The sequence below is a fragment of the Sphingomonas endophytica genome (genome assembly GCF_001476895.1).
GTDB classification, from domain to species: Bacteria; Pseudomonadota; Alphaproteobacteria; order Sphingomonadales; family Sphingomonadaceae; genus Sphingomonas; species Sphingomonas endophytica_A.
In genome coordinates this window covers 1-55920 of sequence record NZ_LDTB01000045.1, presented here as the reverse complement: position 1 = coordinate 55920, position 55920 = coordinate 1, and the positions used below count along the sequence as shown (strand labels likewise).

55 protein-coding genes and 1 other RNA gene (1 of these 56 only partly in view) are annotated in these 55920 nt (G+C 68.4%); 33 read left to right on the top strand and 23 right to left on the bottom strand.

Translation table 11 applies throughout. The features are described from left to right. Positions 1-1355, bottom strand: the 5' portion of a protein-coding gene (locus NS334_RS11345; RefSeq protein WP_058756069.1) for a glycoside hydrolase family 95 protein. It extends 1126 nt beyond the left edge of the window; the window shows 1355 of its 2481 coding nt (coding positions 1-1355); its start codon is at positions 1353-1355; the stop codon falls past the left edge of the window. A 220-nt stretch (positions 1356-1575) separates the two neighbouring features. On the opposite strand from NS334_RS11345, the gene NS334_RS11340 reads away from it, so the two are divergent. The 6 genes from NS334_RS11340 to NS334_RS11315 are packed head-to-tail and all read left to right on the top strand — an operon-like array spanning position 1576 to position 7406. Further along, positions 1576-2586, top strand: coding sequence for a zinc-binding alcohol dehydrogenase family protein (locus NS334_RS11340; RefSeq protein WP_058756068.1), 1011 nt, complete (start codon positions 1576-1578; stop codon positions 2584-2586). A gap of 49 nt (positions 2587-2635) precedes the next feature. Then, positions 2636-3943 carry an L-fucose:H+ symporter permease gene (gene fucP, locus NS334_RS11335; protein ID WP_083500423.1) on the top strand — a complete coding sequence of 436 codons (1308 nt, stop codon included), beginning with the start codon at positions 2636-2638 and terminating at the stop codon, positions 3941-3943. A 5-nt stretch (positions 3944-3948) separates the two neighbouring features. Further along, on the top strand, positions 3949-4764 hold the full coding sequence (locus tag NS334_RS11330; RefSeq protein ID WP_058756066.1) for an IclR family transcriptional regulator: 816 nt from the start codon (positions 3949-3951) through the stop codon (positions 4762-4764). 21 nt (positions 4765-4785) lie between these two features. Continuing rightward, positions 4786-5637, top strand: coding sequence for an amidohydrolase family protein (locus NS334_RS11325; protein WP_058756065.1), 852 nt, complete (start codon positions 4786-4788; stop codon positions 5635-5637). Then, positions 5634-6743 carry a D-mannonate oxidoreductase gene (locus NS334_RS11320; protein WP_058756064.1) on the top strand — a complete coding sequence of 370 codons (1110 nt, stop codon included), beginning with the start codon at positions 5634-5636 and terminating at the stop codon, positions 6741-6743. The genes NS334_RS11325 and NS334_RS11320 overlap by 4 nt, the downstream gene beginning before the upstream one ends. 18 nt (positions 6744-6761) lie before the next feature. Then, positions 6762-7406 (top strand): DsbA family protein, encoded by a 645-nt coding sequence (locus NS334_RS11315; protein WP_058756063.1) that lies wholly within the window; start codon positions 6762-6764, stop codon positions 7404-7406. Here the strand turns inward: NS334_RS11315 and NS334_RS11310 are convergent. From NS334_RS11310 to NS334_RS11300, 3 genes are all read right to left on the bottom strand, one after another. Beyond that, positions 7398-8348 carry a cation diffusion facilitator family transporter gene (locus NS334_RS11310; protein ID WP_058756062.1) on the bottom strand — a complete coding sequence of 317 codons (951 nt, stop codon included), beginning with the start codon at positions 8346-8348 and terminating at the stop codon, positions 7398-7400. The two genes, NS334_RS11315 and NS334_RS11310, sit on opposite strands and share 9 nt — an antisense overlap. A 121-nt stretch (positions 8349-8469) precedes the next feature. Further along, a complete protein-coding gene (locus tag NS334_RS11305) occupies positions 8470-9306 on the bottom strand; it encodes a PRC-barrel domain-containing protein (protein ID WP_153002717.1) in 837 nt (278 codons plus the stop codon). Between the two features lie 73 nt (positions 9307-9379). Next, positions 9380-10606: a S8 family serine peptidase gene (locus NS334_RS11300; RefSeq protein ID WP_058756060.1), complete on the bottom strand. Its 1227-nt coding sequence runs from the start codon at positions 10604-10606 to the stop codon at positions 9380-9382. Between the two features lie 106 nt (positions 10607-10712). Between NS334_RS11300 and NS334_RS11295 the strand changes: the two genes are divergently transcribed. Beyond that, positions 10713-11177 carry an RNA polymerase sigma factor gene (locus tag NS334_RS11295; RefSeq protein WP_058756080.1) on the top strand — a complete coding sequence of 155 codons (465 nt, stop codon included), beginning with the start codon at positions 10713-10715 and terminating at the stop codon, positions 11175-11177. Continuing rightward, on the top strand, positions 11174-11854 hold the full coding sequence (locus NS334_RS11290; protein ID WP_058756059.1) for an anti-sigma factor family protein: 681 nt from the start codon (positions 11174-11176) through the stop codon (positions 11852-11854). The genes NS334_RS11295 and NS334_RS11290 overlap by 4 nt, the downstream gene beginning before the upstream one ends. Before the next feature lie 7 nt (positions 11855-11861). Here NS334_RS11290 and NS334_RS11285 read toward each other — a convergent pair whose 3' ends face one another. Then, positions 11862-13328, bottom strand: coding sequence for an MFS transporter (locus tag NS334_RS11285; RefSeq protein WP_058756058.1), 1467 nt, complete (start codon positions 13326-13328; stop codon positions 11862-11864). 207 nt (positions 13329-13535) lie between these two features. Here NS334_RS11285 and NS334_RS11280 point away from each other — a divergent pair, with 207 nt between their 5' ends. The 3 genes from NS334_RS11280 to NS334_RS11270 all read left to right on the top strand — a co-directional run bounded on the left by NS334_RS11280 (position 13536) and on the right by NS334_RS11270 (position 16110). After that, the gene (locus tag NS334_RS11280; protein ID WP_058756057.1) at positions 13536-14309 is read left to right on the top strand and encodes a VOC family protein; all 774 of its coding nucleotides are present in this window, start codon (positions 13536-13538) and stop codon (positions 14307-14309) included. Between the two features lie 71 nt (positions 14310-14380). Continuing rightward, positions 14381-15151, top strand: a complete 771-nt coding sequence (locus tag NS334_RS11275; RefSeq protein ID WP_241491922.1) for an SDR family NAD(P)-dependent oxidoreductase — start codon at positions 14381-14383, stop codon at positions 15149-15151. Positions 15152-15213: 62 nt separating this feature from the next. Continuing rightward, on the top strand, positions 15214-16110 hold the full coding sequence (locus NS334_RS11270) for a glycosidase (protein WP_058756078.1): 897 nt from the start codon (positions 15214-15216) through the stop codon (positions 16108-16110). A 4-nt stretch (positions 16111-16114) separates the two neighbouring features. Here the strand turns inward: NS334_RS11270 and NS334_RS11265 are convergent, their stop codons facing one another. Next, positions 16115-16858, bottom strand: a complete 744-nt coding sequence (locus tag NS334_RS11265) for a dienelactone hydrolase family protein (protein ID WP_058756056.1) — start codon at positions 16856-16858, stop codon at positions 16115-16117. Positions 16859-17016: 158 nt separating this feature from the next. Here NS334_RS11265 and ptsP point away from each other — a divergent pair, with 158 nt between their 5' ends. The 6 genes from ptsP (at position 17017) to NS334_RS11235 (ending at position 25692) form a co-directional block, all read left to right on the top strand. Then, complete coding sequence (gene ptsP / locus NS334_RS11260) at positions 17017-19284, top strand: phosphoenolpyruvate--protein phosphotransferase (protein WP_058756055.1); 2268 nt, start codon at positions 17017-17019, stop codon at positions 19282-19284. A gap of 111 nt (positions 19285-19395) precedes the next feature. After that, positions 19396-20283, top strand: coding sequence for a helix-turn-helix domain-containing protein (locus tag NS334_RS11255; RefSeq protein WP_058756054.1), 888 nt, complete (start codon positions 19396-19398; stop codon positions 20281-20283). 82 nt (positions 20284-20365) lie between these two features. Further along, a complete protein-coding gene (locus NS334_RS11250; RefSeq protein WP_058756053.1) occupies positions 20366-21253 on the top strand; it encodes a YbgF trimerization domain-containing protein in 888 nt (295 codons plus the stop codon). A gap of 1 nt (position 21254) precedes the next feature. Continuing rightward, entirely contained in the window at positions 21255-22259 is a 1005-nt protein-coding gene (tilS, locus tag NS334_RS11245; protein WP_241491920.1) for a tRNA lysidine(34) synthetase TilS, read from the top strand. 62 nt (positions 22260-22321) lie between these two features. Beyond that, the gene (gene ftsH / locus NS334_RS11240; RefSeq protein WP_058756051.1) at positions 22322-24304 is read left to right on the top strand and encodes an ATP-dependent zinc metalloprotease FtsH; all 1983 of its coding nucleotides are present in this window, start codon (positions 22322-22324) and stop codon (positions 24302-24304) included. A gap of 131 nt (positions 24305-24435) precedes the next feature. After that, positions 24436-25692, top strand: a complete 1257-nt coding sequence (locus tag NS334_RS11235; RefSeq protein ID WP_058756050.1) for an MFS transporter — start codon at positions 24436-24438, stop codon at positions 25690-25692. A gap of 50 nt (positions 25693-25742) precedes the next feature. On the opposite strand, the gene ligA is transcribed toward NS334_RS11235, so the two are convergent. Together ligA and NS334_RS11225 are read right to left on the bottom strand one after the other, a co-directional pair. Continuing rightward, positions 25743-27890: an NAD-dependent DNA ligase LigA gene (gene ligA / locus NS334_RS11230; protein ID WP_058756049.1), complete on the bottom strand. Its 2148-nt coding sequence runs from the start codon at positions 27888-27890 to the stop codon at positions 25743-25745. A 52-nt stretch (positions 27891-27942) separates the two neighbouring features. Then, entirely contained in the window at positions 27943-28374 is a 432-nt protein-coding gene (locus NS334_RS11225) for an RrF2 family transcriptional regulator (RefSeq protein ID WP_058756048.1), read from the bottom strand. A gap of 44 nt (positions 28375-28418) precedes the next feature. On the opposite strand from NS334_RS11225, the gene ssrA reads away from it, so the two are divergent. Next, positions 28419-28764, top strand: a transfer-messenger RNA (tmRNA) gene (ssrA, locus tag NS334_RS17725). 42 nt (positions 28765-28806) lie between these two features. Here ssrA and NS334_RS11220 read toward each other — a convergent pair. The 5 genes from NS334_RS11220 to NS334_RS11205 all read right to left on the bottom strand — a co-directional run bounded on the left by NS334_RS11220 (position 28807) and on the right by NS334_RS11205 (position 32333). Next, positions 28807-29697, bottom strand: a complete 891-nt coding sequence (locus NS334_RS11220) for a bestrophin family protein (protein WP_058756047.1) — start codon at positions 29695-29697, stop codon at positions 28807-28809. Then, a complete protein-coding gene (locus NS334_RS11215; RefSeq protein ID WP_058756046.1) occupies positions 29694-29933 on the bottom strand; it encodes a hypothetical protein in 240 nt (79 codons plus the stop codon). Before NS334_RS11215 ends, NS334_RS11220 begins: the two co-directional genes overlap by 4 nt. Before the next feature lie 188 nt (positions 29934-30121). Further along, the gene (locus tag NS334_RS18660) at positions 30122-30283 is read right to left on the bottom strand and encodes a hypothetical protein (RefSeq protein ID WP_193753069.1); all 162 of its coding nucleotides are present in this window, start codon (positions 30281-30283) and stop codon (positions 30122-30124) included. Between the two features lie 99 nt (positions 30284-30382). Beyond that, positions 30383-31171, bottom strand: a complete 789-nt coding sequence (locus tag NS334_RS11210; RefSeq protein ID WP_058756045.1) for an SDR family oxidoreductase — start codon at positions 31169-31171, stop codon at positions 30383-30385. A 16-nt stretch (positions 31172-31187) separates the two neighbouring features. Next, on the bottom strand, positions 31188-32333 hold the full coding sequence (locus tag NS334_RS11205; RefSeq protein ID WP_058756044.1) for an acyl-CoA dehydrogenase family protein: 1146 nt from the start codon (positions 32331-32333) through the stop codon (positions 31188-31190). 416 nt (positions 32334-32749) lie between these two features. On the opposite strand from NS334_RS11205, the gene NS334_RS11200 reads away from it, so the two are divergent. Then, positions 32750-33244: a CHAP domain-containing protein gene (locus NS334_RS11200; RefSeq protein WP_153002715.1), complete on the top strand. Its 495-nt coding sequence runs from the start codon at positions 32750-32752 to the stop codon at positions 33242-33244. A gap of 5 nt (positions 33245-33249) precedes the next feature. Here NS334_RS11200 and msrB read toward each other — a convergent pair whose 3' ends face one another. Then, positions 33250-33741 carry a peptide-methionine (R)-S-oxide reductase MsrB gene (msrB, locus tag NS334_RS11195; RefSeq protein WP_058756042.1) on the bottom strand — a complete coding sequence of 164 codons (492 nt, stop codon included), beginning with the start codon at positions 33739-33741 and terminating at the stop codon, positions 33250-33252. A 78-nt stretch (positions 33742-33819) separates the two neighbouring features. On the opposite strand from msrB, the gene NS334_RS11190 reads away from it, so the two are divergent. The 10 genes from NS334_RS11190 (at position 33820) to NS334_RS11145 (ending at position 40914) form a co-directional block, all read left to right on the top strand. Next, positions 33820-34089 carry a hypothetical protein gene (locus NS334_RS11190; protein WP_058756041.1) on the top strand — a complete coding sequence of 90 codons (270 nt, stop codon included), beginning with the start codon at positions 33820-33822 and terminating at the stop codon, positions 34087-34089. Positions 34090-34167: 78 nt separating this feature from the next. Continuing rightward, complete coding sequence (locus NS334_RS11185; RefSeq protein ID WP_241491921.1) at positions 34168-35391, top strand: glutamate-5-semialdehyde dehydrogenase; 1224 nt, start codon at positions 34168-34170, stop codon at positions 35389-35391. 5 nt (positions 35392-35396) lie between these two features. Beyond that, entirely contained in the window at positions 35397-36038 is a 642-nt protein-coding gene (locus NS334_RS11180; protein WP_058756077.1) for a nicotinate-nucleotide adenylyltransferase, read from the top strand. Beyond that, on the top strand, positions 36002-36433 hold the full coding sequence (rsfS, locus tag NS334_RS11175) for a ribosome silencing factor (RefSeq protein WP_058756039.1): 432 nt from the start codon (positions 36002-36004) through the stop codon (positions 36431-36433). The genes NS334_RS11180 and rsfS overlap by 37 nt, the downstream gene beginning before the upstream one ends. A 20-nt stretch (positions 36434-36453) precedes the next feature. Continuing rightward, a complete protein-coding gene (locus NS334_RS11170) occupies positions 36454-36876 on the top strand; it encodes a 23S rRNA (pseudouridine(1915)-N(3))-methyltransferase RlmH (protein WP_058756038.1) in 423 nt (140 codons plus the stop codon). Continuing rightward, positions 36876-38000 carry a murein hydrolase activator EnvC family protein gene (locus NS334_RS11165; RefSeq protein WP_058756037.1) on the top strand — a complete coding sequence of 375 codons (1125 nt, stop codon included), beginning with the start codon at positions 36876-36878 and terminating at the stop codon, positions 37998-38000. The genes NS334_RS11170 and NS334_RS11165 overlap by 1 nt, the downstream gene beginning before the upstream one ends. A 100-nt stretch (positions 38001-38100) precedes the next feature. Further along, positions 38101-39444 carry a S41 family peptidase gene (locus tag NS334_RS11160; RefSeq protein WP_058756036.1) on the top strand — a complete coding sequence of 448 codons (1344 nt, stop codon included), beginning with the start codon at positions 38101-38103 and terminating at the stop codon, positions 39442-39444. After that, positions 39441-39923, top strand: coding sequence for a disulfide bond formation protein B (locus tag NS334_RS11155; protein ID WP_058756035.1), 483 nt, complete (start codon positions 39441-39443; stop codon positions 39921-39923). The genes NS334_RS11160 and NS334_RS11155 overlap by 4 nt, the downstream gene beginning before the upstream one ends. Continuing rightward, positions 39920-40453, top strand: a complete 534-nt coding sequence (locus tag NS334_RS11150) for a demethoxyubiquinone hydroxylase family protein (RefSeq protein WP_058756034.1) — start codon at positions 39920-39922, stop codon at positions 40451-40453. The genes NS334_RS11155 and NS334_RS11150 overlap by 4 nt, the downstream gene beginning before the upstream one ends. Before the next feature lie 8 nt (positions 40454-40461). Next, entirely contained in the window at positions 40462-40914 is a 453-nt protein-coding gene (locus tag NS334_RS11145; RefSeq protein WP_058756033.1) for a hypothetical protein, read from the top strand. A gap of 33 nt (positions 40915-40947) precedes the next feature. Here NS334_RS11145 and NS334_RS11140 read toward each other — a convergent pair whose 3' ends face one another. Further along, positions 40948-41778: a DUF4394 domain-containing protein gene (locus NS334_RS11140; protein ID WP_058756032.1), complete on the bottom strand. Its 831-nt coding sequence runs from the start codon at positions 41776-41778 to the stop codon at positions 40948-40950. A 245-nt stretch (positions 41779-42023) separates the two neighbouring features. Further along, entirely contained in the window at positions 42024-42656 is a 633-nt protein-coding gene (locus NS334_RS11135) for a DedA family protein (protein ID WP_058756031.1), read from the bottom strand. 80 nt (positions 42657-42736) lie between these two features. Here NS334_RS11135 and NS334_RS11130 point away from each other — a divergent pair, with 80 nt between their 5' ends. Next, a complete protein-coding gene (locus NS334_RS11130; protein ID WP_058756076.1) occupies positions 42737-43531 on the top strand; it encodes an aldo/keto reductase in 795 nt (264 codons plus the stop codon). A 32-nt stretch (positions 43532-43563) separates the two neighbouring features. Here the strand turns inward: NS334_RS11130 and NS334_RS11125 are convergent, their stop codons facing one another. From NS334_RS11125 to NS334_RS11115, 3 genes are all read right to left on the bottom strand, one after another. Then, positions 43564-44916 carry a UdgX family uracil-DNA binding protein gene (locus NS334_RS11125; RefSeq protein WP_428835052.1) on the bottom strand — a complete coding sequence of 451 codons (1353 nt, stop codon included), beginning with the start codon at positions 44914-44916 and terminating at the stop codon, positions 43564-43566. Positions 44917-44955: 39 nt separating this feature from the next. Further along, on the bottom strand, positions 44956-45441 hold the full coding sequence (locus NS334_RS11120) for a hemerythrin domain-containing protein (RefSeq protein ID WP_058756075.1): 486 nt from the start codon (positions 45439-45441) through the stop codon (positions 44956-44958). Between the two features lie 62 nt (positions 45442-45503). After that, entirely contained in the window at positions 45504-46757 is a 1254-nt protein-coding gene (locus NS334_RS11115; RefSeq protein ID WP_058756029.1) for a putative DNA modification/repair radical SAM protein, read from the bottom strand. Positions 46758-46822: 65 nt separating this feature from the next. Between NS334_RS11115 and NS334_RS11110 the strand changes: the two genes are divergently transcribed. After that, on the top strand, positions 46823-48067 hold the full coding sequence (locus tag NS334_RS11110) for a hypothetical protein (protein ID WP_241491919.1): 1245 nt from the start codon (positions 46823-46825) through the stop codon (positions 48065-48067). On the opposite strand, the gene smc is transcribed toward NS334_RS11110, so the two are convergent. The 4 genes from smc to NS334_RS11090 form a co-directional block, all read right to left on the bottom strand. Further along, positions 48012-51404, bottom strand: coding sequence for a chromosome segregation protein SMC (smc, locus tag NS334_RS11105; RefSeq protein WP_058756028.1), 3393 nt, complete (start codon positions 51402-51404; stop codon positions 48012-48014). The two genes, NS334_RS11110 and smc, sit on opposite strands and share 56 nt — an antisense overlap. A gap of 316 nt (positions 51405-51720) precedes the next feature. After that, positions 51721-52479 carry a thioredoxin domain-containing protein gene (locus NS334_RS11100; protein WP_058756027.1) on the bottom strand — a complete coding sequence of 253 codons (759 nt, stop codon included), beginning with the start codon at positions 52477-52479 and terminating at the stop codon, positions 51721-51723. 13 nt (positions 52480-52492) lie between these two features. Then, positions 52493-53152, bottom strand: coding sequence for a thioredoxin domain-containing protein (locus NS334_RS11095; protein ID WP_058756026.1), 660 nt, complete (start codon positions 53150-53152; stop codon positions 52493-52495). Beyond that, positions 53149-53679, bottom strand: a complete 531-nt coding sequence (locus tag NS334_RS11090; protein WP_058756025.1) for a DUF721 domain-containing protein — start codon at positions 53677-53679, stop codon at positions 53149-53151. Before NS334_RS11090 ends, NS334_RS11095 begins: the two co-directional genes overlap by 4 nt. Positions 53680-53693: 14 nt before the next feature. Here NS334_RS11090 and NS334_RS11085 point away from each other — a divergent pair, with 14 nt between their 5' ends. After that, the gene (locus NS334_RS11085) at positions 53694-54734 is read left to right on the top strand and encodes an A/G-specific adenine glycosylase (RefSeq protein ID WP_058756024.1); all 1041 of its coding nucleotides are present in this window, start codon (positions 53694-53696) and stop codon (positions 54732-54734) included. Further along, the coding region (locus tag NS334_RS11080; protein WP_058756023.1) for a serine hydrolase domain-containing protein at positions 54731-55920 on the top strand (1190 nt) is incomplete at its 3' end. The genes NS334_RS11085 and NS334_RS11080, both read left to right, overlap by 4 nt.

Below are 55920 nucleotides of genomic sequence, written 5' to 3'. Positions count from 1 at the left end.
AGGCACCAGCCCGGCATCCCGTAATAGCCGCGCGCGACGGTCGTGCCGCGCCGCGCGACATGATCGAGCCAGTCGAACAGCGGCGTATGACAGTCGGCCAGGTTGGCGACCTCCGCCGGCCAATAGTTCATCTGGGTGTTGATGTTGGTGGTGTGGTTGCTGCTCCACGGCGGGCGCACCTCGGCATTCCAGATGCCTTGCAGGTTCGCCGGCTGCGTACCGGGACGCGAACCGGCGATCAGCAGATAGCGCCCGAAGTGGAACAGCAGCGCGGCAAGCGCCGGATCGGTGCGTGTCGCATTGCCGGCGCGGCGCGCGGCGGTGGTGCCGGGGCGAGCGCCGTCGAGCCGCAGCGCCGCGCGCCGATAGAGGCGTTGGTGGTCGGCGACATGCGCCGCGCGTAACGCGCCGACATCGGTGCCGCGCGCCGCCGCGAGCACCGCCGCCGCCTTCGCCTCGACCGCTTCGGGCGACAGGTCCGGCGATCGGTCGACACCGCGAAATCCGGTCGCGGCGGCGATGCGCAGCTCGACATGGCGCGCATCGCGAATCTGCATGACCGTGCCGTCGACCGTCGCGCGCCCGCCCTCGGTGGTGACATCGACGATCGCGGCGAACGCCATGCCCTTGCCCGGCGCATCGTCATAGACGATCGGGTCGGGCACGTCGCGATAGTTGGGCGCCGCCGCCGCCGGCGCCTTGCCGCGCAGCACCAGCCTGCCCTCGCCGGCGGTGCCGTCGCCGCGCAGCGCGGTGGCGAGCGACAGGTCGGCGTCGATCGTTCCGCCCTCCGCGCTCAGCCGCACGACGATCAGTTGCGCGGGGTGGGAGGCGAACACCTCGCGGCGATAGCGGGTGCCATCGGCGGTGTAGGTCACGCTGGCGACCGCCTGATCCAGATCCAGCGCGCGCCGATACTGCCCGATCGCGCCGCGATGACGCAGCGCGATCACCAGGTCGCCAAGCGGCGCGTAGCTTTGCGAGAACGGCCCCTGCAAGTCCTTCGCCCGCTCGTTGGCGGTGCGGAAATCACCCGCCAGCGCGGCGGCGCGTGTGCCGGGCAGCCGGGCGGGAGCATCCGGATTGGCGTTGGCGGTGGGATATCCCGACCAGAGCGTGTCGTCGTTCAGCGACACCACCTCCCGGTCGGTGGCGCCCCGCACCATCGCGCCGAGCCGGCCGTTGCCGACCGGCAGTCCATCGACCCAGCGCGTGGCGGGCGTGTCGAACCACAAACGGTGCGCCTCGCCGTCGCGCGGGGGCCGGGCACGCAGCGGCAGGGCATCCACGCCACTGGCGGCGGTCGCGGCGGCACCCGCCTGCAACACCGTTCGCCGGGTAAACCGCGTCCCCATCCCCGTCTCCGTCGTTTGCTTATATGAAAAAGCATATGCGCCGGTGATAGTTAGTCAAGCGACCCGTATAACCTTCATCAACCTTTTCAATATTTTGTCACAATCGGCTTTGGCGTGAAGCGACTGATGCTTGGGGAGGCCATCCGGAAATGATTGTTGCCTGAACCAGAATGCGCTCTCATATATGGAAAGAGCGACATGTGTTGTCAGGGAGGGGTAAATGCGAGCCGTCATGTGCCGGGAGCCATATGCGCTCGAGCGGATCGAACGCGCGGCGCCGCAACCGGGGCCCGGCGAGGTACTGGTGCGGATGCGCCGCGTCGGCCTTTGCGGAACCGATTATCACATTTTCGCCGGTAATCAGCCCTTCCTGTCCTACCCGCGCGTGATGGGGCACGAACTGGCCGGCGAAGTCGCCGCAGCGCCCGAAGGTTCGGCGCTGCGCGTCGGTCAGCGGGTGACGATCAACCCCTATCTGGCGTGCGGCACCTGCATCGCGTGTCGCAAGGGCAAGCCGAACTGCTGCACGCGGATCGCGGTCCTGGGCGTGCACACCGACGGCGGGATGCAGGACCTGATCGTCGTGCCCGAGGGCGCGGTCATCGACGCCGACGACCTGACGCTGGAGCAGGCCGCGATGGTCGAATTCCTGGCCATCGGCGCCCATGCCGTGGCGCGCGCCCGATTGAGCGCGGGCGACCGCGTGCTCGTGGCCGGCGCCGGCCCGATCGGCGTCGCGGTCGCGCTGTTCGCGCGGCTCGACGGCGCGCACGTCACGCTGATCGACACGCGCGCGACGCGGCTGGCCTATGCGCGCGACCGGCTCGGCTTCAAGGACGTCGTGACCGTGGACGGCTCGGTGCGCGACACGCTGGCCGACCGAACCGGCGGCGATTTCTTCGACACGGTATTCGACGCGACCGGCAACATCCATGCGATGCGGGCCGGGCTGGGCTATGTCGCGCACGGCGGCAGCTATGTGCTGGTCAGCGTGGTCCCCGACGACCTGATCTTCGCCGATCCCGAATTCCACAAGCGCGAGACGACGCTGATCGCCAGCCGCAACGCGCTGTCGACGGATTTCGAGCGCGTGCTGTCGGCGATGCGCAGCGGCGCGATCCCGACCGACGCACTCCACACGCACAGCCTCGACGCCGACGACCTGCCCGCCGGCATGCCGCGGTTGATCGCGGAGGCGGACCATGTTCTGAAGGCGATCGTGACCTTCTAACGCGCTGGCGGGACAGACCGGCGTCGAACCAGCATAGAGGATGACAGTGATGGCGTGGACAGGCTCTCCCGTGGCGGAGGATCATGCGGGGGCGTACACCCACGATCGGCACGACGACGGGGGCGGGGCCAAACGCTGGGTGCCCGCGCTCATCATCACCACGTCGCTGTTCTTCCTCTGGGGGATGGCCAACAACCTGAACGACATCCTGATCGCGCAGTTCAGGAAGGCGTTCACGCTGTCGGATTTCGGCACCAGCTTCGTGCAGCAGGTGTTCTATTTCGGCTATTTCGCCTTCGCGATCCCCGCGTCGATCGTGCTGCGGCGCTTCGGGTACAAGGCGGCGATCATCACCGGGCTGCTGCTGTACGGTGCGGGCGCGCTGCTGTTCTATCCGGCGGCGGCGATCAGCGCGTATCAATTGTTCCTGTTCGCGCTGTTCGTGATCGCGGCCGGGCTGGCGTTCCTGGAGACGTCCGCCAATCCGCTGATGACCGAGCTGGGCGATCCGCGCACCGCGACGCGGCGGCTGAACTGGGCGCAGGCCGCCAATCCGTTCGGCGCGATCACCGGCATTCTGGTCGGACGCAACTTCATCCTGTCGGGGATCGAGCATGACGAGCGCACGCTGGCCGGCATGGATGCCGCCGCGCGCGAGGCATTCTATCGCACCGAGGTGCAGGCCGTCGCGACACCCTATCTGGCGATCGCGGCGGTCGTGCTGCTGTTCGCGCTCGCCGCCGCCTTCACCGCCTTTCCCCGCGCGCGCGCCGTCGCGACGGAGCGGGAGGTCCGCGACGAGCGTTTCGCCGACCTGCTGCGCCACCCGCGCCTGGTCGGCGCGGTGATCGCGCAGTTCTTCTATGTCGGGGCACAGGTCGGGCTCTGGAGCTATACGATCCGCTATGCCGGCGCGCTGGGGCTGTCGGAGCGGCAGGGCGCGGACATGCTGTTCGTGTCGCTGGTGCTGTTCGCGGCCGGACGCTTCGTCGGCACGACGCTGATGACGTGGATCGCGCCATCGCGGCTGCTGGCGATCTTCGCCGGTATCTCGCTGCTGCTGGCCGGCGTGGCCGCGCTCGGCGGCGGTACGATCGGGCTGTATGCGTTGGTGGCGACCAGCTTCTTCATGTCGATCCAGTTCCCGACGATCTTCGCGCTGGGTGTCGAGACGCTGGGGCCGCTGCGGCGGCTGGGGTCGTCGCTGATCATCATGGCGATCATCGGCGGCGCGGTGCTGACCGGGCTGATCGGCTGGGTATCCGATCGTGCCGGAATATCGGCGGCGATGCTCGTCCCGGCGGCGTGCTTCGCGGTCGTCCTGACCTTCGCGCTGCGCGCCCGCGTCCGGGCCTGAGCGACATGGCCCGCGCTCCCCGCGACCCGGATACAGCCCGGCCGAAGGCGACCACCTACGCCGCGCCTGCCCTGGAGAAGGCATTCGAGGTTCTCGAACTGTTGTCGGCCTATCCGCAGGGCGCGCTCGTCACCGACATGGCGAGCGCGCTGGGACGCTCGGTGGGGGAGCTGTTCCGGATCGTCGTGGTGATGGAGCAGATCGGCTATCTGCAGCGCTCGCCCGTCAACGACCGATATACCGTCTCGTACAAGATCCTCGACCTCGCCTATCGCGCCACGCCCGCGCAGCACCTGACCCGCGCCGCGACGCCCGAGATGCAGCAACTGGCCGCCGAGACCGAGCAATCGTGTCATTTCGTGGTGCCGAACGGTGCCTATGGACTGGTGATCGCGCGGGAGGAAAATCCCGGGATGCGCGGCTTCGCGCTGCGGCTGGGGGCGGCGATCGACATGATCCGCAGCTGTTCGGGGCAGGTGCTGCTCGCCTTCTCGCCACCGCACCGCGTGAAGCGCCTCGTCGCGCAGGCGGCGGCGGCGCAGGGCAAGCCCGTCGACATGGACTGGCTGGAGGAACGGCTGGAAACCGTGCGGCGGCAGGGATTCGACCGGCGACAAAGCCCGATCACCCACGGCGTGACGGACGTGAGCTATCCGGTGTTCGCGTTCAACGGCGAGATCGTCGGCGCGCTGACCGTGCCGTATCTGGAGCTGATCGACGGATCGCAGCGGGTGAAGCTGGACGCGGTCGATGCGCTGCTGCGCGCGGCCGCGGCGCGCATCTCGCTGACGCTCGGGCATCATCCGACCACCGCCGGCTGACCGATGTCGACAAGGACCGCCATGACCGACCGACCCTTGCGCGTCGACGCGCATCATCACCTCTGGCACTATACCACGCGGGATTTCGGGTGGATCGAGCCCGGTTCGGCGATCGCGCGCGATTTTGGCGTGGCGGACCTGGCCGCCGCGCTGGCGGGCAGCGGGATCGACGCCGCCGTCGCGGTACAGGCGCGGCAGGTGCCCGAAGAGACGCGCGCGTTGCTGGACGCGGCGGCGGCGTGCCCGGCGATCATCGGCGTTGTCGGCTGGATCGACCTTCGCGCCGACGATATCGCGGCGAAGCTGGACGCGGATGCCACGCCGTTGCTGGTCGGCTATCGCCATGTCGTGCAGGACGAGGCGGACGGCGACTTCCTGCTCGGCGACGCCTTCGTGCGCGGGGTGCGCGCGGTGATGGCGCGCGGCTTGCGCTACGATCTGCTGGTCGATCATCGCCAGCTCGCCACGATTCCGGCGTTCCTCGACCGGGTCGGGGCCGGGCAGTTCATCCTCGATCATGCCGCCAAGCCGTCGATCGCCGCGCAGGGATGGCAACCATGGGCCGAGCGGATCGCGGCGGTCGCCGCCTGTCCGCAGGTGATGTGCAAGGTCTCCGGGCTGGTGACCGAGGCGGATCATGCCGGCTGGCGGGCCGACGACATCGAGCGCTACCTCGATCATGTCTTCACGCTGTTCGGGACCGGACGGCTGATGTGGGGATCGGACTGGCCGGTGTGTCTGCTCGCCTCCGATTATGCGCGCGTCCACGACCTGATCGCGGATTATGTCGCCCGCCACTGCCCGGCGGCGGAGGCGGCGATCTTCGGCGGCAATGCGCTGGCCGCTTATGGGTTGAAGGATGGGGCACGATGATCGTCCAGTTTGGCACCAGCCGCTTCCTGCAGGCGCATGTCGATCTCTTCGCGTCGGAGGCGCGCGACGAAGGGCAGGCGGTGCCCGACATCCTGATCGTCCAGACCACCGGCGACGCGGAACGCGCGCGCCGGCTGGAGGCGTTCGCCGATCCCGCCGGCTTCCCGGTCATCCTGCGCGGGCTGGAGAACGGTGTGCCGGTCGAGCGGACGGTGCGGGTGCGCAGCGTGACCGGCGGGATGCAGGCGGCGCGCGACTGGGACGCGCTGGTCGCGACGATCCGCGACCGCGCGACGCATATTGTGTCGAACACCGGCGATACCGGCTATCGCGTCACCGACGCCGATCGCGCGATCCGCGATGACGGGGTGGCGCCGGGATCGTTCGTCGCGATCCTGCTGGCGGCGCTGCACGCACGCTGGCGGACCGGTGGCGATGGCCCGACGATGCTGCCGTGCGAGCTGGTATCGCGCAACGGCGAGGTGCTGCGCGCCGCCGCGGTCGATCTGGCGCGGGCGCAGCGGCGTGACCCGGCGTTCGTCGTCTGGCTGGAGGAGCGGTGCCGCTGGGTCAATACCCTGGTCGACCGGATCGTCAGCACCCCGCTGGAGCCGGCGGGGGCGATCGCCGAACCCTATGCGCTCTGGGCGATCGAGCGGCAGCCGGGGCTGGACCTGCCGTTCACGCATCGCGCCGTCGTACTGGCCGACGATCTGGAACCGTTCGAGCGGCTGAAGCTGCACATCCTCAACCTCGGCCATAGCTGGCTGGCGGCGCGCTGGCATCGGGCGGGCGCGGCCGAGGGCGCGACGGTCCGTGCGGCGCTGGGCGACCCGGACACCCGCGCGGCGCTGGAGCGCGTGATGGCCGAGGAGGTCGTGCCCGGCTTCGCCGCGCGCGGCATGGAGGCGGAGGCTCGCGCTTATGTCGCCAGCACGATCGAGCGGTTCGACAATCCGTTTCTCGACCACCGGCTCGCCGACATCCATTCCCATCACGCCGAAAAGGTCGCCAAGCGCATCGGTGGCTTCGTCCGCTGGGTGGACGGGGCGGGCGGCGACGTGCCGCCGATGCCCGAACTGCGCGGGATGCTGTCGGCCGGCTGAGGCGCTATGGTCGTTCCCATGGCGGGATCGATCGGGCGGCGGGATGTCGCGATACTGGGCGTGGTGCTGGCGGGCGGCTGGCTGACCGGGCGCGCCCTGCGCCGCACCGCGCCGATCGGGCGCGACGTGCGTGCCTCTGGTATGGTGGCGTCGATCCTGAGCGAGGGCGCGCCGGCCAGCGGCCCCGCGAACGCCTCGCTGCGGATGGCGGTGTTCAGCGACTATCGCTGCGCGGCGTGTCGCCGGGCCTATCCGGCACTGGCGGAGGCGGTGCGCGCCGATGGCGATGTGCGCGTGCTCCACAAGGATTGGCCGATCTTCGGCCCGCCGTCGGAGCGCGCGGCGCAGGTGGCGATCGCGAGCGCGTGGCAGGGGATCCATGCGCCGGTCCACGCGCGGTTGATGACCGATGCGCGGACGATCGACGACGCGATGCTGGCGGATGTGGTGACAGGGGCCGGGGGCGACTGGGCGCGACTGACCGCCGACCTCGCCGCGCGCGAGGCGGAAGTCGCGGCGCGGCTGCGCGCCAATGCGGCGGAGGCGCGCGCCATCGGGCTGCCGGGAACGCCCGGCTATCTGGCCGGACCGTTGCTGGTGCTCGGCGCCATCGACGCCGGCGATGTCGCGCGCCTGTTCGCGCGGGCGAGGGCGCTACGCTGAGGCCGGAAGGCGGAAGGCGCCCTCACGCTTCTCGGGGCGGATATAGATCGAGCTGAGCTGCGGCAGCGCGCCGCGCAATTCCGCTTCGATGTCCTCGATCAACGTCTCCGCGCGGCCCATCGGCAGCGTGTCCTCGAAATCCGCGCTGATCGCGACGAAGACCGTGTGCGGGCCGTTGTGGATGGTGCGGACATGATTGACGTGCGTCACCTCCTTGTGTGCCGCGACGATATCGCGCGCGCGGGCGATCACCGCCGGGTCGGCGCGCTCGCCGATCAACAGCCCCTTCGACTCGCGCGCCAGCACCACCGCCACGGCGCCCAGCAGCACGCCGATCACGATCGAGGCATAGCCGTCGATGCGCGGCTCGCCGGTCGCATGGCTGAGCCACACGCCGATCCCGGCGACCAGCAGGCCGATCAGCGCCGCCGAATCCTCGAACAGCACGATGAACCCGGCCGGATCCTTCGATTCGCGGATCGCCTGCCACCAGCCCATCTCGCCGCGGGTCTTGTCGAACGCGCGCACCGCGATGGTCCACGACGACCCTTCCAGCAGCAGCGCGATCGCCAGCACGATATAGTTGATGAGCGGATCGGCCAGCGGCTCGGGCCGGATGATGTGCAGATAGCCTTCGTAGATCGACACGCCCGCACCGATCGCGAAGATCAGGATCGCGACGACGAACGCCCAGAAATACAGCTCCCTGCCATAGCCGAACGGCCGCGCCTCGTCGGGCGGGCGGCGTGCGCGGCGCTGACCGTAGAGCAGCAGCACCTGGTTGCCGCTGTCGACCAGCGAGTGCACGCCCTCGGTCAGCATCGACGACGAGCCGGAGAGGCCCGCGGCGACGAACTTCGCGACCGCGATCCCCAGATTGGCGGCCAGCGCGCCGAGCAGGACGATATTCTCGCGCCAGCCCTTGGGGTTCGTCTCACTCATCCACGTGTCTTTCCGGCTGATCCTGCGGGATCGAGACGCCGGGGCGGGGCGGGGGTTCCCCGAAAGGCGATGGCGCGCCCGGCGGTGGCCGGACGCGCCCGTCATCGCTCCGGCGACGCAATTACTCGGCGGCGTCCTTCACCGCGCCCTTGCCCATGGCGGAGACGAGGACGTCGCCCGAGCCCGAGAAGTTGGCGGCGGGCAGCGCGGCGGTCCTGTCGCCGACCTTCACCAGCACCTGCCGCACCGCGCCCTCTCCGGTCGAGCGGACCGACTGGACCGTGCCGATCGCGCGCCCCTTCGCATCGCGCACCGCCATGCCCGGCCTGACCGCGAAGGCGCCGGCGTCCGCCGCCCCGCTGCCGGCGAGCGCGAGCGTGCCCGACGCGCCGTTGCCAGTGCCGGACAGCATACCCGAGCCCGAGCCGCTCGCGCCGCCACGGGCGTTGCCGGCGGCCGGGGGGGCGGCATCGCGCCCCCGCTGCGCTGTGCCGCGCACGCGCTCACCGGTCGCGGTGGCGGCGTTGCGCGCCCGGCTCACGCCATTGCCGACCGTGTCGCGGATCGCGTCGGTGCCGACGAAGCTGGCGTCCGCGCCGCCGTTCGCGCTGCCCGAGACCGAACCGTTGCCGCCGATCGCGGTGTCCCCGATCCGGGTCGCGCCGGTCAGCGTCGAATCCGCGCTGCTCGAATGGCGCGCACTGGCGCGGCCACGGCGGGTGTCGACGTTACGGTCGGTGCGGCTGGAGGCGCGGGTCGTGCTCAGGCCGCCAAGCGCGCCGCCGTCGCGATCGATCATCCCGCCGAGGCTGCCGTTGCCGGCGCCGCCAAGTGTTCCCATCGTGCTACCCATGGTGCCGCCAAGCGCGCCACCGGCGCCACCAAGCAACTGGGCCGGGGCCGGGGCGGATACGAAGGCGAGAACCAGGGCGGTGGTGGTCGACAGAAGGGTCTTCATCATTGCTCTCCTTTGCTGTTGCTGGGAGAACGGGGCGACGTGCCGCTTTAATCCCGTCTGCGCGAAAATTTTTTCATTGTGCCGGGGTGCGGCATTCCTTGCAGACGATGCCGCGTCCCAAGTTCTTGCGGTTGCCGGGTTTTTGCGCGGCTGCGTCGACGCGCGCCAGTGCGGGGCGGATCGCGCCCGGGGCGAGCGCCGGGTAGAAGCGCGCGATCGTTCCCGCGACCAGCGGGGCGGCGAACGATGTGCCACGCACCTTGCGGGGACGCCCGTCGCTTCCGGCGGCGAGCATGTCCGCGCCGGGTGCGGCATAGTCCAGATGCACGGCACGGCCCGCCTCGATCAGCGGGCGGTCGCGCGCGTCGACTCCGGTGACCGCGATCACGCCCGGATAGGAGGCCGGGTAGGCGGGCGGTGCGGCGGGACCGTTGTTGCCGACCGCCGCGACGATCACCAGCCCGCGTGCCTGCGCGGCGGCGACCACCCGCGCCAGCGTCGGGTTGGCGGGACCGGCCAGGCTGATCGTCACCACCGGCACGCGCTGTTCGACCATCCAGCCCAGCGCCTTCGCGATCGCGGTGGCGTTGCCGCCGGCCGGATCGCTGCCATAGACATCGGCGGCGGCGATCCGCGCGCCCGGCAACGCGCCCTGGATGCCGCGCCCGCCCGCGATCAGCGAGGCGACGGCGGTGCCGTGGTCGTTGGCGCGCGGCGCCCCGCTGGCGAACCCACGGCTCAGCGCCGCGCCGGCCACCCCGCCGTCGATGACACCGACGATCGGGCCGATGCCGCCAGAGGGGGCGGCCATCGCCGGGGCGCGACCGCTCGGCGCGTGGAGTTGATCGGCGCTCACCGCCGCGCCCAGCTTGCGCAATTCGGCGATCGCGGCTTTCAGCGAGCGGCCCGGCGGCGTGCGCAGCCGCACGAAGCCGACGCCCAGCACGTCGTCGCGCTCGATCATGGCATAACCGCGGGCGAACGCGACGGTCAGCAGCGACTCGTCGGGGCTATCGATCACCACCTCGCCCGCGCGCGCGGGGTCGCCCTGCGGATCGAGCGCGATCGCATCGGGATGATCGCGGACCAGCCGCGCGATCGTGCTGCGGCGCGCCTGTTCCAGCGTGCGCCCCGCTTCCTCGGCGACGCGGGCGGCTCCCTGCGCCAGGGTATCGCCGATCGCGCGGCCGGGAATGTCGACCGGCAGGCCGGGCATGCGGGGCAGCAGCTGCGCGGCCGCCGTCGTCGCCGCCAGCATCGCCGCGCCGCCCGCCATCAGCCATGTCGTCGCGCGCTTCATCCGCTTCCCCGTTTGCCAAAATGCAACCTGATGTGGATGAAACGGCGGACACCATCCGTTTCATCCATGCAAGAAGGGAGTTGGCTTGGCGGCGTTCGAGGAGGAGATGCTGGCGATGTTGCCGCGACTGCGGCGCTTCGCCCGCTCGCTGGCCCGCGATGGCGCCGATGCCGACGATCTGTGCCAGGTGACGGTCGAGAAGGCGCTGCTGGCGCGATCGTCGTGGCAGCCCGGAACGCGACTGGATAGCTGGATGTACCGTATCATGCGCAATAGCTGGATCGACACCACCCGCGCCCGCAGCCGCGCTGCCGAGACTTTCGTCGCGGCGGAGGCCGGGGAGGGGGTCGGCGACCATGGTGGGGCGGAGGCGCGCGTCGTGCTGGGTGAAGTCGATGCGGCGATGCAGGCGCTGCCCGACGAGCAGCGCGAGGCGGTGGCGCTCGTGCTGGTCGAGGGGCTGGCCTACAAGGAAGCGGCGGCGATCCTGGACATCCCGATGGGGACGCTCACCTCGCGGCTGGTGCGCGGGCGACAGGCGTTGATGGCCCGGCTGGGAGAGCTGGCATGACGATCGGTCCCGAAGAGCTGATGGCCTATGCCGACGACGCGCTCGACCCGCTGCGCGCGCGGCGGGTGGAGGCGGCGATCGCCGCCGATCCCGCGCTGGGCGCGGAGGTGGAGCGGCATCGGGCGCTGCGCCGTCGGCTGGAGGCGCGGTTCGCGCCGATCGCGGCGGAGCCGGTGCCGGCGCGACTGGCGGCGCTGATCCCGGCGAACGTCGTCGCGCTGCCGCCGGCCCGGCGCGGACCCGCCTGGTGGCAGGCGGCAGCGGCGATGGCGGCCTGTCTGGTCGCGGGGGTGACGATCGGGCGGATGGTCGATCGCGGCCCGGTCGGCGCGACTTCGGGTGGGCTGTATGCCCGTGGGGCGCTGGCGCGCGCGCTCGACGATCAGCCGGGCGGCGCGACGGCGGACGGCGTGCGCGTGGCGCTCAGCTTCCGTGACCATGCGCAAGCTTATTGCCGGGTGTTCGCCGCGCCCGTCGCGGACGGTATCGCCTGTCGCGACCAGCATGGCTGGGCACTTCGCCGGACGATGCCGGGGACGACGCCCCGGGGTGGTGGCGACTATGCGCAGGCGGGGTCGTCGGACGCCGAACTGATGGCGGCGGCGCAGGACATGATGGCGGGCGAGGCACTCGATGCCGCCGGTGAGCGCGCGGCGCGGGCGAGGGGCTGGCGCTGACCTGGGATCAGCGCGCTTCGCGGTGGCCGCTCATCTCCGCGCCGGCATCGTCGGCGAAACGCCGGTTCCAGATCACTGCCGACATGGAGATCGCCGCGACGATGAGGAACGCCACCGAGAAGGTGGTCAGCGTCGGCTGCGCGCGATGTCCGGCCAGCGTGCCCAGCTCCAGCACCGTCGCCGCCGTGCAGATGCCGAGCGATAGCGTCAGCTGCTGGAAGGTGGCGTAGAAGCTGGTCGCGGCGCTCATCCGCGCCTTGCCGACATCGGCATAGGCGATCGCATTGTAGCCGGTGAACTGGAACGAGGTGAAGAAGCCCGAGATGCCCAGCACCAGCATGATTGCGGCGATCGACCAGTCGGGGCGGAACAGCGCGCACGTCGCATAGCCGGCGCTGCTTCCCACCCCCGCGACGATCAGCGCGCGGCGGAAGCCCCAGCGGCGCAGCACGCGCGGCGCCAGCGCCTTCATCGCCAGCGCGCCGATCGCGCCCGCCATGGTGATCGTCCCCGTCTTCGCGGCGGTCAGCCCGAAGCCGAGCTGGAACATCAGCGGCAGCAGGAACGGCTGCGCGCCCTGCGTGATCCGCGTCAGCGAGCCGCCGATCACCGACAGGCGAAAGGTCGGGATCCGCATCAGCGTCGGGTCCAGGATCGGGTCGGCAACGTGCCGCGCGTGGCGAAAATAGATCATGCCCATCACGGCGCCCACGACGAGCAGCGCCAGCGCCGCGATGCCGGTACCGGGGCGGCTGGCCAGCTCGAACCCGAACAGCAGGCAGCCGAGCGACAATCCCGACAGGACGAAGCCGGCCATGTCGAACTTCGCCCGTGCGTCGCCGGGCACGTCGGGCACCAGCGTCAGCGCGCCTATCACGCCGGCAATGCCGAACGGGATGTTCAGATAGAAGATCCAGCGCCAGTCGAGCCAGGTGACGATGAATCCGCCCAGCGGCGGCCCCAGGATCGGGCCGGCCAGCGCCGGCATGACCAGCCAGGACAAGGCCTGAACCATGTCCTCCTTGGCAACGCTGCGCAGCAATACCAGTCGCCCGACCGGCACCATCATCGCGCCGCCGATCCCCTGGACGAAGCGTGCGGCGACCAGCATCGGCAGCGATCCGGCCTGCGCGCAGGCGATGGAGCCGAGCAGGAAGACGAGGATCGCGCTGGCGAAGATGCTGCGCGATCCGAAGCGATCGGCCAGCGTGCCGCTGGCGGGGATGAACAGTGCGAGCGCCAGAAGGTAGCTGGTGAGCGCAAGGCTCAGGCTGGTCGCCGGCGTTCCCAGATCGCGCGCCATCGTCGGCAGCGCGACGGTCAGCACCGTACCGTCGAGTTGTTGCATGAACAGCGCCGACGCCACCACCAGCGCGATCACGCGATAGCCGCGCGTCGCAGCGGGCGGGCGCGCCGCGCCGCTGGTCACCGCCTCCACCGCCGGGGCCAGCCCGTCACCGACATCCGCGCTCATCGAGGCCAGGTTACGTCGTCTCCACCGCATCGATGTTCGCTCAAGCTCCCAGGTCGTCGTTCGACCGACCCCGTTTAACCACACGCGGCCCAACTTGTTCAGACGCACACGCACCGATCGACTGCGCGCTGGCCTGACAAGGGCATTCATGACACGATCGGGTGCGGATTCGGCTTGTTTTCTTCCTGAGCGGCTGGAGTGACGAACATGACCCTGCGCGACGGTACCCCGATCTGGTTCGAACTCGCCACGGCCGATCGGCCGGCGGCGACGGACTTCTACGCGCGCCTGGTCGGTTGGGTGATCGCCGAATCGCCCGCTCCCGACCACCGCGACTATGTACTGGCGCGCGCACCGGACGGCGAACGGGTGGCGGGCATCATGTCTCCGCCGCCTCCGGGCGCCCCCGGAGGCTGGTCGCTCTACCTGCTGACGCATGATCTGGAGGCAACGCTTGCCACGGCTTTGGCGGCGGGCGGGAAGGTCGCGTTCGGCCCGATGGACATTCCGCATGTCGGTCGAGTCGCGGTGCTCCACGATCCGCAGGGCATCGTGGTGTCGCTGATGCAGCCGGAGCGCGAAGAACCCGGACGCCCGTTCAAACCCGAGCCCGGCGCCATCGGGCATGGCGTGTGGATCGAACTCGCCACGCCGGCACCCGAGGCCGCCTTCGCCTTTTATGGGGCGCTGTTCGGCTGGACCCGCGAGGGTGCGATGCCGATGGGCGAAATGGGCGAATATGCCTTTATGGGCGCGGGCGAGGCGCGACCCGGCGCGATCATGTCCAGCGCGCTCACCGGGGCGCCCGCGCGGTGGAACGTCTACTTCCTCGTCGACGATATCGATCGCGCGATCGATGCCGCGCAAGCCGGTGGCGGGACACTGATCCAGGGGCCGGACGCGATCCCCGGCGGCGATTACTCGGCCAACATTCTTGACCCCGCCGGCCATCAGATCGGTCTGGTCGGCCCCCGGCCCTAGCGGCGTTCACACATCGGGCGCGAACCAAAACTGCCCGCGATCGTTCCCGAAGCCGAACAATCGTGGAGGTGATCGTGTCGAGCCGGACGGTAGTGGTAACGGGCGCGGAATCGGGCATAGGTGCCGCGTGCGCCAAGGCGTTCGGCGGGGAAGGCGCTCGTGTCGCGGTACTGTATTTCGCGGACGCTGCGGCGGCGGAGCGCACCGCCGATGCGGTGCGCGCGGCCGGCGGTGCGGCCATGACCGTCCAGGCGCATGTCGATGACGAGGGATCGGTCGATGCTGCCTTTGCGGAGGTCGAACGCATATGGGGACCGGCCGATGTTCTGGTCAACTCGGCGGGGCTGAACATGACCGGTGTACCGGTGCGCGATATGAAGCTGGACCAGTGGCGGCGGTTGCTCGACACCGATCTGACCGGAGCGTTTCTCACCTCACGACGCTTCCTGACCGGGCGCGGCAAGGCGAGCGGGGCTGCGGCGATTCTGCACATTTCCTCGATCCACGCTTATGCGGTGCGCGCGGGCGGTGCGGATTACTGCGCGGCCAAGGGCGGTCTCTCCAATCTGGTCGAGACGCTGGCGATCGAGGAAGCGCCGCGCGGCATCCGCGTCAATGCGATCGAGCCCGGGATGATCCTGACCCCGATGAACGCGCGCGCGCAGTCGGACGCCGCCTATCGCGCGACCCTGGAGCACAACATCCCGCTCGGTCGTGCGGGCGATCCGTCGGAGGTGGCCGACCTCGCCGTCTTCCTCGCCTCCGAAAAGGCGCGCTACATCACTGGCGCACGGATCGTGATCGACGGCGGGCTGTCGCTGATGCAGGCGCTGGGCGCATGAGCGGGCCGCTCTCCTCCGCCGGGATCGCCGATCCGCACCGCAAAGACGGCGTGGCCGATAATATGCTCGATCTCGATTTCAACGTCCGCCGGATCGAGCAGGTGATACTGGATGGGCCGGCCGCGCTGATGGCGCGCGACCTGATGAGTCCGTACATCTGGCGTGAGGCCGATGGCCGCTGGGGCATCATGGTCCGCGCGGTGGTGCGACCGGGCGAGGAACTGACCGATACCGGCGTGATCTGGGCCGGGTGGAGCGACGATGGCCTGCGGTTCACGATGCTGGACAGGCCATCCATCGCGCCCGGGCCAGACGATCACGACGCCGGCGGGGTGGAGGATCCCACCGTCGTCGGTCGCGACGATGGCTATGTCGTTTATTATACCGGCGTGCTGGCGGACCACGCGCACGGCGAGTTGGCCTATGCGACCGGCCCGTCGCTCGACAAGCTGACCAAGCGCGGCGTCGCGCTGGCATCGTCCAAGTCGGAAGGCAATACCAAGGAAGCGACGGTCGATCGCACGCCGGACGGACGGTGGCGGCTGTTTTACGAATATGCCGCCGACCAGGCGTCGCGGATCGGGATGGCGGTGGGCGCGGATGTCGCGGGCCCGTGGGAGGAGCAGCCGACACCGTTCATGCCGCGCGAGCAAAGTTGGGACGACTGGCATCTGTCGACCGGCCCGCTGCTGACCGATGATCCGGCGCGCCCGGTAATGTTCTACAACGGCGCGACCCGCGATGCGCGGTGGCGGATCGGCTGGGTAGCGTTCGATGCCGATTACACGCGCGTGGTCGCGCGTGGGATCGAGCCGCTGGTCACGCCGCCGCCGGTCGACGATCGCAGCGCAACCGACATCGCCTTTGCGGCATCGGTGGTGGTCGCGAACGGCGCGATCTGGCTTTATTACTCGCTGGAGGACCGCCGGCTGGCGCGCGCGCTGATCCGGCGGAGCTGATCCCTCACCCCAGGGCACGGCGATAGAAGGCGAGCGTCAGCGCCATGGACTGGAGGAACAGCGCCGGGTCGTAGCGCGGCCCTTCGTCGCGCAGGAAGGCGTGCTGCGCGTTCAGTTCGTGCCACTCGTAGCGCGCCTCCACCTCCTCCAGCCGGGCGCGGATCATCTCGCGACCGGCAAAGGGGACGTGTGGATCCTGCCGACCCCAGACGAACAGCATATCGGCGCGGATCTCCGCCATCCGCGCCAGACTGTCGTCGGCGCGCCCCTCGCCCAGCGTTCCGGCGTGGATGTCGGTCGGATAGAAGCACGCCGCCGCCGTCACGCGCGGATCCAGCGCGGCGCGATAGGCGAGGTGTCCGCCCAGGCAGACGCCGAAGCTGCCGAGCCGCCCGTCGCACGCGGGGTGCGCCACCAGCGCATCCGCCGCCGCCCGCGCATCGGCGTCAAAGCCCGCGACCGGCTTGGTGAACTTCAGGTCGTTGCCGCGATCGGTGCCCGCCTGATCATAGGCCAGCACGGTGCCCAGCGGCTCGTATTCGTGATACACTTCCGGCACCGCCACGACGAAGCCGTTGCCGGCGAGCATCGCCGCCAGCCGCCGGATCGGCGCGGTCACCTGATAGATTTCGGAAAAGAGGATGATGCCCGGAAAGCGCCCGTCGACGGCCGGGCGGAACAGGTGGACACGCATCGTGCCGCTGCCCGGCACCTCTACATCCTGGGTCTCGTCGCTGCGGATGATCATCGGGGCACGCTCCTGCTCGGCTGAGGCGAGTCCTGCCGGTTTCGTGCGGCGGTGCCAAGCGCGCTTGATGGGCGACAATTGTTACAGTTAATGGCGACGAGCCGCTACGACGAAATGCTGCGTGGCACCCGAGCCACAGGTCTGATAGCCACTCGGCCATGCCCGTGTCCGCCGCCCGCTCCGCCCGCGAAATCCTGGTTAACCTGCATGACGTGATGGCCGCGCGGTCGAACGCGCAGGCCAAGCTCAACTCGGTGGTGGAGATCATCGGCGAGGCGCTGGATAGCGAGGTCTGCTCGATCTACCTGTTGCGCGAAGGGGTATTGGAACTGTTCGCGACGCGCGGGCTGGATCCGGCGGCGGTGCACGTCACGAAGCTGGCGCTGGGCGAGGGGCTGGTGGGGACGATCGCGCACAACAGCGAGGTGCTGAACCTCGACGAAGCCGCAAGCCACCCGGATTTCGCCTACAAGCCCGAGACGGGCGAGGATCGCTATCACAGCTTTGCCGGCGTGCCGATCATCCGGCGAGAGCGCGCGGTGGGGGTGCTGGCGGTGCAGCATGCCGATCCCCGCCGGTACGAGGATGTCGAGATCGAGGCGCTGCAGACGGTCGCGATGGTGTTGAGCGAACTGATCGCCAATGCCGGGCTGATCGATCAGGCCAATCCGCGCGATCGCCCGCAATCGACCGCGCCGACGCGGATCGCGGGGCAGAAGCTGGTGGACGGCATGGCGGCGGGCTGCGCGGTGTTCCACCAGCCGCGCGTCCATATCGAGCATACCGTCGCCGAGGATACCGAGGCGGAGCGCCACCGCGTCTATGCCGCGTTCGACAAGATGCGCGAGCAGATCGACCGGATCGCACGCGAGGCGGAGTTCGGCGTCGGCGACGAACATCAGGAGGTGATCGCCACCTACAAGATGTTCGCCTATGACGAAGGCTGGGCGCGGCGCATCAACGAGGCGATCGACAGCGGGCTGACCGCCGAGGCGGCGATCGAACGCGTGCAGCAGCGTACGCGCCAGCGGATGCGCGAGATCGACGATCCGTTGCTTGCCGACCGCATGCACGATCTGGAGGATCTGTCCAACCGGTTGCTGCGGATCGTCTCCGGTCAGATGGGCACCGCCGCGCAGATGGGCCTTCGACAGGACACGATCCTGATCGCGCGCAACCTGGGGCCGGCCGAACTGCTGGAATACGACCGCCGCCGCTTGAAGGGCGTCGTGCTGGAGGAAGGATCGCTGACCGCGCACGTCACGATCGTGGCGCGCGCGATGGGGGTGCCCGTGCTGGGCCGCGTCCGCGACGTCCGGCGCTTGATCGCCGAGGGCGACCTGCTGCTGCTCGACGTGACCGAGGGGACGCTGACCGTCCGCCCCAATGCCGCGATGGAGGAGGCTTTCGATGCCAAGCTGGCCGCGCGGCAGAAGCGCAAGGCCGCCTATGCCGCGCTGCGCGACGTCGCGCCCGAGACGAAGGACGGTCACCGCGTCACGGTGATGGTCAATGCGGGGCTGCGCGACGATGTGGCGGCGCTCGACGTGACCGGCGCGGACGGGATCGGTCTGTTCCGCACCGAGTTCCAGTTCCTCGTCTCCGCGACGCTGCCGCAGCGCGAGCGTCAGCAGCGCCTGTACCGCGAGGTACTGGACGCGGCGGGATCGCGCCCCGTGATCTTCCGCACCGTCGATATCGGCGGAGACAAGGCGCTGCCGTATCTGGTCCATGCCGAGGATGAGGAAAATCCGGCGATGGGGTGGCGGGCGCTGCGGCTCGCGCTGGAGCGCGACGGGTTGATGAAGGCGCAGGCGCGTGCACTGCTGGAGGCGGCGGCCGGGCGGACGCTGAACGTGATGTTCCCAATGGTGTCGGAGGCGTGGGAGTTCGACGAGGCGCGCGCGCTCTTCGAGAAGCAGCGCGATTTCCTCGCGTCGCGTGGCAAGCGGTTGCCGCTGGACACCCGTTATGGCGCGATGCTGGAGGTCCCGGCGCTGGCATTCCAGCTCGACTTGTTGTTGCCCAAGGTCGATTTCCTGTCGATCGGCACCAATGACCTGACCCAGTTCCTGTTCGCCGCGGATCGCGCCAATCCGAAGCTGGCGGAGCGGTACGACTGGCTCTCGACCTCGATCCTGCGCTTCCTGCGCCGTGTGGTGGTGCCCGCGGCGAACGCCGGTGTCCCGGTGGGCGTCTGCGGCGAGATGGGCGGGCGCCCGCTGGAGGCCATGGCGATGATCGGGATCGGGATCGACCGTCTGTCGATCACCCCGGCGGCGGTCGGCCCGGTCAAGGCGATGATCCGCTCACTCGATCGTGGCGCCCTGACCGCCTTCGTGGACGGGCTGCTCGCCGATCCGCCGCGCGATATGCGCGGTGCGCTGGCCGGGTGGGCGGCGGAGCACGGCGTCGAACTGGCATAGCAATCGGACGGATCGAGCCAGGACGGGTGACCGGGATCGGTTGACACTCCGGTGCCGCTTTGAAAGACGAATGGTAATGCATTGCCACGAATGCCGGGGTCGGAGACAGGAATGAGCGAAGGCGAGCATCCCGCAGAAGCAGCCGCCCGGTCCGGCGCGCCCGCGCCCGGCACCGTGGGTGCGCGGCTGCGTGCCGCCCGCGAGGCGCAGGGGCTGTCGGTGGCGGAGGTGGCGGCACGCACGCGCGTGACGCAGCGCTTCCTCGAAGCGCTGGAGGACGACCGGCTCGACCTGTTGCCGTCGCCGACCTACGCCTCGGGCTTCGCGCGGGCGTATGCGCGCGCGGTCGGGCTGGACCAGACCGAGATCGGGCGTGGCATCCGCAGCGAACTGGCGCGCGGCGCGATGCCGATGCGCCAGCATCATATCGAGGAGATCGCGGATCCGTCGCGCGGGCCGTCGCGCTTCACGGTGATCGTCGCGGCGGGTCTCGGGCTGGCGGTGCTGGTGCTCGGCGTGCTCTGGCTGTCGACCGGGATGTTCCGCGGCACGCAGGAAGCACCGGAAGCGGTCGCGGCCAGTCCCGCGGCAACGGTGGCGCGCAGCGCGCCGGTTCCGCCGCCGAGCCCGACGCCCGCGACCGGGCAGGTGGTGCTGACCGCGAAGAACGAGGTGTGGATGCGGGTATATGACGGCGCGAACAAGACGCTGTTCACCGGCACGCTGCAGCCGGGCCAGACGTTCGAGGTGCCCGCCGGGACCGATCGGCCGATGCTGAACATCGGGCGACCCGATCAGTTGACGATCACCGTCGATGGCCGGGCGCTGCCGCCGCTGGGTGACGGCAAGCGCGCGATGAAGGACGTCGGGATCAGCGCTCCGGCGCTGGCGGCGCGCTTCTCGGGCGTGTCGGGCGCGGCACCGCTCGCGTCGCCGTCCGCTACGGGATCGTCGGCGCCTGCGTCACCTCCGGCGTTCCGGCCGGTCGTGGGGCAATGATGATCGCCGTCGGCCGTCTGGCACGGACGACAGCAAAGAATTTCAAGCCTATATCCGATGTGATCGAGCATCGTGGGATGACATGATGACCAAATTTCTGCTGGGCGCTGCGATCGCCATGACCCTCGCAAGCCCCGCCATGGCGCAGCGCGACGTGCCGCTGGACGCACGGGTCGGCAAGCTGGAAAGCGAAATGCGCGCGGTGCAGCGCAAGGTGTTCCCCGGCGGCGCGGGCATGATGGTAGAGCCGCAGATCGCGCCGACCGCGCCTACGCCGACCGAACAGACCGGGGTGCCCGCGTCGGGTGCGCTGACCGACCTGACATCGCGCGTCACTTCGCTCGAACAGCAACTGGCCGCGATGACCGGGCAGATCGAGCAGAACGACCATCGGCTGCGCCAGTTGGAGCAGCAGTTCGAGGATTATCGCAAGGCCACCGACGCGAAACTGGCCGCCCCGCCACCCGTGTCGACAGTGACCGCACCGCCGGTCGGGGGCCCGGATGTGACCGTCCCCGAAGCTCCGGCCCCGGCCGCGGCGTCCGGTCCGGCTGCCAATGTCGTGAAGCCCAGCACCGGCGATGCGGCCGAGGACGGCTATCTCTATGGCTTCCGCCTGTGGGAGGCGAAGCGTTACGGCGAGGCAGTGACGGCGCTGAAAAAGGTCGTCGCCGATTATCCGAAGTCGCGGCGCGCCAGCTATGCCCAGAACCTGATCGGTCGCGCCTATCTCGACGACGGCAAGCCCAGCCTCGCGTCGATCGCCTTCTACGACAATTACAAGAAGTTCCCGGACGGCGAGCGGGCGCCGGACAGCCTCTATTACCTTGGTAGCGCGCTGGTGAAGCTCGACAAGGCGGCGGACGCCTGCAAGGTCTATGGTGAACTCACCGACGTATATGGCGCGACCATTTCGGCGAAGATGAAGGCCGATATTGTCAAGGCGCGCGCCGCCGCCAAGTGCAAGTGAGGTGACGTTGCGGCCGCTGCCCGAGGCGGCGGTGGCGCGATTTGGTCGCGATCTCCTCCGGCTGGTCGCGCAGGCGTTCGACGGGGGCACGCCGCCGGGTGAGGGCAGGATCGCGCTCGCCGTGTCGGGCGGACCCGACAGCATGGCGATGCTGCGGCTCGCGACAGCGGCAATGCCCGGGCGCGTGACCGTTGCGACGGTGGACCATCGCCTTCGTGCCGAATCGGCGATGGAGGCGCGGCTTGTCGCGGAGGTCTGTGCGGCGCTGCGCGTGCCGCATCGCACCCTGGTTCCCGCCGCGCCGATCACCGGCAACAGCGTCCAGATGCGCGCCCGCGACGCGCGCTATGCCGCGCTGACGGCGTGGGCGGGGGAGGCGGGGGTGGCGATGCTGCTTACCGCGCACCACGCCGACGATCAGGCGGAGACGTTGTTGATGCGGCTGCGGCGCGCGTCCGGGCTGGGCGGACTGGCCGCCATTCGTGCGGTTCGATCCGATCCCTTCGGTGTCGTGCTCCGTCCGCTGCTCGGCTGGCGACGCGCCGAACTGCGGGCGTTGGTGGAGGAAAGCGCGACGCCGTTCGTCGACGATCCTTCCAACGACGATCCGCGGCACGATCGTACTGCGATCCGCGCCCTGCTCGCTGCCACGCCCGCGCTCGATCCGGTCGCGCTCGCCGCCTCCGCCGGATTCCTGGCCGAGGCGGACGAGGTACTGTCGCAGTTCGCGGAGCGGATCTGGGCGACGTGCTGGCATGGTGCCGGTCAGCCGCTGCCGGCGGCCGGTGAGCCCCGCGAGGTGCGTCGCCGCCTGCTGCGGCGCGCGATCGCCTCTACGCGCACGGAGCTGGGGATCAGTCGGCCGGATTTCCGCGACTCGGCGAATGTCGAGGGGGTGCTGGACGCGCTCGAAACCGGGCGGGCGGCCACGCAGGCGGGTATTTTGATCCGGCCGGCGCGCGACGGATGGATATTTTGCGCCGCACCGCCACGTCGATCAGTCTGAACGACCTTGTTCCATTGCCATTAACCCCTGCGAGCCTACATTAGCCGATGGAAAGGTAGCCGATGAACGACAACGACAGGCAGCCCGGGAACGGCGGCAACGACAATGGCGGTTCGGGTGGTCCGAACCCATGGATGAAGAGCCTGCTGATCTGGGTCGGCGTGCTGCTATCGCTCGCGGTGGTGGTGACGTTGTTCCAGGGGCAGACGGGCGCCGCGCAGGGTAACACGATCGCCTATTCCACCTTCCTCGACAAGGTCGACGAAGGGACCGTGAAGAACGTCAATGTCAGTCGGGACATGATCTCCGGCACCTTCTCCAGTGGCGACAAGTTCCGCACCTATCCGGTGCAGGACTCCGGGCTGATGGACCGCCTCCGCAAGTCGGGGGTCGAGGTTGCGGGCAAGCCGGAGGAAGGGCCTTCGATCTGGATGGTTCTGCTGTACCAGTCGCTGCCGTTCCTGCTGTTTCTCGGCATTGCCTTCTTCGTGCTGCGCCAGATGCAGAAGGGCGGCGGCGCGGGCGGCGCGATGGGCTTCGGCAAGAGCCGCGCGCGGATGCTGACCCAGAAGGAAGGCAAGGTCACGTTCGATGACGTCGCCGGCATCGACGAGGCGCGTGCCGAGCTGACCGAGATCGTCGACTTCCTGAAGGATCCGACGAAGTTCGCACGGTTGGGCGGCAAGATCCCCAAGGGCGCCTTGCTGGTCGGTTCGCCGGGTACCGGCAAGACGCTGCTGGCGCGCGCGATCGCGGGCGAGGCGGGCGTGCCGTTCTTCACCATCTCCGGCTCGGACTTCGTCGAGATGTTCGTCGGCGTCGGCGCCAGCCGCGTGCGCGACATGTTCGAACAGGCCAAGAAGAGCGCGCCGTGCATCGTCTTCATCGACGAGATCGATGCGGTCGGTCGTCATCGTGGTGCGGGGCTGGGCAACGGCAATGACGAGCGCGAACAGACGCTTAACCAGCTGCTCGTCGAAATGGACGGGTTCGAGGCGAACGAGGGCATCATCATCGTCGCGGCGACCAACCGTCCCGACGTGCTCGATCCCGCGCTGCTGCGGCCGGGCCGGTTCGACCGTCAGGTCGTGGTGCCGCGTCCCGACATCGATGGTCGCGTGAAGATCCTCGAAGTGCATATGAAGAAGGTGCCGCTGGCCCCCGACGTCGATGCGCGGACGATCGCGCGCGGCACCCCGGGCTTTTCGGGTGCCGATCTCGCCAACCTCGTCAACGAGGCCGCGCTGATGGCGGCGCGCAAGGGCAAGCGCCTGGTCGCGAATGCTGAATTCGAGGAAGCCAAGGACAAGGTCATGATGGGCGCGGAGCGTCGCAGCATGGTCATGACCGAGGACGAGAAGCGCATGACCGCTTATCACGAGGCCGGTCACGCCATCGTCGCGCTGCACGAGCCGGCATCCGACCCGATCCACAAGGCGACGATCATCCCGCGCGGTCGCGCGCTGGGCATGGTGATGCGCCTGCCGGAACGCGACAGCTACAGCTATCATCGCGACAAGATGTACGCGAACCTAGCGGTGGCGATGGGCGGGCGTGTCGCCGAGGAAGTGATCTTCGGTTATGACAAGGTGTCCAGCGGCGCGAGCGGCGACATCCAGTACGCCACGGGTCTGGCGCGCGACATGGTCACGAAATGGGGCATGTCGGACAAGGTCGGGCCGGTCGAGTACGCGCAGCCGGAGGGCGAGAGCTTCCTCGGTTATTCGTCGAGCCAGCCGGTCCGCATGTCGAACGCGACCGCGCAGCTGATCGATGACGAGATCAAGGCGATCGTCGAGGGCGGCCTGCACCGCGCCAAGCAGGTGCTGACCGATCATCTCGACCAGTTGCATTCGCTGGCCGGCGCGCTGCTGGAGTATGAGACGCTGACCGGCGATGAGATCAAGCGCCTGATCGCTGGTGAGGAAATCGATCGGATGGATCAGGGGCCGAAGGCACCGTCGGTGCCATCAGTCGGCACCTCGATCCCGAAGACGAAGCGGCCATCGGGACCGTTCGGAAATCCGTCGCCCGCCGGCGTGTAAAAGCGCCTTTGGTAAACGCTAATGGGCGGCCCCCACGGGCCGCCTTTTTTCATGTCAGCGATCTGGATCAATTCGGACGCCACCGTCGTTCCTCCGCCCGACGCGCTTCCGTGCCCAGGGTGAACGGCCGTATGACGACGATGACGCTTGCCCGCCCACACCCGCGCCCGACCCAAAGTAGCGGCGCGACGCTCGATTGGTTGAACTTCTTCCTTGCTGATGTGCGCGACGGTCTCGGACCTTATCTGGCGATCTATCTGCTTGCCGTGCGAGGGCCGCGTCATGGCTGGAACGAGGCAACGGTCGGCGTGACGCTGACGATCGCAGGAATCGTCGGCCTATTGTCGCAGGTCCCGGCTGGTGCGCTGATCGATCGTGCCCGCAATAAGCCGGCGCTGGTGATCATCGCCGCGTTGCTGGTAACCGCGTCCAGCGTGTCGCTGCCGTTCGTCCATGGCAGGACGTTGGTCACGATGACCCAGGCGGTCGCAGCCGCCTCCGGGGCGGTGTTCGCCCCCGCGATCACCGCCATTACGCTCGGGCTGGTCGGCACCAGGGCCTTTGCCGGGCGAGTCGGCCGCAACGAGGCCTTCAACCATGCCGGCAATGCCGTATCCGCCGCGCTGGCGGGCGCGCTGGCGTGGCGATATGGGCCGGAAGTGGTGTTCTGGCTGATGGGCGGTTTGACCGTCGCCAGCGTCGCGGTGGCGCTGCGGATCGACAATCGCGCGATCGATAACGATGTGGCGCGCGGCCTGGATTGCCAAGATGGCGCAGATGCGGATTGCGAGCAGCCCAGCGGCTGGCGGATGCTGGTCGAAAATCGCGCCCTGCTGTTGTTCGCGGCGGTCGCCTTCCTGTTCCATCTCGCCAACGCCGCGATGCTGACTTCCGTCAGCCAGTTGCTGACGCGCACCGCCGGCAAGGATAGCGCGACGTCGCTGACCGCCGCCTGTATCGTCGCCGCGCAACTGGTGATGGTGCCGATGGCGGTTCTGGTCGGCAGGCGGGTCGACCGCTGGGGTACCAAGCCGATCTTTCTCGCCGCCTTCGCCGTACTGGCGGCCCGGGGCGCGCTCTACACGTTTTCGAACGATCCGTGGTGGCTGGTCGGGGTGCAGGCGCTGGATGGCGTGGGAGCGGGGATCTTCGGTGCGTTGTTCCCCGTGGTGATCGCCGACCTGACGCGCGGCAGCGGGCGCTTCAACGTCGCGCAGGGTGCGGTAGCCACCGCGCAGGGCCTGGGTGCTGCGCTGAGCGCCACGCTGGCAGGCACGATCATCGTCATGACCAGCTACATTATGGCGTTCCTGGCCCTGGCGGTGATCGCGGCGGCGGGCCTGGGATTGTACTGGATCGCGATGCCGGAGACGCGGGCGTCGAAATGATGCCGAGGAAGGTGGAGGCGTCGTAGCGGGAGCCCGTGACCTCCATTCCGTCAGAGCGCCTCGTCGCGACCCGCCGCCTGCACGATCGCGATCCACCCGGCTTCATCCACGACACGGATGCCGAGTTCGGCCGCCTTCTTCGCTTTTGATCCTGCACCCGGCCCGGCAATCAGCAGGTCGGTCTTCTTCGACACCGAGCCCGAAACATGGGCACCGAGCGACTCAGCCTGGGCCTTGGCCTCGTCGCGACTGAGCGTCTCCAGCGTTCCGGTGAACACCACAGTCTTGCCCGACACCTCTGACGCGATGGTTTCATGCACGACGTCGGCCGGGGTGATATGGGTCAGCAGGTCGCGGACGGCTGCGTCATTATGCTCCTCGGCGAAGAAGTCGATCAGCGCGAGCGCCACTTCCGGCCCCACCTGCTTGGTATCGACGATGGCCGCCAGATCCTTGGCCGTGCGCGCGAGCAGCTTGTCGTCGCTCTCCCCAATCGCCTGTATCATCGCGTCACGGGTGGCCACGGCCTGACCGATCATCGCGCGAAACGCATCCCAGCTTTTCCAACGCCGCGCCAGATCGCGCGCGGTGATCTCGCCGACATGGCGGATGCCGAGCGCGAACAGGAACCGGTCGAGCGGCGGGGTGCGGCGCGCGTCGATCGCGGCGATCAGATTGCGCGCCGACACCTCCGCCCATCGATCGCGCGCGAGCAACTGGTCGATCGTCAGGCGGAAGATGTCGGCGGGGCGATCGATCAGCCCGTCATGGAAGAAGCTTTCGATGCTGGTAATGCCGAGCCCGTCGATATCGAGCGCGTGGCGCGAGGCGAAATGCCGGAGCCGCTCAACCCGTTGCGCCGGGCAGACGAGTCCGCCGGAGCAACGCCAGTCGACCTCGCCCGGTTCGCGGATCGCCTCCGATCCGCATTCGGGGCAGATGAGGGGGAAGGGCCATGGCGCGCGCGTCGCGTCGGCGGAAAGGTTCTCGACGATCTGCGGGATCACGTCGCCCGCGCGTTGCAGGACGACCCGGTCGCCGGGTTGGACGCCCAGCCGGGCCACTTCGTCGGCGTTGTGGAGCGTCGCATTGGTGACGACGACGCCGCCGACCGTCACCGGTTTCAGCCGCGCGACCGGGGTCAGCTTGCCGGTGCGGCCGACCTGGATGTCGATCCGATCCAGCGTCGTCTGCGCGCGTTCGGCCGGGAATTTGTGCGCGATCGCCCAGCGTGGGGCGCGACCGATGCTGCTAAGGCGCTGCTGCCAGTCGAGCCGGTCAATCTTGTATACGACACCGTCGATGTCGAACGGCAAGTCAGCGCGTCTCGCCTCGATCGACCGGTAGACCGCCAGCGCGGCGGCGACGTCGGCGCAGCGGGTGAAGGCGTGGGCGACCGGGAATCCCCAGTCGCGCAGCGCCGCAACGACCTCGGCCTGCGTACCGCCGGGCAGCGCCGCCGTTTCACCCCAGCCATGCGCCAGAAACCGCAAGGGGCGCTCCCGCGTGACGGCCGCGTCCTTCTGTCTGAGCGACCCCGCTGCGGCGTTGCGCGGATTGGCGAACTGGCGCGCTTCCTTGCCGGTCGCTTTCGCCTCATCCGCCAGTCTGACGTTCAGCGCGGCGAAGGCGGCTTTCTCCATATAGACCTCGCCACGCACCTCGAAGACGTCGGGGGCGGTATCGGGCAGCGTTGTGGGGATGTCGGCGATGGTGCGGACGTTGGCGGTGACGTCCTCGCCCACCGTGCCATCGCCGCGCGTCAGCGCCTGCACCAGCCGCCGCGCTTCGTAGCGGAGCGAGCAGGAGAGGCCATCGATCTTCGGCTCGGCGGTCAGCGCGACGGGTTCGTCGTCGGGCAGCTTCAGGAAACGCCGGACGCGCGCGACGAATTCTGCGACATCCTCGTCGGAGAAGCCATTATCCAGGCTCATCATCGCGCGGGCGTGTGGGACCTTGGCGAGATGTCCGGCGGGGGCGGCGCCGACCAGCCGGCTGGGCGAATCGGGACGGATCAGCGCGGGGAAAGCGCGCTCGAGCGCGGTGTTGCGGCGGACGAGCGCATCATATTCCGCATCGCTGATCTCCGGCGCGTCTTCGGTGTGATAGCGCCGGTTGTGATGCGCGATCTCTGCGGCGAGCCGCTCCAACTCGGCAGCGGCGTCGTCGATCGTCTCGGGCAGCGGCAACTCGGTCATCGCGCGGGCCTATAAGCAGCGCGACGACCCGTCCAGAGCATCGCGGGGAGCGTCAGGCAGCGGCCAGGCTTTGCGCGGTCGCATCCGCAAGGCTGGTGCCGTCGAGGATGCGCGCGGTTTCATCGCGAACGCGCATCATCGCCAGCCGGATCGCGCACTCCGCCTCGCTCTTGCAATCCTTGCACGGGCGATAGGCCGTGCGGCTGACGCAAGGGACCAAGGCCAGCGGCCCCTCGATAACGCGGATCACCTCGCCGAGCGAGATCAACTGCGCCGGGCGCGACAGGACATAGCCACCCATCTTGCCGCGATAGCTGTGCAACAATCCGGCATCGCGCAGATCGGCAAGGATCAGTTCCAGGAACTTGCGGGGGACGTTGGCCTCCGCGGCGATCCGGGTCATCGGGGTCGGCGGCGCTCCGGCTGGTACGCCGGCGAGAAACAACATCGATCGCAAAGCGTAACGGGAGCGCTGGGTAAGCATAGCCCACTATATACAGGGATATTGTGGCGCGCAAATGGCGAACCCCTCTTTGCGCAGGCGGAAAAAGGCACTATATGAACGGGGTCGGGTTCTACCCGGCTATGGCGATAAATTGCGGCGTAGAATAGACGCAGCGGACCCGGGGGCGGTACCCGGCGGCTCCACCATCGACGCTGGACCTGTTGCAGCGACGTTGACGGGGCCGAACTAGGATCGACGTGTGTTGAAAGGCGCTGTTTTCGCTCGGAATGGGACCACCGCAACGGCCCATTACACAAGTGCCAACGATAACGAAGCACTCGCGATTGCGGCGTAACTGACGGCCTAACGGCCTGACGTTACACCAAAATAGCGCGGTTGGACCCCACCGGGCAACAGAAGGGGAATCCAGCGGTACGGGGAGCACCGGGCAACAGAAGCTCCCCACTCACCTCACCAGAGCACGTTCCTCACCGGCTTCAGCGGCTCTGGCGCGTCGTATCCGGCGACTTGCAGCAAATCGATTTCGATCGTTCGGCACATCGCGGTCAGCGGCACGTCATGGACGGTGTTCGCGAACGGATCGACCAGATCGTCAGCGACCTGCAGCCCGGCAAGAAACATGAAGCCCGCGACCGACGAGCCGATCGGTGTCGCCCATTCGAGCGATTCGACCAGTCCGAATGGCAGCAACAGACACATCAATCGCGCGAAGAATACCGGGAAGCTTCGATATTGCGCGGGCAGTGGCGTGTTCTTCAGCCGCTCCATTCCGCCCTGCGCGTTGGCGATATCGACCATCGTCTGTTCGATCTGCGCCTGCTGGATCGTGTCGATCAACCCCTCGCGGCGGATGTCGGCGATCATCCGCGTCGTGCCGTGAAGCAACGCGTTAGCCGGGTTGGCGCGCAGCATGACCTCGGCGGTCGCGTCCGGCCCGAGCAGACGTTCGATCTCCGGCGCCGGATCCTGTCGCCGCAATTGACAGCGCAGCGCGTGGACGAACGCGATCTGTCGCCGCACGATCAAGCGCTTGAGCGAGGTTGCCGCCACATTGTCGTCGGGGATGAACCCCAGCACCGCGCGCGACAGGCTGCGCGAGGCATTGATCATCGCGCCCCATAAAATGCGCCCCTCCCACCATCGTTGATAGGCGGAGTTGGTACGAAAACCGAGGAACAGTCCCAGCACCGTGCCGAAGAGCGTGATCGGCAGTTCCGGGGCGCGGAAGGGCATCACATAGTAAAAGATCGTGATGACCGAGTCCCAGACGAACAGCACGGTCAATGTTCGCCAGGCCGGATAGAGCGTATGACGGATACGCGGCGCATGGCCGACGATCATGCGTCGGCGGTATCCAGCACGATGTCGTCATCGCTACGCGTCAGCAGGTGACGTACGCCGAGCAAGATGACGATGCCGGCGGCTTTCAGGAACTCCCCCGAGAGGACCGGGGACAGCTGCTGATGGATGCGCACGACGCCGATCGCCAGAAGGATCGCGAACCCGACGAACGGCAACGCCTCTACGTCACGCCAGGTAATCGGGTCGTCCTTGTTCTCGACGAGGTAATTCAGCACCCGATCACTCCCGCATAACAAGCGAAATGTCTCGGTTGCGGTGCAGCATCAGGTCAAGGCACTCGTCGATCTGAGCAACAATACGTTTGACGCCAGCGGTCGACTGTTTCCTGCTAGGGCGAAACGTTTCCCCATGATTGCTGCAATGCAGCGAAATCGCGGGATTCCTCCCGCGCGGAGGCGATCCGTCAATTTCCGCGAAGGGACGACGTTCGGTCGATCGTCTCGCGACTCGGCTGTTCCTTGTCGAGCGTGTCCGATGGCCGCCGCGCATCGCCGTGCTGTTGATGCTCGGTGGACAGGTTGGGGCGCGCGGTTTCGGTGGTGGGGCGGATGGCGTCCTTGTTCATGTGTCGTCTCCTGTAGGAGAAACAACGGGCGGGCGCGCCGCGACGTTCCCGGCGCCGCCCGACGGTCGGCGCGGCGGTGCCGGGCATGCGGCGCATGTCTCAGGCGTCGATGCTGGTTCCGAGACTGGCATGGACGAGCCCGCCATCGACGGTGATCGTCTCGCCGATCACATAATCGCCCGCCCGACTTGCGAGATAGATGGCGGTGCCTGCCATATCCTCGTCGGTGCCGATCCGCCCGGCCGGGATACCGCGCGCCACGGTCTCGCCATGGTCGCGCGCGGCCTTGTTCATATCGCTGGCGAATGCCCCCGGCGCGATCGAGGTGACGTTGATCCCGTCGCGGACCAGTCGCGCCGCCAGCCGCTTCGTCAGGTAGATCAGCGCCGATTTCGACGCATGATAGCTATATGTTTCCCACGGGTTCAGCCGCTGCCCGTCGATCGATGTGATGTTGATGACCTTCGCCGGCCGCTGACCCGCGCCACCCGCCTTCAGCAAGGCGTGAAGCGATTGCGTCAGGAAGAACGGCGATTTGACGTTCAGGTCCATCACCTTGTCCCAACCGCTTTCCGGAAAGTCCTCGAAGGCGACGCCCCAGGCGGCTCCGGCGTTGTTGACGAGAATGTCGAGCCGCTCCTCGCGCTCCGCCAGCGCGGCGGCGAGTGCGCGGCATCCGTCGACCGTCGACACGTCCTGCGGCAGCGCGATGCAATTGGGGCCGAGTTCGGCGGCGGTTTCCTCGCACGCCGCGGCCTTGCGGCTGGAGACGTAGACGCGCGCGCCCTGTGCGATGAAGCCGGCGGCGATCATCTTGCCGATTCCCCGGCTGCCGCCGGTGACCAGCGCGACACGATCGTCGAGCCGGAACAGCTTGCTGGTGTCCATGGGGTACTGCCTCTCCCTAGCCGCCGCGCTTCAGCGTCTCGCGGGCGATGATCAATTGCTGAATCTGGCTGGTGCCTTCGTAGATGCGGAACAGCCGCACGTCGCGATACAGCCGCTCGACGCCATAATCGCTGATGTAGCCCGCGCCGCCCAGAATCTGGACCACGCGATCGGCGACGCGGCCGACCATCTCGCTCGCAAAATATTTCGCGGCGGCGCTTTCCATGACGACATCGCCGCCCGCATCCTTTGCGGCGGCGGTTTCCAGCACCAGCGCGCGTGCCGCCAGTGCCTCGGTCTTGGAGTCCGCGATCATCGCCTGGATCAACTGGTGTTCGGCGATCGGCTTGCCGAACTGGCGACGTTCCGTGGCGTAAGCGACGCCGTCCGCGATCAGTCGCTCAGCCACTCCCACGCAGACCGCCGCGATATGAAGGCGTCCGCGATCGAGCACACGCATCGCGATGCGGAAGCCCTCACCCTCCGCGCCCAACCGGTTCGCGACGGGCACCGGCACGTCGTCGAAGCGCACGTCGGCGACCTTCGCGCCTTTCTGACCCATCTTCTTCTCGGGTTCGCCAACCGTTACGCCGGGCAGGTCGCGCGGGACCAGAAAGGCCGATACGCCGCGTCCCCCGGGCGCGTCGCCGGTGCGCGCCATCACGGTGAACAGGTCGGCGCGGTCGGCATTGGTGATGTAGCGTTTGGTGCCGGACAGCCGATAGAATTCTCCCTCGCGCACCGCGCGCGTGGTGACGCTGCCCGAGTCGCTCCCGACGTCGGGTTCGGTCAGTGCGAAGCTGGTGATGATCTCGCCGCTGGCGATGCGCGGCAGCCATGTCGCGCGCTGTTCGGGCGAACCGGCGATCACCAGTCCCTGGCTGCCGATCCCGACATTGGTGCCGAACGCCGACCGAAAGGCGGGCGTTGTGCGCCCGAACTCGAACGCGACGCGAACCTCCTCCAGCATCGTCAGCCCGAGGCCGCCATATTCGGGAGCGATCGACAGGCCGAACAGTCCAAGGTCCCGCATTTCCCGGACGACCGCGTCGGGCACCGCGTCATCGGCCTCCACCTGCGCCTCCAGCGGGCGCAGCCGCTCGGCCACGAAGCGGCGTACCGTGTCGAGCAGTGCGTCCAACGTATCGGAATCCAGAGACATAAGGCCGGCGGCCTCCTTCGCGAGACGGGAGAGTGGATGCTAGGCCGTCCCCATGAAGCCGACAAGCGCAAACAGTACCGATTCTTCGAAGTTGGTGGATGAAACTCGGCCGATCGTCGTACTGATGTGACGAAAAGGCGCGAAATCCCTTTCGGGGCGTCGAGTCGAAAAGCGCTGGGCGTCGAAATTTACGCCTCGCTAACACTCCACGACAGCGTTGCTGACCTGATCGGAAGGGCGTCATTCGGTTCGTCGTCGGTCATGTGCGGTTCATCGGAAAAGGTTCCCGCGATAGTTGGTGATTCACCCGCATCCGTTTAGCCGGCGACTCATCAATCCTGTTGCTGACCCGGGGGTCGCCCGTGAACGTCAAGGTATGGACAGCGCGTTTTGCGCTGGTGGTTTCGTGCGTCCTGATGACGGCTGCGCCTGCGCAGGCCCGCTATCTGCAATGCGCGCCATTCGCTCGTGAAGTGTCGGGCATCGACCTGCACGGCAACGCCGACACGTGGTGGGGGCAGGCCGCCGGCCGCTATGCGCGCGGCGCTACGCCGCAGGCCGGTGCGGTGATGGCGTTCAAGGCGACGAGGGCGATGCCGGTGGGGCATGTCGCCATGGTCAGCCAGGTGGTCAGCGATCGCGAGGTGCTGCTGACCCATGCCAATTGGTCGCATCGTGGCGGGATCGAGCGCAATGTGCGCGCGGTGGACGTCTCGGCCGCCGGCGACTGGAGCGTCGTGCGGGTATGGTATGCCGGCGTGGGCGGCCTGGGCACGAGCAGCTATCCGCTGGCCGGCTTCATCTATGCCGGCAAGTCGCCGACGCCCGCCGCTGATGCCGAACTGCCGCCGCTGACCATCGCCACGCTGGCGGTTGCGCCGGTCGCCGGAACGCTCCCTGCCGCCGATTGATCGTATCAGGCCGGGCGGAACGTCATCGCCAGGCCGTTCATGCAATAACGTTTGCCGGTCGGGCGCGGTCCGTCGTCGAAGACGTGCCCCAAATGCCCGCCGCAACGCGCGCAATGCACCTCGGTCCGGACCATTCCCAGCGTCGAGTCGCGCCGGAAACCGATTGCCCGTGGCAGCGGCGCGTAGAAGCTCGGCCACCCCGTCCCGCTGTCGAATTTGGTGCGGGAGGAGAACAGCGGCTGGGCGCAGCCCTTGCAGGCGAAAACGCCCGCGCGATGCTCTTCGTTGAGCGGGCTGGTGAAGGGGCGCTCGGTGTTTTCGCGCCGGAGAACGCCGAACGCGGCCTCCCCGAGCTGCGCGCGCCACTGCGCGTCGGTCTTCGTCACCGCGAAATGCTCGGCCGCCTCTGCCGGGCGGCTGCCGCACGCCATGAGCGTGGAACCGAGCAACCCCGTTGCGGCGGTGGCGAGGAAGCGGCGGCGATCGAGCGTGGTCATGATTCCGGATATGGGATGCAAATCATCGCGTCGCCAGCGGTGGAACGGAAATCAACACAAGTTGGTTGAGCAAGTATCATGTCCTTCCAGCAACTTGATCCGCCCCTTCCGGTCCATGTCCTCGACAAGGGCGCCGGCTATGCCTTCGCGGTCATCGACTATGGCCAGGAGCACAACCTGATCTGGGTCACCGCGATCAACGACACCGGCGAGATCTGGTGTGCGCCGAACCCGCGCGTTCGGATGCAGGCGAACTGGACGATGGGTCGCGCCAAGCCGCCGGCCGTCGCCGGCAAGCCGCTCGACGACTGCGCACCCGTGGTCGTGGAGGCGGCGAAACCGAACTGAGGCTGTGCGATCGACGATCCGGCGTGCTAGGGCGCGCAGATGCTCGACACGGTTTCTCCGACGACCTTGATTGCTTCGCTGGCCGCTAATGCGCGGTCGGCATCGCGCGACCTGGCGCGCACCAGCGACATGCAGAAGCGAGCGGCGCTGCACCACGCTGCGAAGGCATTGCGCAAGGCGACGTCGACGATCCTCGCCGCGAACGCTGTCGATCTGGAACGCGGGCTCGCCAACGGGTTGAGCGCGGCGATGCTCGATCGGCTCCGTCTCGATCCCGCTCGCCTGGAGAGCGTGGCGGCGGCGGTTGCGGCTGTTGCCGATCTCGATGATCCGGTCGGGCAGGTCATCGATCGCGCGACGCGGCCCAACGGGCTGGAACTCAGCCGCGTACGAGTGCCGATCGGGGTGATCGGCATCATCTATGAGAGCCGGCCCAACGTGACCGCCGATGCCGCCGCGCTCTGCGTGCGGTCGGGAAATGCGGTGATCCTGCGGGGCGGATCGGAGGCGATCGAAAGCAATCGCGCGATCCATGCCGCGCTGAACGAAGGGCTGGTCGCGGGCGGGTTGCCCGCCGCCGCGGTGCAACTGGTGCCGACGACCGATCGCGCGGCGGTCGGCGCGATGCTGGCGGCAGACGGGGCCATCGACCTCATCATCCCGCGCGGGGGGCGCAGTCTCGTCGCACGGGTGCAGGCCGAGGCTCGGGTGCCGGTGCTGGCGCATCTCGACGGGGTGAATCATGTCTTCGTCCATGCCAGCGCGAATCTCGCGATGGCCAAGGCGGTGGTAGTGGATGCCAAGATGCGACGCACCGGTGTGTGCGGGGCGATGGAGACGTTGCTGATCGATCGCGCCTTCCCGCATGCCGCCGAGGTGGTCGCGGCCCTGGCGGCAACCGGCTGCGCGCTGCGCGGCGACGCGGAGGCGCAGCGGTTGCTTCCCGGCATGGCGGCGGCGTCGGCGGAGGATTGGGACGCCGAATATCTCGATGCCATCGCGGCGGTGGCCGTGGTCGACGGCCTCGATGGCGCATTGGCGCATGTCGCGGCGCATGCGTCCGGTCATACCGATGCGATCATTGCTGACGACGAGGCGGTGGCCGAGCGCTTTCTGCGCGAGGTGGATTCGGCGATCGTGCTGTGGAACGCCTCCACGCAATTCGCTGACGGCGGCGAGTTCGGGCTGGGTGCGGAGATCGGCATTGCCACGGGGCGATTGCACGCGCGCGGACCGGTCGCGCTGGAGGGACTGACGACGTATAAATGGCTGGGGCGCGGTACCGGGCAGGTGCGCGGCTGACGGCGATGAAGCGCATCGGGCTGCTGGGCGGCTCGTTCAATCCGGCGCATCGCGGGCATCGGCGCGTCACCCTGTCCGTGATCCGGGCGCTGGCGCTGGACGAGGCATGGTGGCTGGTGTCGCCGGGCAATCCGCTGAAACCCCGCGCGGGCATGGCGCCCTTCGCGGCGCGGCTGGCGTCGGCGCGCGCGATGGCGCGCCGTGCGCCGATCCGGGCGAGCGATCTGGAGACGCGGCTGCATACCCGCTACACGGTCGATACGCTGCGTGCGATCAGGCGGCGCCATCCGCGCGATCGCTTCGTCTGGATCATGGGCGCGGACAATCTTGCGCAATTTCACGAGTGGTACCAATGGCGTAGCATCGCGCGCACGATGCCGATTGCGGTCGTGACGCGGCCGGGATATGATGCACGCGCCCGCGCGGCTCCCGCGATGGGCTGGCTGCGGCGCTATCGGCGGCCCGCGGGCCAGGCGAGGAATTGGGCCGAGTGGAGTGTGCCAGCCCTGGTGCTGTTGCGTTTCCGCCCCGACCGGACATCCGCGACGCAGATTCGCGCCGTCGATCCCGACTGGCATGTCCGCTTCACCGCCATCACGACCGTCGATGAATGTCCCGCCGCAACGTCGCGGCAACCCCAGGAGTAACCTTGCCCGCCACTGACCCCGCCCGCCGCTCCAGCGACTCGACCGATGTCGAGGCGCTGCATCGTCTGGTCCTGCAATCGCTGGACGACGATCAGGCGGTGGATACGATCTCGATCCCGCTCGCCGGCAAGTCCTCGATCGCGGACTATATGGTGATCGCCAGCGGCCGCTCGACGCGACAGGTGGCGTCCATGGCCGCCAAGCTGGCAGAGCGGATTAAGGCCGAAACCGGCCGCCCGACCCGCATCGAGGGGCTGCCGAGCGCCGATTGGGTGCTGATCGATGGTGGTGATGTGATTGTTCATCTGTTCCGTCCCGAAGTCCGCAGCTTCTACAATCTGGAGCGGATGTGGTCGTTCGGCGACGCGCCGACTCCGGCTCCCGTCGCGAACTGAACGTGCGATAGGGCGGCGTCATGCTGCTCCATATCGTCGCGCGTGGCCGCATCGGGCGCTCACCCGAGGCGGAACTGGTCGATCGTTATCTGAAGCGGATCGTCTGGCCGACGCGCGTCAGCGAACTGCCGGATCGCGGCGGGCGTGAGCCTGAACGGGTGCCACAAAGCCGCCGCGTGCTGCTGGACGAGAAGGGCGAGATCCTGGGTTCGGCCGTCTTCGCCGAGCGGGTCGGGCGGTGGCGCGACGACGGCGTGCGTGAGGCGCGGTTCCTGATCGGCGCGGCCGATGGCTTCTCTGATGCCGAGCGGGGAGAGGCGGATATGCTGCTTTCGTTCGGACGCGCGACCTGGCCGCATCTGCTGGCGCGCGCGATGCTGGCCGAGCAATTGTTTCGCGCGACCAGCATTCTGGCGAACCATCCCTATCATCGGGAGGGGTGATGGCTGGTGGCGCGGACGCGGGAGTTCTGCTGTCGCGGGGGATGGGGAGCGCGCGCCTTTGGTCACTGCTTGCCTGCGTTGCGCTGGCCGGGAGCGCGCAGGCCGCCGACGATGCACGTTCGCTGGCCGTGCAGGCACGCGAGGCGCGCGCCCGGGCCATCTCCCTTGAACGACTCGCGGATGCGATCGCCGATCCGGGCGAGCGTGCCCGACGACGGGAAACGGCGGTGGCGGCCCGCGTGGCGGCGGCGGAGGCGGATCTGGCCCTGCTACGATCGCACGCCGATGCGGTCGCTCGGCGGCTGTCGGTTCGACGGACCGCACTATCCACGCGCGAGGCGCCGACCGCGGAGATGCTGGCTGCGCTGACCTCGATAGCGCGTCGTCCGATGGCGAGCGCGATCGTCCAGCCGGGCAGCGTTGCCGATCTGGTCCATGTCCGTGCCGTGCTCGACGCGACCTTGCCGACGCTGCGGGCGCGGTCGGTGATGTTGCGGCGGCAGGTCGCGGACGATCGCGTGCTTCAGGCGAGCGTCGGGGCGGCCGAGCGCCAGTTGCGGGCCGGGCGCGCCCGACTGGTCGAGGCGCGTGAGCAACTGGCGGCGATCACCGAAGGGGACGACGACCGCGCACTGGCGATGGAGGAAGCGGTCCGCGACACCGCCGAGCGATTGGCAACGATCGGCAGCGAGCAGTCGGTGCTGTCCGATCTGCTGGCACTGCCCGCGCCCTCGGCATCGCCTCCCGCCGCATCGTGGGCGCCTGCGTATCGCCTGCCGGTGCGCGGGCGGTTGGTGACCGGGCTTGGCGAAGTGTCGGGTAACGGCGTGCGCGCGCGCGGTCTGACGTTCGCGACGGCGGCCGGCGCAACGGTGATCGCGCCGGCGGCGGGGCGAGTGCGTTATGTCGGACCGTTCCGCAGTTTCGGCCGGATCGTCATCATCGATCACGGCGCGGGCTGGACAACGCTGGTGACGGGCCTCGGCTCGGTCGCGGTACGCGCCGCCAGTGATGTTGCGGCCGGCGCACCGCTTGGCCGTGCGCCCGCGATCGACGGCGCGCGGATCACCGTCGAGCTGCGGCGGCGGGGGCGGGCGATGGACATCGCGCAACTCGCCGGGTGAGCCATTGCTCAGCGGCGGTTCAGGCGCGAGGTGCTTTGACGGGTCGCGCGTTTCCGCTACATCGCGGGATCGTCTCTTCGCAGGAGCCATTCTGCTCGTCATGAAGTCAAAGCTGCTCCCGGCCGCCGCGCTGGTCACTGCCATCGCCACCGTGCCGGTCGCCACCGGGGCCATGGCCGCGTCGGACACCGCTACCTATCGCCAGCTCGATCAGTTCCTGGACGTCTACAACCGCGTGAAGGCCGATTACGTCGACAAGGTGACGGACGAACAGCTCATCAAGGGCGCGATCGACGGGATGCTGGCGGCTCTAGACCCGCACAGCAGCTACGTCGATGCTTCGGACTTCGACAATCTGCGTATCCAGACCGAGGGGAATTACGGCGGTCTGGGCCTGACCGTCTCGATGGAGGATGGCGCGGTAAAGGTGATCGCGCCGCAGGAGGATACGCCGGCGGGCCGCGCGGGCATCAAGTCGGGCGACTTCATCACGCATATCGACGGCAAGCTGATCTATGGCGGGACGCTGGACGAGGCGACCGCGCAGATGCGCGGCAAGCCGGGAACGAAGGTGTCGCTGACGCTCGTCCGGCCCGGCCGCGACAAGCCGATCGTCGTGACCCTGGTGCGCGAGGTGATCGTGCAGCGCCCGGTGAAATGGGAAGTGAAGGGCGACGTCGGCTATATCAATATCAACACCTTCTCCGAGAAGACCGGCGCGGATACGCGCGCTGCGATCATGGCGATCGACAGGTCGCTGGGGCATCGCCCGCTCGGCTATGTCGTCGACCTGCGCGAGAATGGCGGCGGGTTGCTGACGCAGGCGATCGAGGTGTCGGACGCGTTCCTCGACCGGGGGGAGATCGTCAGCCAGCGCGGGCGGGAAAAGGATGATATCGAACGCTATTTCGCGCGGCCGGGGGACGATGCGCACGGGCTGCCGGTGATCGTGCTGACCGATTCGGGAACGGCCTCTGCCAGTGAGATCGTCGCGGGTGCGCTACAGGATCACCACCGCGCGCTCGTGATGGGCGAGCGCACTTTCGGCAAGGGATCAGTGCAGACGCTGCTGCAATTGGGCCCGCGCACCGCATTGCGCCTGACCACCGCGCGCTACTTCACGCCGTCGGGCCGGAGCGTGCAGGAGGGCGGGATCGAACCCGACATCAAGGTGCCGCAGATCTCCGATCCCGATTACAAGTCGCGGCCGGTGTTCCGCGAGGCCGATCTGCGCCGTCACCTGATCAACGAGATCAAGTCGCCCGATAACGCGGTGCTGGAGGAGGATACGAAGGACGATCCGCGCTTTTCCGCCACCCCCGAAGCGCTGAAGAAGCAGGGGATCGAGGACTTCCAGCTGTGGTACGCGCTGAAGACGATCGCGCGGCTGGGCGGGCCGCAGCAGGTCGCGGCGGTCACGCAGTCGATGTCGGTCAAGAAGTGACCACCGGGTTGAGGAACGCCCGGCTGCTCGCGCTGCTGGTGCCGCTTGCGCTGCTGGCGGGGGCATGGGGGTTCCAGCTGATCGGCGGGCTGTATCCGTGCGAGATGTGCCATTGGCAGCGCTGGCCGCATTACGGCGCGCTGGTGTTCGCGGCGCTGGCGTTCGTGACCGGCGGCCCGCGCGTCAAGGCGACATTGGTTGCGGGGGCGGCGGCGCTGATCGCCGTGTCCGGATTGATCGGCGTGTTCCATGCGGGGGTCGAATACCACTGGTGGCAGGGCGTGACCGCCTGCACGCAGACGACGAACCTGACCGGCTTGTCCACCGATCAGGCATTGAAGGACCTGCTCGCCGCCCCCATCATCCGGTGCGACGCGGCGCAATGGGCGCTGTTCGGCATATCGCTGGCGGGCTGGAACGCATTGTTATCGTTCGTCGGGGCGGGGCTGATCGTGTCGCAGTTGAGGAGGCGTGGATGACCTGGAAGCCCGGTGACCGCCCGAGTGCCGCCGCCTCGATGATCCGCGTCGATCAGGCGGGCGAGTTCGGCGCTACCCGCATCTATGAGGGGCAGCTGGCGATCATGGGGCAGCGCTCCGCGATGGCGCGCAAGATCTCCGCCATGGCATTGCAGGAGGAGCGCCACCGCGCCTTCTTCGACAAGATGATCGTCGAGCGCGGCGTGCGGCCGACGATCCTGCAGCCGTTCTGGGACGTCGCCGGCTTCGCGCTGGGTGCGGTGACGGCCGCGATCGGGCCGGAGGCGGCGATGGCCTGTACCGCGGCGGTCGAAACCGAGATCGACAAGCATTACGAGGAACAGCTCATCGCGCTGGGCGACAGCGATCCCGAACTGTCGGCGGCGATCCGCGAGTTCCAGGCCGAGGAGCTGGAGCATCGCGACACCGCGCTGGCCAATGGGGCGGAGGATGCACCCGCCTATCCATTGATGTCGGCCGTGATCCGGCTCGGTTGCCGCGTCGCGATCGCCACCGCCAAGCGTATCTGAGAGGCCCTATGTCGCTGCGCATCTCCGCCCTCGCCATGACGCTGATCGCCCTGCCGGCGTTCGCGCAGTCCGGACCGCCGTCGCCGGATGCGAAGCGGGTACCCAAGACGACGATCGCTGACGGCGTGTCGCGCAGCGCGCCGGTGAATGGCGTGCTGGTATTGTACGGCAACGAACGCTGTCCGACGAATTCGGACGGAGCGGAAGTGGTCGTCTGCACTCGCCGCCCGGCGGAAGAGCAGTTCCGCATTCCCAAGGAATTGCGCAACTTCGAAGTGACGCCGGAGAACGAGACGTGGGCGGCGCGCGAGAGCGCGAACCAAGGGGTCGGCGCGGTAGGTGTCGGCACGTGCTCGACGGTGGGCGCGGCGAGTGCCACGGGCTGCGTGACGCAGAATGCGACGCGCTGGAAACGAGAGCGCCGCGCGGCGGCCAAGGCCGAGACACCCGACCTGCCATAAGGCGGGCGGCGCCGAACGCGCCGCCCGTCCCGATCAGATCGCTTGCGGGAAGCGAATCATCGCCTTGCGACGGCGCATCGCATAGCCGACGACACCGAAGCCCAGGATCATCATCCCCCAGGTCCCTGGCTCCGGCACCGCCGCAATCGCGATACCGAACAGCGCGCGGTTGGTCTGCCCGACACTCGTGAGCTGGCCGGTGTTCAGGTCGGCGCGGTACAACGTGGTGCCGTTGAAGGCGAAGGCATCGTTACCGACGATATCGAAGCTGGTCCGCGAACCGAGATCGGCACCCAGCGACCCGACCGTGTTCAGCACGCCGCCATTGTTGTTCTGGCGCGCGAGAACGTCATTGTCGGTGTCGATCACGTAGAGCTGCGTGCTGCTGCCCGCCGCGCCGAAGGTCGAGCTGGTATAGGCGGCGGCGCTGACCCCGGGGTTGCGGCCCGCATTGATGTCTCCGCTGGCATAGCCCAGCGACGTGGTGGTCGGCGCACCGGTCAGCGACCCATCGTTCGGATTGAAGACGTAATTGTTGTCGGTGTTGCTGACGATCCGCACGCGATCGATAGTGGGATTGAAGTCGAAGCCGAACACGCTGCCGTCGATCGGCAGTGCGCCGCTGACCGCCATCGCCACGCCCGTGACGGTATCGATCGTGTGCACGACCCGGTCCGCGCTAAGTCCATAAAGGACGTTGTTCAGCGGGCGGAAGTCCAGCGCCTGAAAACTGCTGTCCGCGCCGGTGATGCGCACGCTGGACAGAAACGTTCCCGGGGACGCGCTATCGAAGGTCACGAGGTTGTTGTTTTCGTCCACGCCGAAGATGGTCGCAGCGGACGCGTCGGTGGATACGACTGCCAACAGGGCAGCCGCGATTATTGCCGTCTTCACGGGCTATTCTCCCACTGTTTTCTGAACGCCGCGCGCAGACAGGGGGAGCCCGCGCCTCGTTCGACGCGGACAGTCGTTCACCGATTTGAGTTAGTCAATCTGGTTAAGCGGAAATTAAGACACTTTGATTATTACTTTTTGTGTCCAACTTTTTCACGAAACCTTTTGAATTCTGGCTCGTATTTACGGGTTTTTCTTGCGGGAACCAAATCTATTCAGCTGCGTTTCTTCAATCCCCGGACTCGGTGCCAAATGTAGAAGGTGATCGCGGCGACCAGCACCACGCCGATGGCGGCATCGGCGCGATGGAAGAACGCCTTCAGGCGCGGATCACTGTTCCACTTGTCACCCAGCGTCATGCCGACCCATGCGAGCAGCAGGCAGAACGGCCAGGAACCGATGAAGGTGTAGAGGTGGAAGGGGAGGAGCTTCATCCGGGCGACACCCGCCGGAAAGGCGATGAAGGTCCGTACCACCGGAAGCATCCGACCGATCAGGATCGCCCAGCTGCCCCAGCGATTGAAGAAGCGGTCGGCCAGATCGAGCTCGCCCGGTCCGATCAGCACATATCGGCCGAACTTCTCGGCCATCGGCCGGCCACCGCGCCGTCCGATCTCATAGGCGACGACGGAGCCGAGATTGCAGCCCAACGCGCCGGCCGTCGCCGCGAGCCACAGGTTGAGCTGCCCCGTCGACACCAGATAGCCGGCGAACGGCATGATGATTTCGGAGGGCAGCGGGATGCACGCGCTTTCGATCGCCATCAGCAGCGCGATACCCCAGTAACCGCCGGCGGAGATGACGGCGATGGCGAAGCCCGCAAGGGCGGCAAGGATCTTTTCGACCATTCCCGGCGCTTGCGACACCGCAACGTGAAAGGAAAGTGCGAATCCGGGAACCGCTGCGGCGCAGCAACGGTTCGTCGCACATGACCGATCTTACATTGAACGATGGACGCATGATGCCGCAACTCGGGTTGGGCACCTATCAGATCCCCGACGGGCATGTCGCGGCGGTCGTCCGCGCCGGGCTGGATCTGGGTTTTCGGCTGGTAGATACGGCGGCGCTGTATCATAATGAGCGCGGGGTCGGCGAAGGGCTGGCGCATGACGATGCCTGGGTGACGACGAAGCTCTGGCACGATAGCCACGGCGCGGCGGCAGCGGCGCTGGACGACAGTCTTGCGCTGCTCGGGCGCGATCATGTGGACCTGTATCTGATCCATTGGCCGCATCCGTCCGGCGGTCGGTTCGTGGACGCCTGGAAGGCGCTGGTCGAACTGCGCGAGCGTGGGCTGGCGCGATCGATCGGCGTGTCCAACTTCCTGCCCGAGCATCTGGATGCGATCGTCGACGCGACGGGGGTCACACCCGCTGTCAATCAGATCGAACTGCATCCGACCTTCCAGCAGCGCGACGTTCAGAAGGCGAATGCGGAACGCGGGATCGTCACGCAGAGCTGGAGTCCGTTGGGGCAGGGGGCGACCCTGAAGGACGAGCGGATCGTTCGCATCGCGCAGTCGGTGAATGCCACGCCGGCGCAGGTGATCATCGCCTGGCACCTGGCCAAGGGCTTCTCGGTCATTCCCAAGGCCGGCGATCTCGACCATCTGGCAAGCAACTGGGCGGCGCGACAGGTCAGCCTATCGGAAGAGCAGGTTGCCGCGATCGACGCCATGGACGACCCGGACGGTCGCATGGGGCCGGACCCGCGCGAAATGTGATGATCGTCGCGCTTCGCGCGCGGCGGCGACGATCATGTCAGCGCCGCATGCGCGAGGCGTAAATCGTCGACGAAGCGCGCATATTCCGTTTCCCGTGCCGCCTCGTCCGGCAGGCGCAGCAAATAGCTGGGGTGAACGGTGACCCACGCTTCGCCGCCATCCGGCAGCTTATGCGCCCGGCCGCGTTCGCGCCCGATCGTCATGACCTTGCCGAACAGGCTGCGCGCCGCCGTGGCACCCAGCGCGACCGTCACGCGCGGGCGTAACAGCAATTGCTCCTGCTCGATCCACCAGCGACACGCCTCGATCTCCCCGGCGTCCGGCTTGGCGTGGATGCGCCGGCGGCCACGGGGCTCGAACTTGAAATGCTTGACGGCGTTGGTGACATAGGTTTCCGCGCGCTTGATCCCGGCGGCGGCGAGCGCGCGGTCGAAGACCTGCCCCGCCGGGCCGACGAACGGATGACCGGCCAGATCCTCCTGGTCGCCCGGTTGCTCACCGACAAACATCATCGGGGCGGTCATCGGCCCCTCGCCGAACACGGTCTGCGTCGCATGGCGATGCAGATGGCAGCGCGTGCAGGCCATCGCCTCCTGCCGCAGCGCATCCCACGCCGCCTGGACGTTGTCGTCGATACCGGTGCGCGCCTGCTCGATCATCCCGCTCTCCCGCGCCTGCGCGCCGGCCAGCAGGTGCGGCACGAGCGCTGTCTCCGGCATGTTCTTCCAGTATTTGCGCGGCATCTCCTTCAGCATCGCCTTCACCTTGACGCGCGCCGGGTTGAAGATGCTGGCATAATAGGTTTTCCAGACCTCCTCGGTCGGGTCGCCTTCCGGCGCGTCGTCGCGGGCGGCGCCCGGTCCTTCGCTCGGCCGCGTGCCGTCCCAATGCACCGACACCTCCGGCGTCAGAATCGACCAGCGCATCGCCGCGAAACGATTGACGAAGAAGGCGGCGTTCGCGCGGACGATATGATGCTCCGGCTCGAACCACGCGACGAACCGCTCGCCCTCATCGTCGGCCAGGCTGCGAAAACGCAGGAAGGCGCGCATCTTATGGATGTCGCGCCGAACCGCCTTCGCCAGCCCCTCCAGTCGCCGCACCAGCGGATCGGCCTGATCCTCCATGAGCCGGGGCAGGTCGCGCAACCGCCACAACAGATGATAGAGGAGCGAGAAGCGTTCCGGATCGCGATGCAGGATCGCGTCGCCGGCCAGGGTGATGAAGGCGCGCGACACGCGCAACACTGCCGGTGCGCCCGTCGAAGCGGGCGCCGCGTCGCCGCCGAACAGGTCGGTCGCGGTGTCGCCGACCTGCCACACGACGCGGTCGGGCGGCACGTCGTCGGCGATCAGGCGACGCGCGGCATCCCGCCATCCGTCCATGTCATCGGGCGCGGATAGCGCAACGACGCGCAACGCCGCTTACTCGCGCTCGTCGCCGCCCGGCGGATGATCGCGCGCGATTTCCAGTTCGGCCGGCTTGCGCTCTTCATAGGTGGCGGCAAGCCGATCCTCCGTGGCGTCGTCGAGCTTGTCCTCGGCGGCGGGAAACATCTCTTCCTCTTCCTCGTCGATATGATGCTCGTACCGATGGCGCATGTGGAAGAATTTGGCTTCCCACTCGTCCGAACCGAAATCCAGGTCGAAGAGCTCGCCGATCAGATCGTCGACTTCCTTATGTTCGGCGACCGAATGGCGTGCGTCGTCGCGCAGGTCCGGATTGCCCAGCATGGTCGCGTACAGCGATTCCTCCTCGGCAGCGGCGTGGCTCTGCACCTCAAGTCGAAACGCCTCGAACAACTTGCGCCGTTTCGCCCCGTCTCCGCGCAATTCGGCGAGTTCCTTCAGCATGTCGCGCTGCTTGTCGTGGTCGCGCTTCAACTCGGCATAGATGTCGGCGTGCGGCATGATGGTCTCCTTCACCGCGCCAAGCGCACGAACATGCCCCGCGTTTCACCCGCGATTCATTCTCACGCACCGAAGAGTTCGAGCTGCCGTCGCGCGGGCCTGGACGTGACGAGCGGCTTCAGCTCGGCGCGGTCGGCCAGCGCCACGGGACGCCAGTCTTCGGCGACGATGAACGGCCGGATACGGGCGATCGACACGGTCAGGCGCGCCACGTCATCCAGACGCAGCCGTCGCCAGCGCCGTGCGGCGAGAATGTTCGCGACCGCCTTCGTTCCCAGCCCCGGCACGCGCCACAGCAACTCGCGCGGCGCGCGGTTGACGTCGACGGGAAAGCGATCGCGAAACTTCAGCGCCCAGGCAAGCTTGGGATCGATGTCGAGCGGCAGCATCCCCGTCGCATCGTCCGCCGCGGCGACCACCTCCTGCGGCGCGAAACCGTAGAAGCGCATCAGCCAGTCGGACTGATACAGCCGGTGCTCGCGCATCAGCGGGGGCCGTTGCAGCGGCAGGACGGTGGATGCATCCGGGATCGGGCTGAACGCGGAATAATAGACGCGGCGCAGACCGAACCGATCGTACAGCGTCGATGCCTTGGTCACGATGTCGCCATCGGTCGCGGCATCCGCGCCGACGATCATCTGCGTCGACTGACCGGCCGGTGCGAAGCGGGGCGCGGATTTGTAGCGGGTCGACGCATCGGCGGTATCGACGATCGCGCTGTTCATGTCGCGCATCGCACCCTCGATCCGGCTGTTGTCCTTTTCGGGCGCGAGCCGCTTCAGCCCGCTGACGGTCGGCAGCTCGACGTTGATCGAGACGCGGTCGGCATACAGCCCCGCCTGATGCACCAACTCGGGATCGGCATCGGGGATCGTCTTGAGATGAATGTAGCCGCGAAAGTGATGATCCTCGCGCAAGCTGCGCGCGACCTCGACCAGTTGCTCCATCGTGTAGTTGGAAGACTTGATGATCCCCGACGACAGGAACAGCCCCTCGATATAATTGCGGCGATAGAAAGCGAGGGTGAGGTTGACGACCTCCTGCGCCGTAAACCGCGCGCGCCGCACGTTCGAGCTCTTGCGATTGATGCAATAATGGCAGTCGAAGATGCAGCTGTTGGTCAGCAGGATCTTCAACAGCGAGATGCAACGGCCATCGGGCGCATAAGCGTGGCAGATGCCCATCCCCTCGGTGGAGCCGATCCCCTTGCCGTCGGCGGAATTACGCTTCGACGTGCCCGACGATGCGCAGGAGGCGTCATATTTTGCCGCGTCCGCAAGGATTTCCAGCTTCTGTCGGACATCGAGCTGCGCCATGCGTTCCATATATGTTCGGCCCAATGCCTTGTCGAGGCGCGTTCGCTTTGCCATGGATCAGCACCGTGCAGCGGATCATCGATCGCCTTGGCCCCAACGGCCCTTATTTCATGCTGGCGCTGACGTGCCTGCTCGGCTGGGGTTTCAAGGCGCATTGCGGTGCCGGGTGGACGGGCGCCGAGCAATATACCTCCGGCTGCTACAGCGATGCGGTGCCGTTCTGGGGCCTGCGCGGCGTGGCGGCGGGACAGGTGCCGTATCTGGAGGCGCGGATGGAATATCCGGTGCTGACCGGCGCGCTGATCTGGATCGAAGGGCTGGTGGCGCGCGTGGTCGGCGGGCGCGGGGCCGATGCCGCGGATTTCCTGAACGCCGTGACGCTCGGCAATGCGATCCTGGCTTACGTGATCCTGGAGTTCTTCCGCGACGCCGGAGTCGGTCTGCGGCGGCAATATGCCTGGGCGCTGTCGCCGCCGCTGATCCTCTATCTGGGGCATAATTGGGATTTGCTGGCGGGCAGCTTCGCGGTCGCGGCGCTGCTGGCCGCGCGCCGAAACGAGGATGTGAAGGCGACCGCGCTGGCCGCGCTCGGCGGCGCGGCGAAGCTGTTTCCGGTCCTGATGCTCCCGCTGCTCGGGCTGGGCGCCGTGTTCCGGGCGGGCCGTTCGTGGGCGCACCGGCTCACGCAGGCGGCGCTGCTGGTGGGCGTGGCGGTGGCGACCTGGGGGCTGGTCAATGCCCCGGTCGCGGCGGTGGCGTTCGAGAACTGGAGCGAATTCTACGCCTTCTCGGGCGCGCGGTCCGGGACGGCGGCGAGCATCTGGGAGTTGATGGCGCAATTCGGCTGGTGGACGACCGACATACCGACGCGCAACCTCTGGTCGTTCGTGATGTTGGCGGGCGGCGCGGCGGCGATCGTCGCGCTCGGCTGGCGGCGACACGGCGAGCGGCCGTGGCTGTTGTTCATGCCCGTGCTGGCGTGGTTCCTGCTGACCAACAAGGTCTATTCGCCGCAGTTCGACCTCTGGCTCTGGCCGCTGATCGTCCTGACCGGCACGCGCGTCCGGCCGATCGTACTGTTTCTGCTGGGCGATATCGCCGCCTATTTCGCGGAATTCTGGATGTTCGCGGGGATGGAGGGCGCGTGGCCGTCCGCGACACAGGCCGATATCCTGGCCGCCGCGATCGTGCGCGGCGCGGCGATGCTCTGGCTGATCGTGGCCGCGATCCGCGATCCCGCGCCCGCCTGGACGTTCACTCCGCCGCGAGCAGCTCCGCGGCCTGAAGATCGACCGACACCAGCCGGCTGACCCCCTTTTCGACCATCGTCACGCCGAACAGCCGGTGCATCCGGCTCATGGTGACGGCATTGTGGGTGACGATCAGATAGCGGGTCTCGGTTTCGCGGGTCATCTGGTCGAGCAGGTCGCAGAAGCGCTCGATATTGGCGTCGTCCAAGGGCGCATCGACCTCATCCAGCACGCAGATCGGCGCCGGATTGGTCAGAAACAGTGCGAAGATCAACGCGATCGCGGTCAGTGCCTGTTCGCCACCCGACAGCAGCGTCAGCGACTGCAACCGCTTGCCCGGCGGCTGGACCATGATTTCCAGCCCGGCCTCCAGCGGATCGTCGGAGTCGATCAGCGCAAGGTGCGCCTGCCCGCCATCGAACAGCGTCGTGAACAGTCGCCGGAAATGCGTGTCGACCGCCTCGAACGCCGCCAGCAACCGCTGGCGCCCCTCCCGATTGAGCGTGCCGATCGATCCGCGCAGGCGGTGGACCGCCTGTCGCAGTTCGTTGCGCTCGGCGGTGGTGGCCGTGGCGCCTGCCTCCAGCTCGATCAACTCCCGTTCCGCGACGAGATTGACCGGGCCCAGCCGTTCACGATCCATGACAAGCCGCTCGTGGGCGGCGCTTTCGTCGGCGGGACTGGCGACGCCGCCGATGTCGAACCCGATCCTCTCCGGCAACAGGGGGGCGGGACATTCGAAGCGTTCGCCGGACACCCGCCCCATCTCGACGCGGCGCAGCTCATGGTTCTCCGCGCGAACCAGCGCTCCGGCGCGCGTCTCGCGGGCGGCGGCGAGCGTCCCCGCGACACGCGCCAGCGCGGCGTCCGCGTCGCGCAGCGCGCGATCGGCGGCACGTTCCGCCTCCTGCGCGTCATCCGCGGCCGTGCGTGCCGCTTCATGGCGCGCGTCGAGGTCGGTCAGCTCGCGTGCCAGCAGGTCGGGACGCGCGGAAAGCTCGGTCAGTTCGGCGTCCAGTGTGGCGGCGCGCATATCCATCGCCGCGATCCGGCGGGCGGCTTCTCCGGCCCGCATCTCCCAGCCGTTCGCCTCATCGCCGCTACGCCCGCGCCGCGCCCGGGCGTCGGCCAGCGTGCGATCCTGCGCGCTCCGATCCGCGCGCGCCAGCGCGACATGCGCGCGCGCCGCCTCCGCCTCGCCGCGCAGCCGCGCCGTGACACCCGCCGCGACCGCGCCATCCGGCAGCGTGGCGACGATCTCGGCCGCGCGCTCCTGCCCGACCAGCGCGTCCTCGGCCTCCGCCGTGACGCGGATCGCGCGCGCCGCCAGATCGGCGCGCTGGGCGTCCAGCCGCTCGATGGCCGCGACCGCGCGGTCCTCCTCGCGCTGGGCGGCGCGGATATCCTCCTCCGCCTGCGTCAGCAGCGCGCGCGCCGACTGCGCGGCGGCGCGCGCGCGCTCGATCCGGGCATCGATCCGCGTGCGGCGCAGGTCGACCGCATCGACCGCCTCCAGCGCCGCGGGCCGCTCCGCTTCCAGCGCGGCGAGGCGGTTCAGACGTTGCAACCGTTCGGCTGCCGCGACGCCACCACTATCGCTGACGAAACCGTCCCAGCGCCGCACACGTCCTTCGCGCGTGACAAGCCGCTGACCGGGCTGGAGCGGCTGACCGGAATCCCCCTCGACCAGAAAAATCTGCGAGAGCCGCCGCGTCAGCTCCGGCGGGGCGGTGACGCGGGCGGCCAGCGGCAGGGTGCCGACCGGCGCGGGCGGGTCGGCAGCATCCGGCGCCGCACCCAGCCAGTCCGCCAGCGCGGTTTCCAGCTCGTCGCCCATCGCGGCGGCCAGCGCGCGCTCGAATCCAGGTTCCGCGCGGACCGCATCGAGCAGCCGGTCGCCGCTGCGCTCCGTCGCGCGGGTCAGCGCCGCGACCTCGCCGTCCAGCGCGGCAAGCGTCGCCATGGCCGCCGCGCGATCGGCCTCCGCGGCGTCGCGTTCCTCACGCGCCTCCAGCTCGCTGGTCTCGGCCCATTGCAATGCGGCACGCGCCTTTTCGGCCTGATCGCGCGCGTCGTTCAGCGCGGTTTGCACGGCGTGGTGCTGAGCTTCCAACATTGCGGCATCCTCCAGCGCCTCGATCGCGCTGGCGAGCTGGATGGCGTCGTCGCGCGCGCGGTCGTGACGCGCGATGGCGGCGGCATGCGCGGCGGTCGCGATCTGTCGCCCGGCGGCCTCGGCCGCTTCGGCTGCGATCGCCTGCGCCAGCGCGACGTCGACATCGCGGGCGCGCTGCTCCGCCTCGGCCAGCGCGGTGTCCAGCGCGGGAAGCGCGGCCTCTCCGGCATCGATCCGCGCGTCGAGTTCGTGCACCTCCGCCGCCAGCCGTGCGAGCGCGTCGGCCGCGTCGTGCGCCAAGGCATCCTCCCGCGCGCGATCCTCGTCGATCCGCGCCCGAGCGGCGCGCGCGTCGTCCAGCTGGCGTTGGACACCATGTTGCTGCTCGGCCGCCCTGGTGCGCTGATGCCCGAGATCGACCGCAGCGTCGCGCATGGCGAGTGCCTCGGCACGCGCGGCGGCATGACGTTCGGCGGCGAGGCGTTGCGCCTCCTGCGCGGCGTCGCCGAGCGCGCTGGCCTTCGTCACCGCCGTCTCGGCGGCGGTGGCCTCCTGCTTGGCGGTGGTCGCCGCAGCGGCGGCGTCGCGCCAGCGCGCGTAGATCATCCGCGCCTCGGCGACCCGGATCTGTTCGGACAATTCGCGATACCGTTCCGCCGCGCGTGCCTGTCGCCGAAGCAGGGCGATTCGCGTCGTCTGATCCGCCAGAACCTCGTCAAGCCGCGTCAGATTGGCCTCGGTCGCGCGCAGGCGCGCCTCCGCGTCACGCCGCCGGACATGCAGCCCCGCGATCCCGGCCGCTTCCTCCAGCATCGCCCGCCGCTCCGTGGGGCGGGCGGCGATCACCGCGCCGATGCGGTTCTGGCTGACCAGGGCGGGCGAGTGCGGGCCGGTCGCGGCATCGGCGAACAGCAGATGGACGTCCCTGGCGCGGACGTCGCGCCCGTCGATGCGATAGGCGGAGCCGGCACCCCGCTCGATCCGGCGGACGATCTCGCTCTCCTCCGCGCCGTCGGGGCCATCGCGTTCCGCGAGCAGCGATACCTCGGCGAAGTCGCGCGGCGGGCGTGTCGCGGTGCCGGCGAAGATCACATCCTCCATGCCGGCCCCGCGCATCGAACGCGCGCTGTTTTCGCCCATGGTCCAGCGGAGCGCCTCGAGCAGATTGGACTTGCCGCAGCCGTTGGGGCCGACCACGCCGGTCAGACCCGGCTCGATGCGCAGGTCGGCGGGATCGACGAAACTCTTGAAGCCGGTAAGGCGGAGGCGCTTCAGGCGCATGACGCTACCCGCCTGCCCGGGGCCTTCGCGTCCGGAGCGACTCGGTAAGCCAAGCCATCGTCGTGCCGGACGTGATCCGGCGTCCACGGCACCGGGGACGCGCACGTCATTGCATCTGTCGGAGCATGGACCCCGGGTGACGGTGTATCCGAAGCCGGCGAAGCGGCGACCGCAGCGGTCGCATGCGAGCCGAAAGCCGAATCCGCGGTCACGGGACCGAACGTCACCCGAATACCCGCGCCGCGCGCGAACGATGGTCGGGCGCAGTTGCTCGCGCCCGTCGACGGGCGTCCGTGGCGACGGACGCCCCTTCGCATCACGCGCCCGCGTTCTTCAGCGCCGTCTCGACCTGCGGCCAGGTCACGCCATCGACCTTCGCGCCGTTCAGGATGAAGGTCGGCGTGCCGTTGACGCCATGCTTGTCGGTGCCCTCCTGCATCATCTTGGTCAGCGTCTCGATCGCCTTGGCGTCGGTCAGGCAGGCGCGGGCCTGCGCTTCGGTGACGCCGCGCTGCTTGATGAAGTCGAGATAGCCCATCTTCTCGGCCCAGGCGGTCGCGACCTGCGCGGGGGTGGCGTTCTGCGTCTGTTGCAGGAACGCCTGATCCTGCGCAATCTTCATCTGCGTATCCAGGAACTTGGGCTGGTCGATATACATTTGTTCCAGGATCGGGAAGAACGGCTGCGGCCCGGCGCAACGGCCCAGCAGCGCGGCGGCGAGATCGGGCGGGCCGTGGACCAGGAAGTCGCGGAATTCGTACGAGACCTTGCCGACCTTCACGTAATTCTCTTCCAGCGGACGCATCCCGGTCTGGCCGAAGGCGCCGCAGGTCGGGCAGGTGCGCGAACCATATTCGACCAGCTTCAGCTTGGCATCGGGATTGCCGACGACATAGCCGCCCTCCGGCGTGACCGAGACGACCTGAGTCCAGTCCTGACCGGCGGGCGGAGCGACCGCCTTTACCGATCCCGCCGGCGCACTGGGCGTGCTGCTGTTACCGCCGTCGGCACCGCCGCCGCAGCCGGCGAGCAGCGCGACCGCCGCGACGAGGGGGAAGGCCATACGCTTCATCATGTCACTCCGTACCTTACTTCGCACCCGCCGCACGCAATTGCGGCAGCAATTGCGTCCAGCCGACATTCTGGATCAACCGGCCGTTGATTTCAAAGGCCGGCGTGCCCTGTACCTTCGAGGTGGCTTCGGACACCGCCAGCGTTTTCTTCACCGCTGCGTCGTTGGCGAAGCATTGCGCGATCGCGGGCGCGGGCGCACCGGCATCACGCGCGATCGCCGGAAGTCCGGCTCCCTCCGCTACCGCCGCCAGTTGCGTCAGTTGCGGCCAGCTTTCGATCCGCGCCCGGTTCGCGGCGGCCCATTCCGCCGCACGTTCGGCCCATTCGGACTGCTTCTGGAAGAAGGCGGCATGAACCTTCGGGAATGCCGCCGCGCCCGAACAGCGCGCCAGCGTCGCGGCGGCGAGATCGATGCCGTCATGTACCTGATTGCGGATCTCGACACTGGTCGAGCCGGATCGGACCATCGCGCCCAGCACCTGCTCCGACTCCGCCGCATAATGCGCGCAATGCGGGCACGTGTAGCTGACATATTCGACCAGCTTCACGCGCGCCTTCGGATTGCCGACCAGATAGCTGCCCGTGGAAACCGGGATGGCGACCGCGGTCCACGGGCGCGGCGCGGTGGCCGCGACGAGCGCGACGGCGGCGATAGGGATCAGAAAGCGCGTCATCGGACCTTCGGCAATGTGGGGCGGGCGGGGGAGGCGACGCCGGCGGCCAGGGCCTCCAGCACCGCCTTCAGTTCGGGATCGGCGATCGTGCGCAGGCTCTCGCCCATTTCGGCGGGGGCCGGCGTGAGCGTCGGGGGAGCGCGACGCTCCGGGCGGCGCGTCACCTCGCCCTGCCGGATCGCGACGCGCGAGACGGCGGCGTAACCGAAGAACCGGTTCACACGCTCGATGATTTCGCTGCTCAGATGGCTCATCATCGGCGCGTGAGCGCCACGCACGGTCAGCGTCAGGACGCCGTCCTGCTTCTTTCCCTGCGGAAAGCGGATCGACTCGGGGCTGCTCGCCGAGGCCAGCCGCTCCCCGACGATCTCCGGCCAGCGCGTCACGATCGCCGATTGCACGAATCCGAAGCGGCGAAACGCCATGCCGCCGACGCTGGGCACCAGCTCCGACACCTGTCGCGACCGATTCTGGCGCGGGGACTCGGAAGGGGTAGTGCCGGCGCGCTTGCTCATTCCGTGGCCCATGCCATAGCCGGGGCATGGACGCCAAGCACCGGATCGACATCGCGACACCGCTGCTCGACTGGTACGACCGCCATCGTCGCGATCTGCCGTGGCGTGCCAGACCGGGGGAGGTGCCCGACCCGTATCGCGTCTGGCTGAGCGAGGTGATGCTCCAGCAGACGACGGTCGCGACGGTTCGCCCGCGCTTCACCGAATGGACGCGGCGCTGGCCGACCTTCGCCGATCTGGCGGCGGCCGACGAGGCGCAGGTGATGGCCGCCTGGGCGGGGCTCGGCTATTATGCGCGGGCGCGCAATCTGCTGGCGGCGGCGCGGGTGATCGCGGGCGATCATGGCGGCGCGTTGCCCGACAGCGAGGCGGCATTGCGCGCGCTGCCGGGGTTCGGGGACTATACCGCCGCGGCGGTCGCGGCGATCGCGTTCGGGCGGCGCGCGGTCGTGGTGGATGCCAATGTCGAGCGTGTGGTGGCGCGGCTGTTCGCGATCGCCGCGCCGTTGCCGGGCGGGCGCAAGGCGATCCGCGCGGCGGCGGAAACAATCACGCCCGACGAACGCGCGGGCGACTTCGCGCAGGCGATGATGGACCTCGGATCGGCGGTGTGCAGTCCGCGCAAGCCGCGATGTCTGTTGTGTCCGCTCCATCACGCGTGTGCGGCGCAGGCGACGGGGACTCCGGAGGCGTTCCCGGTCAAGAAGCCGAAGGCGGTGCGGCCGCACCGGTACGGCACGATCTTCTGGCTGGAACGCGATGGCACGGTGTTGCTGGTGCGGCGACCCGGGTCGGGGTTGCTGGGTGGCATGCGGGCGCTGCCGACGGGGGCGTGGACCGACGCGCCCCCAGAGCTGGCGGACGCGCCCGTCGGTGCCGACTGGCAAATAGTGGACGAGCGGGTCCGCCACGGCTTCACGCATTTCACCCTGGAACTGGCGGTCGCCATCGCCACGACGCATGATGCGGTCAACACGGGGGAATGGTGGCCGATCGCACGGCTGAACGAAGCAGGATTGCCGACCTTGTTCGCCAAGGCGGCCGACGTGGCGAGGAGAGCGCGATGATGATGAAGCGGTGGATCGGCACGGCCCTGACGGTCGCGTTGCTGACGGCAAGCAGTGCGCCCGCGCGGCAGGCGCAACCCGCACCGCAGGCGCTGCCCAGCGCCGATCCCGGCGCACTGCTGACCGATACGCAGGCGCTTTACGACTCCTACATCCGCGACCACAAGATGCCGGGGATCGTCGGCGCGTTCGGGATCGGCGAGTTTCCGACGGCCTTCGTCGCGGCGGGCAGGATCTCGCTCGATGCGGTCGCGCCCGAGACGGGGCCTGATTCGCTGTGGCGCATCTACTCGATGACCAAGCCGATCACGGGAATGGCGGCGATGCTGCTGATCGAGGACGGGAAGTTGTCGCTCGACGAACCGCTGTCGAAATACTTCCCCGCGTTCGCGAGGATGCGCGTGCTGACCAAACCGGACACGTCGCTGGCCACGCGCCCGGCGCGGCGGCCGATAACGATCCGCGAGTTGATGACCCATACGTCGGGGATCGGCTATTCGATCAATGCCAAGGGGCCGCTGCTGGAGGAATATGAGCGGCTCGGCCTGGTGCCGGCGACCGTCAATGCGCAGGTCGAGGCGGAGGCGCGCAAGGTGCGCCCGACGTCGCTCGCCGCCTTTGCGGACCGTGTCGCGAAGGCGCCGCTCGTGTACGAACCCGGCACGAAATGGCATTACTCGATGGGGCTCGACGTGCTGGCGGCGGTGGTGGAGAAGGCCAGCGGGATGCCGTTCGAGCGCTTCGTGCAGACGCGCCTGTTCGATCCGCTGAAGATGAATTCGACCTTCTGGCAGGTGCCCGTTGGTGAGGTGGGCCGGTTCGCGACCAATTATGTGTTCGTCGACGATGCGCTCTCGCAACTCGACCCCGCCGCGCGATCCCCGTGGCTGAGCCCGCCGAGCTTTCCCTATGGCGGTGCCGGGCTGGTGAGCAGTGCGCGCGATTATGACCGCTTTCTTCATATGTTGCAGGACGCGGGGACGCTGGACGGCGTGCGGGTGATGAAAGCGGAGACGGCGCGGCTGGGCATGTCCAACCTGCTGCCGCCGGGCGTGACCTTCGAAAGCGAAGGGCAGCGGCGCGGGTTCGGGGCGGGCGGTGTCGTCTATCTCAGCGACGATCCGAACGGCGCTGGCAAGGGGAGCTACGGCTGGGCGGGCGCGGCGGGGACGCTGGCGCTGGTCGA

Excerpts from the sequence above, each read along its gene's own strand:
- NS334_RS11135 (WP_058756031.1), bottom strand. The coding sequence starts at position 42,656 with ATGGTCGAAAAGATCCTTGCCGCCCTTGCGGGCTTCGCCATCGCCGTC.
- NS334_RS11270 (WP_058756078.1), top strand. The coding sequence starts at position 15,214 with ATGCTCGATCTCGATTTCAACGTCCGCCGGATCGAGCAGGTGATACTG.
- fucP (WP_083500423.1), top strand. The coding sequence starts at position 2,636 with ATGGCGTGGACAGGCTCTCCCGTGGCGGAGGATCATGCGGGGGCGTAC.
- NS334_RS11125 (WP_428835052.1), bottom strand. The coding sequence starts at position 44,916 with ATGGACGGATGGCGGGATGCCGCGCGTCGCCTGATCGCCGACGACGTG.
- NS334_RS11120 (WP_058756075.1), bottom strand. The coding sequence starts at position 45,441 with ATGCCGCACGCCGACATCTATGCCGAGTTGAAGCGCGACCACGACAAG.
- NS334_RS11170 (WP_058756038.1), top strand. The coding sequence starts at position 36,454 with ATGCTGCTCCATATCGTCGCGCGTGGCCGCATCGGGCGCTCACCCGAG.
- rsfS (WP_058756039.1), top strand. The coding sequence starts at position 36,002 with ATGTCCCGCCGCAACGTCGCGGCAACCCCAGGAGTAACCTTGCCCGCC.
- NS334_RS11200 (WP_153002715.1), top strand. The coding sequence starts at position 32,750 with ATGACGGCTGCGCCTGCGCAGGCCCGCTATCTGCAATGCGCGCCATTC.
- NS334_RS11150 (WP_058756034.1), top strand. The coding sequence starts at position 39,920 with ATGACCTGGAAGCCCGGTGACCGCCCGAGTGCCGCCGCCTCGATGATC.
- NS334_RS11130 (WP_058756076.1), top strand. The coding sequence starts at position 42,737 with ATGACCGATCTTACATTGAACGATGGACGCATGATGCCGCAACTCGGG.
- NS334_RS11255 (WP_058756054.1), top strand. The coding sequence starts at position 19,396 with ATGAGCGAAGGCGAGCATCCCGCAGAAGCAGCCGCCCGGTCCGGCGCG.
- NS334_RS11190 (WP_058756041.1), top strand. The coding sequence starts at position 33,820 with ATGTCCTTCCAGCAACTTGATCCGCCCCTTCCGGTCCATGTCCTCGAC.
- NS334_RS11295 (WP_058756080.1), top strand. The coding sequence starts at position 10,713 with ATGCTGGCGATGTTGCCGCGACTGCGGCGCTTCGCCCGCTCGCTGGCC.
- NS334_RS11285 (WP_058756058.1), bottom strand. The coding sequence starts at position 13,328 with ATGAGCGCGGATGTCGGTGACGGGCTGGCCCCGGCGGTGGAGGCGGTG.
- NS334_RS11290 (WP_058756059.1), top strand. The coding sequence starts at position 11,174 with ATGACGATCGGTCCCGAAGAGCTGATGGCCTATGCCGACGACGCGCTC.
- NS334_RS11100 (WP_058756027.1), bottom strand. The coding sequence starts at position 52,479 with ATGATGAAGCGTATGGCCTTCCCCCTCGTCGCGGCGGTCGCGCTGCTC.
- NS334_RS11085 (WP_058756024.1), top strand. The coding sequence starts at position 53,694 with ATGGACGCCAAGCACCGGATCGACATCGCGACACCGCTGCTCGACTGG.
- NS334_RS11250 (WP_058756053.1), top strand. The coding sequence starts at position 20,366 with ATGATGACCAAATTTCTGCTGGGCGCTGCGATCGCCATGACCCTCGCA.
- NS334_RS11225 (WP_058756048.1), bottom strand. The coding sequence starts at position 28,374 with ATGCTTACCCAGCGCTCCCGTTACGCTTTGCGATCGATGTTGTTTCTC.
- msrB (WP_058756042.1), bottom strand. The coding sequence starts at position 33,741 with ATGACCACGCTCGATCGCCGCCGCTTCCTCGCCACCGCCGCAACGGGG.
- ptsP (WP_058756055.1), top strand. The coding sequence starts at position 17,017 with ATGCCCGTGTCCGCCGCCCGCTCCGCCCGCGAAATCCTGGTTAACCTG.
- NS334_RS11320 (WP_058756064.1), top strand. The coding sequence starts at position 5,634 with ATGATCGTCCAGTTTGGCACCAGCCGCTTCCTGCAGGCGCATGTCGAT.
- NS334_RS11160 (WP_058756036.1), top strand. The coding sequence starts at position 38,101 with ATGAAGTCAAAGCTGCTCCCGGCCGCCGCGCTGGTCACTGCCATCGCC.
- NS334_RS11090 (WP_058756025.1), bottom strand. The coding sequence starts at position 53,679 with ATGGGCCACGGAATGAGCAAGCGCGCCGGCACTACCCCTTCCGAGTCC.
- ftsH (WP_058756051.1), top strand. The coding sequence starts at position 22,322 with ATGAACGACAACGACAGGCAGCCCGGGAACGGCGGCAACGACAATGGC.
- NS334_RS11265 (WP_058756056.1), bottom strand. The coding sequence starts at position 16,858 with ATGATCATCCGCAGCGACGAGACCCAGGATGTAGAGGTGCCGGGCAGC.
- NS334_RS11280 (WP_058756057.1), top strand. The coding sequence starts at position 13,536 with ATGACCCTGCGCGACGGTACCCCGATCTGGTTCGAACTCGCCACGGCC.
- NS334_RS11305 (WP_153002717.1), bottom strand. The coding sequence starts at position 9,306 with ATGAAGACCCTTCTGTCGACCACCACCGCCCTGGTTCTCGCCTTCGTA.
- NS334_RS11235 (WP_058756050.1), top strand. The coding sequence starts at position 24,436 with ATGACGACGATGACGCTTGCCCGCCCACACCCGCGCCCGACCCAAAGT.
- NS334_RS11165 (WP_058756037.1), top strand. The coding sequence starts at position 36,876 with ATGGCTGGTGGCGCGGACGCGGGAGTTCTGCTGTCGCGGGGGATGGGG.
- NS334_RS11145 (WP_058756033.1), top strand. The coding sequence starts at position 40,462 with ATGTCGCTGCGCATCTCCGCCCTCGCCATGACGCTGATCGCCCTGCCG.
- NS334_RS18660 (WP_193753069.1), bottom strand. The coding sequence starts at position 30,283 with ATGAACAAGGACGCCATCCGCCCCACCACCGAAACCGCGCGCCCCAAC.
- NS334_RS11330 (WP_058756066.1), top strand. The coding sequence starts at position 3,949 with ATGGCCCGCGCTCCCCGCGACCCGGATACAGCCCGGCCGAAGGCGACC.
- NS334_RS11115 (WP_058756029.1), bottom strand. The coding sequence starts at position 46,757 with ATGGCGCAGCTCGATGTCCGACAGAAGCTGGAAATCCTTGCGGACGCG.
- ligA (WP_058756049.1), bottom strand. The coding sequence starts at position 27,890 with ATGACCGAGTTGCCGCTGCCCGAGACGATCGACGACGCCGCTGCCGAG.
- NS334_RS11315 (WP_058756063.1), top strand. The coding sequence starts at position 6,762 with ATGGCGGGATCGATCGGGCGGCGGGATGTCGCGATACTGGGCGTGGTG.
- NS334_RS11310 (WP_058756062.1), bottom strand. The coding sequence starts at position 8,348 with ATGAGTGAGACGAACCCCAAGGGCTGGCGCGAGAATATCGTCCTGCTC.
- NS334_RS11180 (WP_058756077.1), top strand. The coding sequence starts at position 35,397 with ATGAAGCGCATCGGGCTGCTGGGCGGCTCGTTCAATCCGGCGCATCGC.
- NS334_RS11220 (WP_058756047.1), bottom strand. The coding sequence starts at position 29,697 with ATGATCGTCGGCCATGCGCCGCGTATCCGTCATACGCTCTATCCGGCC.
- NS334_RS11300 (WP_058756060.1), bottom strand. The coding sequence starts at position 10,606 with ATGAAGCGCGCGACGACATGGCTGATGGCGGGCGGCGCGGCGATGCTG.
- NS334_RS11095 (WP_058756026.1), bottom strand. The coding sequence starts at position 53,152 with ATGACGCGCTTTCTGATCCCTATCGCCGCCGTCGCGCTCGTCGCGGCC.
- NS334_RS11205 (WP_058756044.1), bottom strand. The coding sequence starts at position 32,333 with ATGTCTCTGGATTCCGATACGTTGGACGCACTGCTCGACACGGTACGC.
- NS334_RS11340 (WP_058756068.1), top strand. The coding sequence starts at position 1,576 with ATGCGAGCCGTCATGTGCCGGGAGCCATATGCGCTCGAGCGGATCGAA.
- NS334_RS11325 (WP_058756065.1), top strand. The coding sequence starts at position 4,786 with ATGACCGACCGACCCTTGCGCGTCGACGCGCATCATCACCTCTGGCAC.
- smc (WP_058756028.1), bottom strand. The coding sequence starts at position 51,404 with ATGCGCCTGAAGCGCCTCCGCCTTACCGGCTTCAAGAGTTTCGTCGAT.
- NS334_RS11210 (WP_058756045.1), bottom strand. The coding sequence starts at position 31,171 with ATGGACACCAGCAAGCTGTTCCGGCTCGACGATCGTGTCGCGCTGGTC.